This is a genomic window from Pseudomonas sp. 22526, from assembly GCF_052044735.1.
GTDB lineage: Bacteria > Pseudomonadota > Gammaproteobacteria > Pseudomonadales > Pseudomonadaceae > Aquipseudomonas > Aquipseudomonas piscium.
Genome location: NZ_JBQENK010000004.1, coordinates 160574 through 217388, shown reverse-complemented (window position 1 = coordinate 217388; position 56815 = coordinate 160574). Strand labels below are relative to the sequence as shown.

Sequence of the window (56815 nt, the reverse complement as noted above, 5' to 3'; positions counted from 1 at the left end):
TGGTGAAGTCCCTGGTCAGCCTGTTCGCCACCAAGGAAGAGCCTGCCGCTCCGGTCGTGGTTGAAAAACCGGCCACCGAGCGTCCTGCGCGCAACGAAGAACGCCGCAACGGTCGTCAGCAGAGCCGCAACCGCAACGGTCGCCGCGACGAAGAACGCAAGCCACGCGAAGAACGCGCCCCTCGTGAAGAGCGCGCACCGCGCGAAGCCCGCGAAGAGCGCCAGCCACGTGAAGTCCGCGAGGCTCGCGAGGAAGTCCAGGCCACCGCTCGCGAAGAGCGCGCGCCACGTCCGCCACGGGAAGAGCGTCAACCACGCCCACCACGCGAAGACCGCAAGCCACGTGGCGAGCGTGAAGAGCGTGTGCGTGAACTGCGCGAACCGCTGGACGCCGCTCCTGCCGCTACCGCTGAAGAGCGCCCGGCTCGCCAGCCACGCGAAGAGCGTCAACCTCGCCCACCGCGTGAAGAGCGTCAACCTCGTGCCGAACAGGCCGCTGCCGTAGCTGAAGAAGAGCTGCTGCCGAACGAAGAGCAACTGCAGGAAGACGGCCAGGAGAACGCCGAGGGCGATCGTCCACGCCGCCGCTCCCGTGGCCAGCGTCGTCGCAGCAACCGTCGTGAGCGCCAGCGTGACGCCAACGGCAATGTGATCGAAGGTTCGGAAGAAAACGCCGAAGAGCCAAGCAGCGCCGATCTGGCCGCGGGCCTGGCGGTAACTGCAGCTGTTGCCAGCACTGTGATCAGCGCCCCGGCCGAAGCCCAGGCTCACGAGCAAGCCGAACATGCGACCGCTGCTGTTCAGGAAGCTGCTCCGACCGTCGAAGCACCGGTAGTCGAGGCCACCACTGCGGTAGAGATTCCAGCAGCACCTGCTGTTGAAGTCGCCCAGGCCAGTGAGGAACAGCGTGAAGAACAGCACGAAGAACAGGCCGCTAAACCTGCCGTTGTTGCAGAACAACCTGCAGTAGTTACCGAGCCTGTGGTCGAAGCGCCAGTCACTGAAGCACCAGCGGCAGAGCCAGTTCAGGAAGCACCTCGCGCCTTCGAGCGCGCCGCCGAGGCGATCGTTGCCGAAGCGCCTGCGCCAGTCGCTGAAGTTGTGGTTGAAGCAGTCGTGGCTGCTGAACCTGTAGCTGTTGAACCCATAGCTGCTGAAACTGTAGCCGCCGAGCCTGTGGTTGCCGCACCGGCAGCACCGGTTGAAGCCCCTGCCGCCGAAGTGGCTGCGCCAGTTGCCGAGGCCGCACCGGTCAGCGCCCTGACCAGCACCGGTCGCGCGCCAAACGACCCACGTGAAGTGCGTCGTCGCAAGCGCGAAGCCGAGCGTCTGCAGAAGGAAGCCGAACTGGCTGCCGCTGCCGCCGCTGAAGCTCCGGTAGAAGCCGTAGTGGCTGCCGAGCCTGCGCCGGTGGTTGCCGAAGTGGTCGAGGCAGCTCCTGCTGTCGAACCAGCCATCGAGCAACCTGCCCCTGCTGCCGACGAAGCCCCGCGCTCCGTCGAAGAAGTGGCAGAGCACAAGCCCAAGGCCCTGGAAGAAGAGCACGAGCCTAAACCTCTCGTCTGATTCCTGAGCCGATAAAAAGCCCCGCCCGGTCACCCAGGCGGGGCTTTTTTATGCCTGAAATTCTTTGATCGTCACGCCCGCTGCAAGAGCGAGCACAGCGATCTCAACCGGTAAAAACCAATGCCTGCGGCACATCCACATCCCACAACACGCCCGTATCCGCCAGCTCTACCTCGACGACCTGCCCCGCGGCAAACAGTGGCCTGGCTCCTCGATCCCCCGACAGGCCCTGCAACGCCTGCCCAAAGGCCGCGCCAAAAGCCACCGGGTGACCATAGGCACCGTCATGCACAGGTACCCGGATCATCTGCTCGCCCAGCCCCTGCGCCACACTTTCGATACTCGACGGCAGAATAAAGGGCATATCCCCCAGCACCACCAGCCAGCCGCTGGCATCGGCGCAGGCCCCGACGGCGGCCGCGAGGCTGTCGCCCATGCCCGGCGAATCCAGCAGCACCACCTGGCAGCCATAGGCTTCAGCCAGGGCAATCACTTCGGGGCGATCCGGCGTTGTTACCAGCACCCTACAAGCCAACAGCGCGGGCAAGTTCTTCAAGACCTGTTCGATTACCGGCCTGATTACCGAGTCCCGCCCCCGGCATGGGGCCAGCAACTTGTCCTGCTCGGCCCCTGCCACCTGCCGATAACGACTGCCCTGCCCCGCGGCCAGGACCACCGCGCACAACGACTGACTCAAGCGCTCACCTGCACAGTGACTTGCGACGGCTTTTTCTGCAGCAGGTCGATACCGTTCTTGATGGCGACGATCTCCGACATCACCGACAGGGCAATCTCCGCCGGTGTATGGCTGCCGATATGCAGGCCGATGGGCCCGTGCAAGCGTTCGATGGCCTGCGGCTCCAGCCCCAGCTGCGCCAGATTCTCCCGACGCTTCTGACTGTTGACCCGAGAGCCCAGCGCCCCGACGTAAAACGCCCGGGAATTGAGCGCGGTCAACAGCGCCATGTCATCCAGCCTGGGGTCATGGGTCAGCGCGACAATGGCGGTACGCTCGTCGGTCTCGATGCTCAGCACCGCATCGTCCGGCATCCCCGGCACAAAACGCCCGTGCTGCTCTTCCCAGCCGTAAACGAACTCCTTGCGCGGATCGCAGATCAGCACTTCGAAGTCCAGCAACCGCGCCATTTCCGCCACATACCGCGACAACTGCCCGGCGCCGATCAGCAACAGCCGCCAGCGCGGGCCATAGATCGCCCGCAGGGTCGTGTCATCGAAGCTCAGCACATCGGTCTTGCTGGCCGACTTCAACAGCACTTCGCCGCTGCTCAGGTTCAATTCCCGGGCGACGATCTCATGGGCCTCGCAACGGGCCAGCAGTTCGGCGACCCAGGCCGGATCGCCAACCCTCTCCTCGGTCAGGCGCAGGGTGCCGCCGCAAGGCAAGCCAAAACGCGCGGCCTCCTCGCGGGTCACGCCATAGGTCACCAACTGTACCGACGGCCCGTCCTGAGGCAGGCGGCCATCGTGCAGACGGGCGATCAGGTCGTCCTCGATACAACCGCCCGAGACCGAGCCGATCACCATGCCGTCTTCGCGCAAAGCCAGCATGGCCCCCGGTGGCCGTGGCGCACTGCCCCAGGTCTGGACCACGCTGTACAAGGTCACGCCCTGCCCCGCGCGGCGCCATTCGAGCACGCTGCGCAGGACATTCAGGTCGACGCTGTCCATCAGGCCTTGCTCGCTTGTTGCCAGCCTTGCAGCTGATAACGCACTGGCAGGTTGCGGATGCGCTTGCCGGTGGCGGCAAAGATCGCATTGCACAGGGCCGGCGCGATCGGCGGCACGCCTGGCTCGCCGACACCGCCCAACGGCACATCGCCCGGCGGCGTCACCAGGTGCACAGCGACTTCCTTCGGCGCCAGGGACATGCGCGCCACTTCATACATATGGAAGTTGTCCTGCTGGACCTTGCCGTCCTTGAAGCTGATCTCGCCCACCACCGCATTGCCCAGGCCCATCACACAGGCGCCCTCGAACTGCGAACGGATACGCTCGGGATTGATCTGCGGACCGCAGTCCACGGCGATATCGGCCTTGTGCACGATCAAGGTGCCATCGCCCTTGACCTCGACCTCGATCACCGCCGCCACGTAGGTGACGAAGCTGTAATGCACCGCCAGCCCCAGACCGCGGCCCTTGGGCAGGCTGCGTCCCCAGCCCGCCGCCTTGGCCGCCGTCTCCAGCACGCCGCGCATACGGGCGGTGTCGATCGGGTAACGCTCCGGCGACTCGCCGTAGTTCCATTCTTCGCTCAGGGTCCGGGGATCGATCCGGCGATCCGGCCCCAGCAGTTTGAGCTGGTACTTCAACGGGTCCTGCCCGGCCTTGTGGGCCAGCTCGTCGACAAAGCTCTGGATGGCGAAGCCGTGGGGGATGTTCGACACCGAGCGATACCAGCCAACCCGGGTATGCGCGACGGCCTCGGGGTTTTCCAGGCGCACGTTGGGAATCGCATAGGCCAGGTTGGTAAAGCCCATGCCCAGCTCGAAGGCGGCCTCATGGTTCATGCCCGGGGCGAACAGCGCGGTGATGCTCGGCGCCACGGTGCGGTGCAGCCAGCCGGACGGCATGCCGTCCTTGTTCAGGCTGGCCTTGAGGTATTCCGCCGACACGGTGTGGAAGTAGGAGTTGTGAATGTCGTCTTCGCGGGTCCATTGCACCCGTACCGCCTTGCCCGGCACTTCCTTGGCGAGGATCGCCGCCTCGAGGACGAAGTCGGGCTTGGATTTACGGCCGAAACCACCGCCGAGCAGGGTGATGTTGACCGTCACCTTGTCGAAGGGAATGCCCAGGCGCTCGGCGATACGTTCGCGGGTCACCTGTGGCGCCTGGCTCGGCGCCCAGGCTTCGCACTGGCCGTCCTTGAAGCGCGCCACGGCGACCATTGGCTCCATCGGCGCCTGCGCCAGGTGCGGCAGGTAGTAGGAGGCCTCCAGGCTGCTGTCGGCGCCGTTCATGGCTTCATCGATATTGCCGGTGCTGCGCACCACTTTGCCCGGCTTGAGCGCCGCGGCTTCCAGCTCCTTGCGGTAGGCAATCGAGTCGTAGCCGGCATTGGCGCCATCCTCCCATTCGATCTTCAGCGCCTCTCGGCCCTTGATCGCCGCCCAGGTATTGCTGGCGATCACCGCCACGCCACCCAGCGGCTGGAACTCGGAAGGCAGCGGACGGCTGTCGATCTGCACCACCTTGATCACGCCCGGGACCTTCAGCGCCGCACTGCCATCGAAGGATTTGACCTTGCCGCCATAAACCCGTGGGCGCGCGACAGTGGCGAAGAGCATGCCGTCGAAATGCACATCGGCGCCGTAGACCGCCTGGCCGTTGACGATATCCGCACCGTCGATGGCGCGGGTGCCCTCCTTGCCGATGTAACGGAATTCGCTTGGTTGCTTCAGGCGCAGACTGTCGCGGGCCGGCACCGCCAGGGCGCTCGCCGCGGCGGCCAGGGCGCCGTAGCCCAGTTCGCGGCCACTCGGCTGGTGGATCACTTTATGCAGTTGGGCCCGGCACTCGGCCAGCGGGACTTTCCACTGCTCGGCCGCTGCCTGCTCGAGCATGGTCCGGGCCGCCGCGCCGCAGCGCCGCATCGGTTCGTACCAATGGCGCATGCTGCGCGAGCCGTCGGTGTCCTGGTTACCGAAAAGCGCCTCGTCGCCCGACGCCTGCTTGACCTTCACCAGCGCCCAGTCGGCCTCCAGTTCGTCAGCGACCACCATGCTCAGGCTGGTACGCACGCCCTGGCCCATTTCCGAACGGTTGCAGAGCACGGTCACACTGCCATCGGCGGCGATGCTCACATACACCTTGGGATCGTCGACCCAACCGTTGGGCATGCCGTCGGCACCGAACTTCTTCTCTTCGGCAAAGGCATCCTGCCAGCCCCAACTGGCCGCCAGCACCAGTGCACCGGTGGCGCCCACGCCCTTGAGAAAACCGCGGCGGCTGAGGTTGCTCAAGGCAAAATCGTTCGGCAGCTGGCTCATGCCTTGGCCTCCTTCAGGTGGGTGGACGCCTGGCGGATGGCGGTCTTGATCCGGTTGTAGGTGCCGCAGCGGCAGATGTTGCCGAGCATGGCGGCTTCGATCTGTTCGTCGCTGGGGTTGGGGTTGACCTTGAGCAAGGCGGTGGCCGACATGATCTGCCCGCCCTGGCAGTAGCCGCACTGGGCCACTGCACTGTCCAGCCAGGCCTGCTGCACGACTTTGCCGACCGGGTCGCTGTGCAGGTTGTCGATGGTGCTGACGTTCTGCCCGACCACCGAGCCGATCGGCGTGATGCAACTGCGCGCCGGGGAGCCGTCGATATGGATGGTGCATGCGCCGCACAGGCCCATGCCGCACCCGAACTTGGTGCCGTTATAGCCCGCCACGTCGCGGATAGCCCAGAGCAGCGGCATGTCCTCGGTGACATCCAGTTGGTGATCTTGACCGTTGAGTTTCAGGGTAATCATGGGCACGCCCGCATATTTTCCGTTTATGGGGTCGAGCAATCTGCCGTTGAGTACAACGACTTGCGGGAGCAGATCGACTCAGGCTAATGGGCTCTCTTATGAAGACGGGGCGTCTTCACCGGGCCTTTGGAGGTACAAATACTTGCATTGTTAGCAGGCTAAGTTAAGCCGCAATTAACAAAAAAGCCTTGCAGGGAGTGAACCCATGCAAGGCTTTGGTGGTGCGTTCTGAGCTTAGTTCAACTGAACGGACTCAATAGAGATTGGGCTCCATCTCCAGATGAACCTGGAAGCGCTCGACAATATCCTGCTGGATCCTTCGCGCCAGGTTTAACAGCTGCAAGCCCGTGGCCTGGCCATGGTTGACCAGCACCAGCGACTGCAAGCGATGGACGCCGGCATCGCCGTCGCGAAAACCTTTCCAGCCCGCCTGTTCGATCAACCAGCCGGCCGCCAGTTTCACCTGCCCGTCCGGCTGTGGATAACCCACCAGCCCCGCATGCCGCTGCCTGATCTCGGCTGCCAGCGCAGCGGATACCACCGGATTCTTGAAGAAGCTGCCGGCATTGCCCAGCACGGCCGGGTCCGGAAGCTTTTCGCTGCGGATGCTGCAAATGGCGCGACTGACATCGCTGGCCGTCGGATGCTCAATGCCCTGCTCGCTCAAACGCTGGCGCACCGGGCCGTATTCCAGATGCAGATGCTCGCTGCGGGCCAGGGCAAAACGCACCCGCAGAATCAGCCAGCGGCCAGCCTCTTGCTTGAACAGGCTGTCGCGGTAGGCGAACTGGCATTGTTCCAGACTGAAATCGCGCAGCTCGCCGCTCTGCCGATCCAGCGCAGTCAGGCCGGCGAACACATCCTTGATCTCGACCCCATAGGCGCCGATGTTCTGCATCGGTGCGGCGCCCACGGTCCCCGGAATCAGGCTGAGGTTTTCCAGGCCGGACAAGCCCTGCTCAAGGGTCCATTGCACGAACGGATGCCAGGTTTCACCAGCTTCGGCTTCGACTATTACCTGCTGGCCATCGTCGCTCAGCAGGCGAATGCCCCGGGTACTCATGCGCAAGACCAGCGCCGGAATATCAGCGGTCAGCAGCAGATTGCTGCCGCCGCCAATCACCAGCAGCGGCAGTCGGTGCTGCGCCGAATAGGCCAGCGCCTCACGCACGTCGGCGTCACTGTGGGCCTCGGCGAACAGCTGAGCCCGTACATCGACGCCGAAAGTGTTGAAGGGTTTGAGGGAAACCTGGGACTGCAAATGCAAGCTCATAGGCGCCCCTTCAGCTCGATCACCAGCCGGTCGCTGGCGAACTCGATCAGGTCCAGCACCTGCTCGAAACCTTGCTCACCGTCGTAGTAAGGATCCGGCACCTCGTCCACCGCCGCCTCGTAGCGACGCAGGAACAGGTCCAGCTCGGCCTTGCCCTGGGCCGGCTGCAGCGCCTTGAGGTTGCGCAGGTTGCTCTCGTCCATGGCCAGGATCAGGTCGTAGCGGGCAAAGTCCGCGCTGCTGACCTGCTGCGCGCGCTGGGCCGACAGGTCGTAGCCGCGCAACAGCGCCGCGCGCTGGCTGCGCTTGTCCGGCGCCTTGCCGATGTGCCATTCGCCGGTCCCCGCGGACGCGACTTCGACCCGGTCGGCCAGCCCCGCTTCGCGCAACTTGTGGCGCAATACGCCCTCCGCCGTCGGCGAACGGCAGATATTGCCCAGGCAGACAAACAGAACCCGCATCAGGCCTCCAGCAGGCGACGAACGCGCTCAAGGTCTTCGGCGGTATCGACACCGCCGGGCGGCGCTTCCAGGGCATCGGCGACATGGATACGCACGCCGTGCCACAGGGCCCGCAACTGCTCCAGCGACTCGGTGTTTTCCAGCCAGCACGGGCCCCAGCTGACGAAGTCATGCAGGAAGCCGGCGCGGTAGGCATAGATGCCGATATGGCGGCGGTAAGGCACGCCCTCTGGCAGCAGGTCGCGGTTCTTCGCAAAGGCGTCGCGCGCCCAGGGCAAGGTGGCGCGGCTGAAGGTCAGGGCCAGGCCATTGATATCACTGACCACCTTGACCACGTTCGGGTTGAACAGGGTCTCGACGTCTTCGATCGGCTCGGCCAGGGTGGCCATGCTCGCTTCGGTATGGGCGGCCAGGTTGGCGGCCACCTGGTCGATCACCGCTGGCGGGATCAACGGCTCGTCGCCCTGGACGTTGACCACGATGGCGTCCGCAGCCAGCCCCAATTGGCTGGCGACTTCCGCCAGGCGATCGGTCCCGGAGTTGTGGTCCTCGCGGGTCAGCAGCGCTTCGGCGCCAAAACCCTGGCAGGCCTCAACGATACGCGCATCGTCGGTCGCCACTACCACGCGCTGGGCGGCGCTCTTGCAGGCCTGTTCCCAGACGTGCTGGATCATCGGCTTGCCGGCGATCAACTGCAGCGGTTTACCCGGCAGGCGGGTGGAGGCGAATCGGGCTGGAATGACAACGGTAAAGGCTGTGGTCATTTATCCAGGCGCTCGTCGGTGCTGAGGGTGCGGGCTTCGCTTTCCAGCATGACCGGGATGCCATCGCGAATCGGATAGGCCAGGCCGGCGCCCTTGCTGATCAGCTCGGTCTTGTCGGCGCTGAGCTTCAGCGGTCCCTTGCAGATCGGGCAAGCGAGGATATCGAGCAATTTGGTGTCCATGAGAATTCCCTGGATAGAAGCGTTTAAGGCAAAAGACGAGCGGGCAACAGACGCATCAGCTGGGTATCGAACCAGGCCACGAAGGCCGGGGATGGCACAGCATCCACCGCCAGGTACCACCAGTCGGAAGCCGCGAAGGCACGGCACTTCACCGCATCCTTTTCGGTCATGACCAGCGGCAGCGACGGGGTGAAACTCAGCGCCTGCGCGCTGTATTCGGCGTGGTCGGCGAAAGCATGCGGGACAGGCTGCCAGTGTAGCGTTTCAAGGGTAGTGAAGAAACGTTGCGGATTGCCGATGCCGGCCACCGCGTGCAGTGCCTGCCCCGGCGCGAAGTGCTCAAGCCCGCGGCGCTCGCCGCTTTGCAGATTGACCAGGGCGGTGGGCGCCAGGCGAAAGGCGAACCCATCCTCGCGATCGTCGCTGGCGCCGTTGTAGAGCACCGCGTCGACGCTTTGCAGGCGCTCGACCGGCTCGCGCAGCGGCCCGGCCGGCAAGCAGCGTCGGTTGCCCAGCCCACGCGCGGCGTCGATCAGCACCAGTTCGAGGTCGCGAGCCATGCGGTAATGCTGCATGCCGTCGTCGGAGAGAATCAGGTCCAGCGGCTCGGCGGCCAGCAAGGCCCGCACGGCGCGGCTGCGGTCGGGGTCGATCATCAGCGGCACGCCGGTGCGCTGGACGATCAGCAAGGGTTCGTCGCCAGCGACATCGGCGCTCTGCTCAGCGGCGACCCGCCATGGTAACTGCGGTGGCTTGGCGCCATAACCGCGGCTGACCACGCCGACCCGCAGCCCGCTGCGCTGGCAATGCTCGATCATCCACAGGATCAACGGCGTCTTGCCGGTACCACCCACGGTGATATTGCCCACCACCACCAGCGGCACCGGCGGCTGGTAAACATTGCCCTCACCGGCCAGGAAGCGTTCGCGCTTGCGCACCACCACCCGTCGGTAGAGCCATTCCAGGGGCTGCAGCAGTTTCAGCGCGGGGTGGCCGTTGTACCAGGCAGCGAGCAAACGATCGGACATGGCCATCAGGGTGCTGGCGCCGCCTCGACGGTGGTCATGCGCAGATGGCTGAAACCGAGCTTGCCGGCGGCGTCCATCGCGGTAATGACGGCCTGGTGCTGGGTCTTGCCGTCGGCGCTGATGGACAGCGGCAGGTTAGTGTCACCCGCCGACTCCTTCTGCAAGGCTTCGATCAGGCTGGCCAGGTCACTCTTGGGTAGCACCTGGTTGTTCACCGAAAACACCCCGTCGGCGCTGATGGCGATATCCAGCTGTTTGGTCTGCTGGTCTTCGGCCGGCGAACCGCTGACGGCCTCCGGCAACTCGACGCGCAACTGGGTTTCCCGGGTGAAGGTGGTGGTCACGACGAAAAACAGCAGCAGGATAAACACCACGTCGATCAGCGACGCGAGGTTGATATCGATGGTTTCCCGTGGCTTGCGGCGGAATTTCACGCTTTGCCCTCGGCCAGATCGACGTCGCGGTCGCCCTGCACCACTTCGACCAGCTTGATGGCTTCCTGCTCCATGCCCACCACCAGTTCATCGACCCGGCGTTGCAGGAAACGGTGGAAGAACACCGCCGGGATACCGACCATCAGGCCGGACGCGGTGGTAATCAGCGCCTTGGAGATACCACCGGCCAGCACCGCGGCGTTGGTGGTCATGCCCGAGCCCATGAACGAGCTGAAGATATCGATCATGCCCAGCACCGTACCCAGCAAGCCCAGCAACGGCGCCATGGCGGCGATGGTGCCGAGGGCATTGAGGTAGCGCTCCAGTTCATGGATGACCCGGGCGGCGGCTTCCTCGATGCACTCCTTCATGACCTCACGGCCATGCTTGGAGTTGGCCAGGCCGGCCGCGAGGATTTCCCCCAGGGGAGAATGGGCGCGCAGTTCCTTGAGTTTGTCCTTATTGAGTTGCTTGTCCTTGATCCAGCGCCAGACCTGCCCCAGCAGATGCGGCGGAGTGACACGGCTGGCCCGCAGGGTCCACAGGCGCTCGGCAATGATGCCGACCGCGGCAATGGAGCTCAGAATGATCGGCAACATCATCCAGCCGCCGGATATGACCAATTCCCACACAGTGACAGTCCCCTCGAAAAAGTGCGCCACTCTAACATAGGGGCCGAATGCACCGAAGAACCTGATGTCGCATGCCTCCTGGCTTTAATAACTCCCGGTTATTTAAGGAGATAGTGGCCATTTGCGCCAAAAGCGTCGCTGCGCCCGCAGGCTCGTCGGTTCGGCGTATGTGCCCAGCATCAACCGCAGCGCTCCTTGCTCCGCACTGTCGTAAATGACGGTCCCCTGCTGGCGATAACGTTCGACGACCTGCGGGTGCGGATGCCCGAAGCCATTGCCGTGCCCCCGGGAGATCAGCACCGCCGAAGGCGCAAGGGCCTTGAGCAAGGCCGAGGACGATGAGCTGCGGCTGCCGTGGTGCGGCGCCTGCAACCAATGGGTCTCGACGGCCAGCGGGGTATTCAACAGCGCGCGTTCCGCCTGGGCATCGATATCCCCCGTCAGCAGCAAACGCTCGCCCTTGGCCTCGACCTGCATCACGCAGGACTTCTGGTTGCCGTTCTGCGCATCCGCCCACTGCCACAGGGAAAACCGCACCCCGTCCCATTGCCACTGCTCGCCGCTGGCGCAAGGCTCTGCCGACACATAGGCCGGCAACCCCTCGGGATCGCCGCTGACCAGCCTGGCCACCGGCAAGCCGCGCTGGATGGCGTCGGCGCCACCGGCATGATCGGCATCGGCGTGGCTGAGCAGCATCAGATCGAGGCGCGTAATGCCCAGCTTGCGCAAGGATGGCAGCACCACCCGGGCGCCCAGGTCGGAGTCGCCAAAACGCGGACCGGCGTCATACAGCATCGCGTGCTCGCGAGTCCGCACCAGCACCGCCAGGCCCTGCCCGACATCCAGCTGCCAGACTTCCGCCTCGCCGTACGGCAACGTGTTTTTCGGCGGGAACACCATCAACAACAGCATCGGCCATCCCAAGGGACGCAGCGGCACGCCCGCGGGCAGCAACAACAGAAAGGCCCCCAGCGCACTGATGCACCAGGCCCAGAGCGGTATGGCCGGCGCTATCCAGGCCGGCCATTGGGCAGCCAGCAGCGCCAGACCGCGGAACAGTACGTCCAGCAAACCACCGGCCAGCCAGAGCAAGCCTTCGCCCAGGTAAGGCACCGCCAGGAACAAGGTCCCGAGCAACGCCGGCGGCAGCACCAGCAGGCTGATCCAGGGTTCCGCCAGCAGATTGGCCAGCGGCCCGCTGAGGCTGATGGGCAAACCCAGCGCCAACAGCACCGGGCACAGGCCGATGGCGATCAACCATTGGATACGGGTCCAGGACTGCCACCAGCGCCAGCCCCCCAGGCGCCCGCCGAAGATCAGGATCAGCACCGCCACCGCGGTAAAGGACAGCCAGAATCCTGGCTGCAGACTGGCCAGCGGCTCGAACAACAGCACCGCATTCAACGCCAACAGGAACGGCCACCAGGCCCCCAGGTGACGAAAGCGCAGACGCCAGATCAGCACCAGGGCAACCATCACGCAGGCACGACGCACCGGCACATCGAAGCCCGCGAGCAATCCGTACCCCAGGGCCGAAGCAAACGCCAACCCACAGGCCCAGGGTAGCCAGGACCAACGTCCGGGCCACAGGCCGTAACGGGCCAGCCCCGCCACCAGGGCGTACATCACGGCGGCCAGCAAGCTGATGTGCTGCCCGGAAATCACCATCAGATGCACGGTCCCGGTATCCTGCAGGACACGCCAGTCTTCCCGGCTCAGCCCCGAGCCGTCACCCAGTACCAGGGCCGCCAGGCCACCGGCGCGCCCCTGGGCATCGACTTGCAGCAAGCGCTGGCGAATGCGAGCACGCCAGCCGCCCTCAGCGGCGACCAGCAGTTGCCCATCCTTGACCGTGCCCGTGGCGCCGATGCGCTGGGCCAGCAGCCAGGCCTCGTGATCGAAGGCCTGCAGATTGACCAGGTCGACGGGCCGCTTGAGCTTCACCGCCAGGCGCCAGCGTTCGCCGCTGTGCACCGGCGGCCCGCCATACCAGGCCAGGCGCAGGCGTTGGGGGATCCGCCCGCGCCGCGCCTGCCCTCCTTCCAGCTCGAAACGCACCAGGCCCTCAGCCTGCTGCGGCAGCCCCACCACCCGACCTTCAAGCCAGCGGGTCTGTCCGTCGAGCGGTTCCGCCAAACGATCGTCCAGCGCCCATTGCGCGCTGACGCAGGCCCACGCCAGGCCCAGCAGAAAAAAGGCCAATGGATAGGTGCGAAACGGCAGCAGCATCAAGGCCACCACCGGCAGCACGGCCAGCCATCCGATCGCTGGCAGCGCCGGCAAAAAGCGCAGGCTCAGCAGCCCCGCCGCCAACGCCAGCATCCCTGTGCGCATAAGCCCGTCCTTGAGCAGTTTTGAGTGTTCCCACTCTCTGGCTTAGCTCAGCGGACCGGGCGCCAGCTTTATCATTTGTCACAAAGTCTGAATGGGCGCCTTTTAGAATCCGGGCATACTTGCCGCCTGAACTGACCGAGAAGCCTTATGCCCCGGCGCCTATTCAAACGTTACATGCCAGATCCGACCAGCATCAGGGAACACAAGTCCTTACGCTTTCTTGGCACGTTGCTGCATGACCCCAACCTCTGGCACCTCAACCGGCACTCCGTGGCGCGCGCCATGGCGGTCGGCTTGTTCGCGGCCTTTATGCCGATCCCGGCGCAAATGCTGCTGGCCGCCGTGCTGGCCATCTCCGTGCGCGGCAACATGCCGATTGCCGTGAGCCTGGTCTGGCTGACCAATCCGATCACCATGCCGCCGGTGTTCTTCTGCACCTATCAGGTCGGTGCCTGGTTGATGAACGTGCCCGCCAGGACCCTGCCCGACGAGCTGACCTGGGAGTGGATCAGCGGCGAACTCTCGACCCTCTGGCAACCCTTCCTGCTGGGCTCGGTGGTGGCCGGCCTGGTGCTGGGCGCCCTCGCCTATTGCCTGACCATGCTGTACTGGCGCTGGTGGGTCAGCCGGCAATGGCGCCGCCGCAAGCAGAGCCGGCTGTAGAAACGCAAACGGCCTCCCGAGGGAGGCCGTTGTCATTTCTGCGCGGGCTTACTGACGCATGCCACGACCGCTGACCAGCAGGCGGGTACAACCGAAGTACAGGACCACGGTGGCTACCAGCATGAAGCTAATGGCCACGCTGATCTGGATGTCGGAAACCCCCAGGATGCCGAAACGGAAAGCGTTGACCATGTGCAGCACCGGGTTGGCCAGCGACACCGTCTGCCAGAACGGCGGCAGCAGGGTAATGGAGTAGAACACCCCGCCCAGGTAGGTCAGCGGAGTCAGCACGAAGGTCGGAATGATCGAGATATCGTCGAAGTTGCGTGCAAATACCGCGTTGATAAAGCCCAACAGCGAAAAGATGGTCGCGGTCAGGAGCACCACCAGCAAGGTGATGCCCAAGTGGTGCACTTGCAGATGGGTGAAGAACAGCGACAGCAGCGTCACGATCACGCCCACCGCCAGCCCCCGCAGCACGCCGCCCAGGGTGTAGCCGATGAGGATGGTGTGCGGCGACACCGGCGACACCATCAGCTCCTCGATGGAGCGCTGGAACTTGCTGCCGAAAAAACTCGAGACCACGTTGCCGTAGGAGTTGGTGATCACCGACATCATGATCAGGCCCGGCACTATGTACTCCATGTAGGTGAAACCACCCATGTCGCCGATCTGCCGGCCGATCAGGTTGCCGAAGATCACGAAGTACAGAACCATGGTGATCGCCGGCGGCAGCAGGGTTTGCGGCCAGATCCGGGTAAAACGCCGGACTTCGCGATAGACGATGGTGTTCAGCGCGACAAGGTTGGGCCGTAGCTCTGAACTCATACCGCCACCTTCGACAGGTTTTTCTCCACCAGGGACACGAACAGCTCCTCAAGGCGATTGGTTTTGTTACGCAGGCTCAGCACTTCGATGTTCTGCTGGGCCAACTGGCTGAACAGCGCGGTGATGCCCACGGCCTTGTCGACCTGGACTTCCAGGGTGTGGCTGTCCACCAGTCTGCTCGGATAGCCGATCAGTTGCGGCGCCACCTTCATGTCGGTCTTCAGGTCGAGCAGGAAGGTTTCCACATGCAGTTGGCTGAGCAGCTGACGCATGCTGGTGTTCTCGACGATGGTGCCGTGGTCGATGATGCCGATGTTGCGGCACAGCTGCTCAGCCTCCTCCAGGTAATGGGTGGTGAGGATGATGGTGATGCCTTTCTGGTTCAGTTCGGTGAGGAAGGTCCACATCGAACGACGCAGCTCGATGTCCACGCCAGCGGTTGGTTCGTCGAGGATCAACAGGCGCGGTTCGTGCACCAGGGCGCGGGCGATCATCAACCGGCGCTTCATGCCGCCGGACAGCGAACGCGACGGTACATCGCGCTTGTCCCACAGCCCGAGCTGGGTCAGGTACTGCTCGGCCCGCTCCTTGGCGACCTTGGTCGGGATGCCGTAGTAACCGGCCTGGGTCACGACGATGTCGAAGGTCTTCTCGAACTGGTTGAAGTTGAATTCCTGCGGCACCACGCCGATGCAACGCTTGAGCGCGGCGGGCTCGCGGTCCAGGTCATGGCCGAAGACATTCACCGTGCCGCTGGTCTTGTTGACCAGGGTCGAGAGGATGCCGATGGTGGTGGATTTGCCGGCGCCGTTGGGGCCGAGCAAGGCGAAGAAGTCACCTTCGGCGACATCCAGATCGATACCACTCAGGGCCTGGAAACCGTTGCCGTAGGTTTTGGTTAGCTGCCGGATGGACAGAGCGGAACTCATATCGGATTTACGCACCAAGAAGGGAGAACATTATAGGTAAGGGCGGATCGTCTGCATTGCAACGGCGCCGGATACACCCAATGGTGCTTGCCGACGCCACACAAGTACAGTCACCTGTATTGATAGTCAGTATTAAGTCAACGCGGTCATCACCGCCTTGCGATAGGCCGGACGCTGCTGCAGACGTGTGTACCAGGCTTGCAGATTAGACAACTTCGGGCGCTCGATGGGCATTTCGAACCAGGCATAAATAAAGCTGCCCAGGGGGATATCGCCCATGCCGATTTCGTCGCCGGACAGGTAGGGATGTTCGGCCAGGGCCTGGTCGACCACCGCCAGCAGTTCGCCGCAGCTGTTCAGCGCGGCATTGATCTTGTCCCAGTCCTGCTGTTCCGCCGGCGTGCGCAGCACACCCCAGAACAGGTGGCGGAAGGGTTCGGCAAAGGTCGAGGTGGTCCAGTCCATCCACTTCTCGGCCGAGGCCCGCGCCCGCACATCGTCCGGGTACCAGGCCGTGCCGGCGGCATGGCGCGCGGCGAGATAACGCACGATGGTGTTGGATTCCCACAGCACAAAGCCGTCGTCCTCGATCAGCGGAATCCGCCCATTGGGATTCAGCGCCCGATACGCCGGGGTGTCCACCACGCCGAAGGCACCACCGGCATCCACCGCCTCGTAGGTCAGGCCGAGCTCTTCGGCGCACCACAATGCTTTCCTGACATTCGACGAGTTTTTCCGACCCCAGATCTTCAGCATGACCGCTCCTCAGTGATGAATGCCGAGGCAGTCTACGCCGGATCAGACCTGACTCAAATCACCCTGCATGTCGCCCAGCAGCATCGGCATCTGCTCGGCGAACAGATGCGGATAGCAGGTTTCCAGGTGTTTGAAGAAGAAGGTCTCGGGGACGTCGGCGAATTGTCCGTGGTCCAGCACGTACTCCATCATCTGCTCGCCCTGGCGATTGAAAGGGTGGAATACGCTGTCGTGGCGGCCATCGAACTCCAGTGGCGCCACATCGTACATCTCACAGAGTTTCCGGTTGAACGCCGGCGTGGCCTTGACCCAGCGCCCGTGCAGGTACAGCTCGGTATAACCGTGCATGGCAAAAACGTCACTGCGCAGCAATTCCAGCAAACGCGGGGTCGACAGGTGATTGCGCACGTCCGCCAGGCCGATCCGCGCGGCGATCCCGCAATGCCGCGCACAGCCGGCAAGCAGGGTGGCCTTGGGTACGCAGTAACTTTCGCCCGAGGCCAGGGCATGGCTGCCACGCAGGGTCTCGGGATCGCGACTGAAGGTGTAGGGGTTGTAGCGCACGGCCTCGCGCACCGCGTAATAGAGGCTCACCGCCTGCTCCAGCGGATCGCTGCTGGGGCCACGATGAGTTTCCGCGAACTCCACCACCGCGGGGTGGTCACTATCGATGAAGCGGCTGGGACTCAAGTACTCGTGCATGGGGATGATCTCCGAGTGAAGTCCCGAGTCTAACGACGGCCTCATCCCAGCGATAACGACGTTTCGGCCAAACATCAGAGGCTGCCGCTTCGAGCCTGACAAGATCGACAAGCTGCTGACCCGATGCCTGACGTGCTGCGTCCGCTTCTTCTTACCGCTTCAAGCGCACTGCCCTGTCACCCCTTTTGTCGGATGCCGACTAAGCTCTGTGGGTGATTTTGCCCCTGGCTTCACGGAGGATTAAATATGCTGTTGTTGTGGATACTGGTTCTGCTGGTCGGTATTGCCTACCTGGCCCACCGCCGCATCGCGCCCCTGCCCGCCCTGGGCCTGGTGGCTGTCTACCTGCTGGCCATGGGCGCCTTCAGCCGTACACCGGGCTGGTTGCTGCTGATCTTCTGGGTACTGCTGGCGGCGGTGGCAGCGCCCTTGCTACTGCCCGACCTGCGCCGCAAGTACTTCAGCGCCCCGCTGTTCAGTTGGTTCCAGAAGGTCCTGCCGCCGATGTCGCAAACCGAGCGCGATGCCATCGATGCCGGCACGGTCTGGTGGGACGGTGAACTGTTCAGCGGCCGTCCGGACTGGGACAAGCTGTTGGCCTACCCGAAAGCGCAACTGAGCGAAGAGGAACAGGCCTTCATCGACGGCCCCACCGAAGAGCTGTGCGCCATGGTCAGCGACTGGCAGATCGGCCAGTCCATGGACCTGCCGCCCGCCGCCTGGGAGCACATCAAGCAACACGGCTTCTTTGCCCTGATCATCCCCAAGGAGTTCGGCGGCAAGGGCTTCTCCGCCTATGCCCACTCGCAAGTGGCGATGAAACTGGCGACCCGCAGCGGCGACCTGGCGTCCACCGTGATGGTCCCCAACTCCCTCGGCCCGGCCGAGTTGCTGCTGCATTACGGCACCGACGAACAGCGCAACCACTACCTGCCGCGGCTGGCCCGTGGCGACGATATCCCCTGCTTCGCCCTCACCGGCCCGCTGGCCGGTTCCGACGCCGGCGCCATGCCCGATACCGGGGTGATCTGCAAAGGCCAGTGGCAGGGCGAGGAAACCATCGGCCTGCGCCTGAACTGGGAAAAGCGCTACATCACCCTGGGCCCGGTCGCCACCCTCCTCGGCCTGGCCTTCAAGGCCTACGACCCGGACCACCTGCTGGGCGAGGATGAAGACCTGGGGATCAGCCTGGCGCTGGTTCCGACCGACACCCCCGGCGTGGAAATCGGCCGCCGCCACCTGCCGCTCGGCGCCGCCTTCATGAACGGCCCGAACTCCGGCAAGGACGTGTTCATCCCCCTGGACTTCCTTATCGGCGGCCAGGAAATGCTCGGCAAGGGCTGGATGATGCTGATGAACTGCCTGTCGGTCGGCCGCTCCATTTCCCTACCGGCCGTCGGCACCGGCGCGGCCAAGTTCACCAGCCTGGTGACCGGCCAATATGCCCAGGTGCGTGAGCAGTTCAACGTCCCGCTCAACGCCTTCGAAGGCATCCAGGAAGCCCTGGCCCGCATCGGCGGCAATGCCTGGCTGATGGACAGCGCGCGCATGCTCACGGCCAACGCCGTCGACCTGGGGGAAAAACCCTCGGTGCTGTCGGCGATTCTCAAGTACCACCTGACCGAACGCGGCCGCGAGTGCATCAGCCACGCCATGGACGTGCACGGCGGCAAGGCCATCATCATGGGGCCGAACAACTACCTGGGCCGCAGCTGGCAAGGCGCGCCGATCTTCATCACCGTGGAAGGCGCGAACATCCTCTCGCGCAACCTGATGATCTTCGGCCAGGGCGCCATTCGCTGCCATCCGTTCGTGCTCAAGGAAATGGCCCTGGCCGATCGCGAAGACCACGAGCAGGCACTGGTCGAATTCGACGGCCTGCTGCTCAAGCACATCGGCTTTGCCGTGAGCAATGCAGCCAGCACCCTGGTGCTGAACCTGGGCCTGGGGCACTTGGAACAGGCGCCGGGGGACAAGCTCAGCCAGGGTTATTTCCGCGCCCTTAACCGTCAGGCCGCAGCCTTCGCCATGCTGGCCGACCTGAGCATGATGCTGCTGGGCGGCGAACTGAAGCGCCGCGAACGCCTGTCGGCACGCCTCGGCGATGTGCTCAGCCACCTGTACCTCGCCTCCGCCGCCCTCAAGCGCTACCACGACCTGGATTCGCCGGAGCATCTGCAGCCGTTGTTCACCTGGGCCATGGAAGAAAGCCTCGGCCAGTCGGAACGGGCACTGGACGAATTGCTCGACAACTTCCCCAACCGGGTGCTGGGTTGCCTGCTGCGGGTGGTGGTATTCCCATTCGGCCGCCGTCACAAAGGCCCGTCCGACCAACTGGACGCCGAGGTCGCCGCGGTCATCGGTCGAGCCAAGGGCGACCCGACCCTGGAAGAGTTGCTGGCTGGCTGCTACCGCCCACAATCGGCAGAGGACCCGGTCGGCGCCCTGCAACAGGCCTGCGACTTGTTGAGCGCCAGCCATCCTCTGCAGAAAAAACTGCACGAGGCGCTGAAAAGCGGCCAGGTCAAGCCGGTCGCCGGCGAACATGCCATCGACGCCGCGCTGGAAGCCGGCGTGCTGCAACCGGTGGAAGCCCAGACCCTACGCGAGGCTGAAGCCGCCCGCCGCAAAGTCATCGATGTCGATGACTTCGCCAAGGAAGAGCTGAGCCTGAGCGAAGGGAAAACCCGCTAAGGCGCAAGACCGTCAGGCGGATTATGAAACCGGGCGCGGGGGCTATATACTCCCGCGCCCGTTTTGCTGTTGAGGACTCATGTCATGTCCAACGTCGTCGCCGATCATCTCGTCCTGCTCGACCATTTGCGCAGTATCCTGGTCGCCGTGGGTGAAGCCGAGCAGGTTCCCGAAGAAAGCCATGCCTTGTTCCTGGAACGCTTCGACGAACTGCGCGCCTCGCTGCCGATCGATCCGATCGAAAGCCAGTACCTGGGCCAGGATCTGCTGTGCCAGGTGATGCAGCGTTATCCACAGGTCGCCCATCTGGTGCCGCGCGACCTGCTGTGGTTCTTCGCCGGGGATTGCCTGCACTACATGCCCGACGAAGAAATCGACCTGTACCAGGCGCTCGAAGAGCGCCGCTACGAGGCCGAGCAGAACGATGAGCCGTTCGACTGGAACCAGGAAAAGCAGCTGCTGGCGCTCTCCGCCCAGGACAGCAAGCACTGAGTCCGGCCCGGACACTACAAAGGCCCGCACGGTTGAACCGGCGGGCCTTTGGTTTTCCTGCCCATGAGCGGCTGGCTCAGCTTGCGCCATCGCCCTCGGGCTGTTCGTAGCCTTTGGCCTCCTGCTTGCCCTGCCGGCTCAAGGTCGGCTCCTTGGCCAGGCACTCCACCAGGTAATCAATGAATACCCGCAGCTTCGGCGGCAGGTAACGGGTCGGCGAATGCAGCAGCCAGGCACCGCCATGGTAGGAGGCGAGAAACGTCCAGTCCGGCAGTACCTGCACCAGCAAGCCCTGCTCCAGGGCATGCCGCGCGGTGAAGTACGGCAGGCTGCCAATGCCGATATGCTCCAGCACCGCCCCCAGCCTTACCCCGGTGTGATTGGCCGCATAACGCCCACGCACGCCGACAGTCACCGACTTGCTGCCCTTCTTGAACTTCCAGCGCGCGTCGCTGGGGGTTTCGCCCAGGTAAATGCAACTGTGGTTGAGCAGATCATGGGGATGGCTCGGCGTCCCGTGCTCGGCCAGGTACTGCGGCGTGGCGCACAGCATATGGTCGATGGTCAGCAACTGGCGCCCTACCAACCCCGCCGGCGGTTGATCGGTGATGCGAATGGCCAGGTCGACGTTGTCGTCGATCAGGTCGATATTGCGATCTTCCAGCAACAGCTCGACGTCGACCTTCGGGTAACGCCGCAGAAACTCGGGCATATAGGGATGCACGACAAAACGCCCGACCGCCTTGGGCACGCTGACCCGCACCAGGCCTTCGGCCTCGTGGGTGAACTGACCGCTGATCTCCATCACCGACTTGGCGGCGCTGACCATCTCGCTGCAACGCTTGAACACCTCCTCGCCCCCTTCGCTCAAGCGCAACTTGCGCGTGGTGCGTTGCAGCAGGCGGGTCGCCAGCGCCTTCTCCAGACGGGAAATGCTGCGACTCACCGCTGACGGTGAAGAGCCCAGCTGGCGGGCGGCTTCGGAGAAGCTGCCGACCTCGACGACCTTGACGAAAATCGCCATTTCACCCAGCAGCGGAAGAGGAAGATTTATGCTCACGGCGCAACAGTCCTTTGAGGTTTGAACGGATTATCACGCAATTCCGCCGCGCCATATAATTAAAAAAGACATTTTAATAAGGGCACGGAATATGACGCTTCGCCTCTTTTTTCATAATGATGAACTCAAGGCCAACGTTGAAGTGCTCGAATGCACCCCGCAGGACAACGAGTTCGCGGTGGTCCTGCGTGCCACGATTTTTCATCCCCAGGGCGGCGGCCAACCCTGCGACACCGGCTGGATCGGCGACAGCCAGGTATTGCGCGTGGTCCAGGAACCCGAGCGGATCGTTCATTACGTCAGCCAGCCGGTGCAACCGGGCATGGTCCAGGTCCAGGTCGATGAACAGCGCCGCCAGTTCAATACCCGCATGCACTCGGCCGGGCACCTGATTGGCCATTTCGGCGAAACCCGCGGCTGGGTCCCGGTCAAGGCCCATCACTGGCCTGGCGAGGGCCGTGTGTCCTTCAAACCCGGCGACAGCCCGCAGGAGCTCGACGTCGACAGCCTGCAGAGTGGCATCGATCACTGGATTGCCGCCGACCTGCCGCGCCTGGTCTCGCTGCGCGAAGGTTCGCGGGAAATCGGTTTCGGCGAGCTTCCCGCCTATGGCTGCGGGGGTACCCACGTGAAGCGCCTGAAGGAACTGGGCAACGTCACTATCGCCTCCCTCTCGCAAAAGAAAGGAATGCTTTCGGTTCACTACGACGTGGACTGATTTCATCGGCGATGTCGCCTTGCACATCACGCGACGCATCGCCTGACACAGGGGAAACCCGCGTGCGCGGGTTCGACGATTATCGGATAGAGGGATCTGCAGATGATGCTTGACGTCGAGCGTCTCGATGAGACGTGCATACAGAAACTGGCCCGGGAACAAGTGCTCGCCCTGCGCATCAAGAACTTCCTGCCACACGCCCAGGCGATCCAGCTGGGCGACAAGATTCTCGCCCCCGGTTTCGAGGGCTATATCAATGCCCCCAGCATCGGGCGTATCGGCATGGCGTTTTATGAAGCGGAAAACCAGCCGCTGCTGATCGAGGATTACTTCGAGCGCGCCACCGCCAATATCGACGAACTGCGTTCGCGCTGCGCGCCCTATGCCTCTCCCGTCGACACCCTGCGCTGCATGCTCGACGAGTCCTGGCCGGCCGGCGCCCACCTGGAAAACCTGTACGGGCGCAAGATGTACGTCGGCCTGTCCCGGGTGGTGAAGCCCGGTGTGTGCTTCCTCGCCCATCACGACATTTTCGCCAAGGACGCCCCCGACAGCTTCCAGGCCCACAGCCTGGAAGCGCAATTCGCCTGCAACCTCTACCTGAACATGCCCGACACGGGCGGCGCCCTGCAGATGTGGGATCACGATATTTCACCGGACCAGTTCGACGAGATGCGCGGCGACAGCTACGGCATCGATCCCGCCCTGCTCGGCACCCCCTCCCTGGAAGTCCGCCCGGAGCCCGGGGATTTCATCATGTTCAATTCAAGGCGCATGCACGCCGTCACCCCGGGGGTGGCCAACCCGCGCCTGAGCCTTTCCTTTTTTGTCGGCTATCGCGGCAGCTCGTCCCCCCTGACCTTCTGGAGTTGAAATGCTTTCCAACTATCTAGGCGAATTCCTGGCCCTGGCCACCATCCACTTTCTCGCCGTGGTGGCTCCCGGGCCTGACTTTGCCGTGACCATCCGCCAGAGCGTGCGCTTTGGCCGGGTGGTCGGGCTGTGCACGGCCATCGGCATCGGCGCGGGGATTTCCGTGCATGTGCTGTACACCCTGCTGGGGGTCGGTGCGCTGATGCACACCACGCCATGGCTGCTGAGCGTGGCCAAGGTGGTGGGTGGGGCCTACATTCTTTATCTCGGGGTCAGCCTGCTGCGCAGCAAACCCAAGACATCGATCGAAGGCAGCGATGCGGGCAACGATCTGGCGCAACAGCAGACCTTGCCCAAGGCCTTCATGACCGGCTTTCTGACCAACGCCACCAACCCCAAGGCCACGCTGTTCTTCCTGGCGATCTTCACCACGGTGATCAGTGCCACCACGCCCCTCAAGGTGCAAGCACTCTACGGTGTGTGGATGTGTTGCGTGAACGCGCTGTGGTTCGTGATCGTCGCACTGTTCTTTTCCAGCCCGCGGGTGCGCTTGCTGTTCATGCGCATGGGCCACTGGTTCGAGCGGACCATGGGGGTGATCCTGATTCTGTTCGCCGGGCGCCTGATCCTGTCGATGTAAGCCACATCCCGACGCCCTGCCCGATCGAGCCGCCAGCCACTGGCGACTCGATCCAGACTTGCTCAGTGCAACTCCACGATCAACGGGTGGATGACAGGACCTGAAGCAAGGCTCCCTGCGGCTTTGCCATTTCATCCAGTACTGAAAAGTGCGTGCAGCCCGGGACGTGAATCAGTTGCACAGACTCTCCTCGGGCCAAGGCTTGCCTGGCGTATTCATCGGACTGGCGGACCAGTTCCGAGAGTTCGTCGGCGCCTACCGCCACCCAGGTATGGGCGCCCTTGCCGATATGGTGCAGCGGACTGTAAGCGTCGATTTCCGCATCCGAGAGACTCAGCTTCTGGTTCAGCCAGCTCAGGCTGATGGGTTTCAGGTCAACCAGTGCGCTGATGGCCAGGACATCCGTTACCCATGGATGCGAGCGGAATTGCAGCGCAAGGTGTCCGCCTGCCGAGTGCCCGCTCAACACCACCTTGTGCCCTGCGATACCCAGCTGATCGGCGTCGGCCTGCAGATGCTCGAGCAGGCTGCCGATCTCGCTGACGATCTGGGTCATCGAGGCTTGCGGCGCAAGCGTGTACTCGGCCAGGACAACGTTGAACCCCGCCGCCAGGGGCCCCTCGGCGACGAAGGCGAAATCTTCCTTGGTGCAATTCTGCCAATAGCCGCCATGGATGAAGATGAAGGTCGGGGCGTCGGCTTTTCCACAGGGCAGCCAGTCATAACGCTGTCGAGGTCCCGTGCCATAAGGCAGATTGAGCCGGCCTGCCACAGAGCCGTAGAAACCTGCACTGCGGGCCTGCATGGCGGCATAGATACCCGGGAAATCCGCCACGGCCGCGGTGTTGTCATAGGCCGCGTCGAGTTGAGCCTGGTTCATGTCGCGATAGGGAACAATCATTGTCATCTCCGATAGGGCAAATATTTAAGAACCTTGTGGTTCAGACATATCCGTCAATCAACAGGATGGGTTTGAGGGTTTTACCGGCTTCGCTGTCTGCTGCCGCCTGATTGATTTCATTGAAGGGGTAGAACTTTACCAATCGATCAAAGGCGAAACGGCCTTGCATATGCAATGTCACCAGATCCGGAATGAGCTTCCATGGTTGACTGTCCCCTTCACAGATCCCACGAATGCTTTTGCCCTTTATCATCAGGTCGTTGGGGTCAAGCATCGCCATCGTCCCCTGCGGGGAGGCGCCTACCACCCCCAATACGCCCATGGCGGCAAGAGCGGAAACCCCCTGGGTCAGAATCGCTGGCTGGCCAGTCGACTCCAGGGCAAAGTCCGCCCCACCCTGGGTGATCGCCTTGATCTGATCAACCCACCCCGGCTCTTGGCTGTTGACTGCATGTGTCGCGCCGATTTCGCGGGCCAGCTCCAAGCGCTCAGGCATTCTGTCTACGGCGATGATGCAAGTCGCCCCGGCCAATCTGGCAGCGAGTATCGCCGACATACCGACCGCTCCGGCACCCAACGAAAGAAAAGCACTGCCAGGCGTTACTTTTAAGGAATTGATCACCGCTCCGGCACCAGTCTGTATCCCACAGCCAAGTGGTCCCAGTAATTCCAGAGGCGCGTCCCTTGGCACCTTGATGGTGTTGTTTTCCCGGCTCAGGGCGTGTGTGGCGAAGGAGGACTGATGGAAGAAGCGGTCATGCAGCGGTAGCCCATTCCGGTCTGTGATAGCACTGCCCCCGTCCCCGGGGCTGCCCCCGAAGTTCAGGTCATAGAAGTCTACGCAATACGACGTCAACCCTTGGTTGCAGGGAGAGCAATGTCCACAACTCCCGTACGTCAGCACCACGTGATCACCGACACTGAGCGATCCGATCTGTGGCCCGATGGCTTCGACGATACCTGCCCCCTCATGCCCCAGCACCGCTGGCAGTGGCACCGGATAATACTGGTCGCGAATAATCAGGTCGGTATGGCACATGCCGGTGGCGATCATTCGCACCAACACTTCGTCATTCCGTGGAGCACGCAATCGGGCCGGTTCAAGGGTGAACACTGCACCTTTGCTGCGGGTGACGGCAACCACGATATCGCGGAACTCGTACAGGCTCATGGTGAACGCTCACAAAGGAAAGAGGCCGCCATCAACGACGGCCCCGAGAAGGATCTGCTGAGCCTCATGCAATGTAGAAAGGCTCTACAACGCGGTTGCGAACAGTGATCGCCTTGATCTGCGAATAGATATTGAGCGTTTCATGGGCATGCTCCACTCCTATCCCGCTCTCCTTGACTCCGCCGAAAGGCACCCCGCTGGCGAGGTTGAAGTACTGGTTGATCCAGACCGAACCAGCCTCCAGCGCATCGGCCGTGCGCATCGCGTTTTCAAGGTCCGAGGTATAAATACCAGCCGCCAGTCCGTAAGGAACGTCGTTCGCTTCCTTCAGCATCTGCTGGTAATCATTCCAGCGGATGACGCTGAGTACGGGGCCGAAAATCTCTTCCTGAGCGACCCGCATGGTATTGCGAACTTCCAGCAAGGTCGGCTGGATGAAGTAGCCTGCCTCGCAGCCCGCTACAGCTACACGCTCCCCACCGAACAGCACCTTGGCACCTTCGCGCTTGCCAATCTCGATATATTCCAGGACCCGATCCCCTTGCTTGGCAGACACCAGGCAACTCAAGTGCGTCCTCTCGTCTAGTGGATCGCCGACCTTCAAGCGGGCGGCCGCCTTTTTCAGCTTGTCCACGAAAGGAGCATAAATGTCGTCGTGAACGAAGAGACGGGTTCCCGCCAGGCAGGACTGTCCATTGCAGTACATGGCCGCTAACAGCGCGTTGTCCACTACCGCATCGAGGCTCTCGATGTCCGGAAACACAATGTTAGGACTCTTGCCGCCCAGCTCCAGGGATACCGGTACCAGGCGTTCGGCGGCGGCCCTGCCGATGATGCGGCCGACTTCGGGGCTGCCGGTGAACGCCAGCTTGGCGACCAGGGGATGGGAGGTCAGCGCGCTACCCACTTCTTCGCCGAAGCCCGGTACGACGTTGATGACTCCTGCCGGAAAGATGCTCCCCGCGATTTCGGCGAACTCCAGGGTCGACAGCGATGCGTTCTCGTCCGGCTTGAGGACAACGGTGTTGCCGGCCGCGATGGCCGGAGCCACCTTCAGGGCGACCATCAAGGCGGGAACGTTCCAGGGAATGATCTGACCGACCACACCAATGGGTTCGCGTTTGGCCAGCATGTAGCCGTCGGGGATCGGTCTGCCATAACCCTCGTGGACCATGATCGCTGACGCGAAGTAGCGATACTGGGCAATGGCCTTTTCATAGTCGAGACGTATCTCGGCGAGACGTCGCCCTACGTCCATCGCGTCGATCATAGCCAAGCGTGGCAGCTTGCTTTCCAGCGCATCGGCGAGATGGTTGAGCATGCTCGCCCGCTCTTCGTAGGTCGTACTCTTCCAGGTTGAAAAAGCCTGTCGTGCCGCCTGAACCGCAGCTGTGACTTCCTGTGCGCCACACCGTGCAATATCCGCCAGATGCTCTCCCGTGGCGGGATTGACGGCAGGGAAAGTCTTGCCGGAAACAGGGACGAATCCGCCATTGATATAAGGGCCGTATTCTTTTCTGAGTGAGATCTTCATGGCTGCTAACAAAGGCTCCGTTGCTAACTGACAAGCCCTATGGTCGACTGAACGCCCTGGCAGCGACTATCGATAGAGCGCCATGGGTATCGGAAAAGCGCCTTTTTTCGACCGGCGTGCAGCCTTGCTGCAATATGGAGAACGCTACTTGAACAGTTCATCTTGCTTGTCACAGACAGCGCCTCATGCGCTCGGCTCACTGCTAGGGAGCGCCGGCCTGCCTCCCGATGCATTGCTGTTCGAATCCTCCGATCTGGAGTACGCACAGGAAGCGATCGGCAAGGTGTATTGCCCCTATCGTTTCACCGCCGGATGCCAGCCGAAAAGTCCAGCCAGCATGTTCAGGCTGCCGGGAGAAAGTGTCGTGCTCTCCTGGTTCGCCTACGGTGCGGATATTTCGATCGAGCCGGAGCTGTTCCAGGACTTCGTTCTGGTGCTGACCACCCTGGCCGGCCATGCACAGATCCACAGTGGGGATATCCGGCACAGTGGCGGCCCTGGCTCCACGGTGGTCGTTGCCGCGGATGTTCCATCGCACTATTGCTATAGCGCGGACAATGTACAAATGGGCGTACGCCTCGATGCCCGGCACGTCGAGGCGTTCTGGAATCGCTTCTCGGACCGGCACGCAGACCGACAGATGTCCTGCGTATCGGTGGACCCGAGGCAGCACCAGCGCTGGCTCGCATCAGTAGAGATGCTTCGACAATTGCTGCACCCGAACACCGCCACCGAACTGAAGCAAATGCTGCTGCCACGAGCGGAAGAATTGCTGATCATGCAGTTGGTTACCGAGCAACTGGTTGACCCGAATGGCGACACGAACCCTTTGCAGACAGGGCGTCATCGCCCTGCTCCAGCCTATCTGCAGCGGGCCATCGACTTCATCGACGGGCATGCCGAACGCCCCCTGACGTTGCTCGACATTGCCACGGCAGCGTGCTGCAGCGTTCGGACCCTGCATCGAGTCTTTCGAGAATGGCGTAACACGGGCGTGATGCAGTACGTGAGGGACGTACGTCTGCAACGCGTGAGAACCGCTTTATCGAGCTCCCAGGAGAGCGGATCGGTTACCGAGATCGCCACACGCTGGGGGTTCTTCCATCTGGGGCAATTTGCGGCAGATTATCGAAAGAAGTATGGGGAACTGCCTTCGGAAACGAGAAGGCCCTACCATGGCCACACGAAGGCACATTACAAGCAGCAATGACTATTGGGCTGGCAAGGCAGCGCGCAAACCGCAAGGTGCGCGACGCCACCCCATCGCTCAAGCAGCCCCCCTGAATGCTGGCGGGCTGGAACGACATGCCATCCCGGCCGACTATCTCCGGACATTCTCCAGCGCCTGTCGCAACACCTGCTGCGTCAGGGGTTTGAACACCACCTCGTCCATGCCTGCGGCCAGGCAGCGCTGGATTTCCGCGTCCTCGGCACTGGCGGTCGCACCGAGGATCCAGCAGCGCCGACGACCGTCCTCGCGCTCCTTCTGGCGGATGCGCAGGGTCAAGTCATAGCCGCCCAGGCGCGGCATCTGGCTGTCGGTGATCAACACATCGAACTCGCTAGCCAGCCAGGTTTCCCAAGCCTGCTGCCCATCCTCGACCAGCGTCACGCGATGCCCCAGGACCAGCAATTGCTCTTCCAGCGTCAGCCGGCTGAACGCATTGTCTTCGGCGACAAGGATGTTCAGCGCAGGCTGCTCCGTGCTCGCCTGCGGCACTTCTACCGCGGCTTCGGCAGGCGCCTCGGCCAAGGGCAGTTGCAGGGTCACGCTGAAGCAGGAGCCTATATCCGGCTCGCTGCTCAGGACGATGCTGCCGCCCATGAGCTCGACCAGCCGCCGAGTGATATTCAGCCCCAGCCCACTGCCAAAGGTTTGCCCGGCCTGGGCCGAACTGACCTGGGAAAATGGCTGGAACAACCTGGCCTGATCCTGCTCCGAAATACCGATGCCGCTGTCGATGACCTCCAGCAACAGCTGCAGATGCTCCCCCTCCCGGCTCCCCGAGGCACGCAGCGTCACCCTGCCTTTTTCGGTGAACTTGATGGCATTGCTCAGCAGGTTGAACAGCACCTGTTTCAAATGCAGCGGGTCGATCAGCACCCATTGCTCCATGTCGCCGCTGAACTGCATCTCGAACGCCAACTGCTTCTGCCGCGCCATGCCGACCACCAGGGGTGCGATAGCTTCGATCAGGGCCTTGAGCTGCACCGCCTCCGGCGCGGAATCGATCATGCCGGACTCGATCCGGTTCAGGTCGAGCACATTGCCGAGCAACAGCAGCAACCCCTGTGCAGCCTCCTGCGCGACCACCAGCGACGCCAGGTCCAACTCGCCCCGTTCGGCCTTCTGCTGCACCACTTCCTGCAAGCCGATGATGGCGTTCAGCGGGGTACGGATCTCATGGCTCATGGTGGACAAAAAGATGCTCTTGGCCTCGTTGGCCGCTTCGGCTTTTTCCCGCGCCAGCGCCAGCTCGCCTTCGGCCTGGCGGGTCTTGCGCACCTGCCGGGTCAGGTAGAACCCCCAGACCAGCGAAAGCAGGACCAGCAAGCCGAATACGCCGCCGAGCCGGAGGATATTGCTGCGATGGTCACGCCAGAAGTGGCTGCCGGAGGCAGAGAAGCGTGGTTCCCACTGCTCCACGATATCCGCCACCTCCTCCGGGGTGATGGCGACCTGCGCCTTCTCCAGAATACTGCGCAATTCTTCCTGGCCTTTGAGCACCCCGAGACTGACCGGCCGGGAGTACTCGTCGAGAATGTCACGCACCCGCAAGCGACCGTTGAAACGCTGGGCGGACAGGAAGCGGCCGGTGTAGTCGCTGCCAATGAAAGCGTCGCTACGCCCGTCATCGACACTGCGCATCGCCTCCAGGAAGTTGGGATAGATCTGTAGCCGGATATCCGGGTAGGCCTGCTGGATGATCGGATTGATGAAGTAGCCCGGTACGCTGGCCAGACGCTTGCCCAGCAGGTCCTGCAGGCCATGGATAGCCTCACCCCGGGAGCCTCGGGCGGTCATCAGCACGACCGAGCTCCTCAGGTAAGGCAGGAGGATCTCCATATCCGCTTCGGTGTCAGGATCGGGCGAAACGATGGCAGTCATGATTGCCTTGCCATCGCTCATCCGCGCTTTCATCTCGGTGTAGTTCTGCACATGGATAAGGCGGAACTTCAGGCCGCTGCGCTGGCTGATCAACTCGAGATAGTCAGGGCCGATACCCCGCACCCGCCCATTGCGGTCCAGTTGCCCCAAGGCACCGAGCGAGTCATTGACGGTCACCGAGATCTCAGGATGCTTGGCCAGCCAGCGGTTCTCGGCGGGCGTCAGCGTCACCCGCTGCTGAGTCAGACGCAGGCTGCGCCCACCACTCCAGCCGCGCAGAATGTTTTCGCTGTAACGTGCGCGAATGGGCGGCAAGGCACGCTCGATCAACGCATGTAGCCGCGCATCGGAAGCCCGCAGCAGGAAGCCGAACCCATGGCTTTCCACTGGAGCGAAGTTTTGAATGCGCAGGTTCAACAGGTAGTTGATATTGATCAGGTAATGGGCCGATATCGCATCATCGATCACCCCATCGACCTCTCCGAGGCTCAAGGCCTCGAGCGCACGCTGCGGTGAAACGAAGATCAGCAGCCGACTGTTCGGATAGGCGCTGGCGATCTGCGCCTGGGAAAGGTAACCGGCAGCCACGGCCAGCGTTGTACCGGGGGTCTGTGGATCGAAAGGGCGACCTTCGGTCGTGACCAGCACCGACTGGTCGGGTTCATAGACATGGGTCAACCGTAGATCGTTCTCGCTGGCCTCCACCTCGGTGCCACCGCCGAGCAGGTCGATATCGCCGTTGCGCAGGGCAGTCAACGCCGCCTGCCGGGAAGGGAACTGACGCACCATGGGGGGCGTCTCGAACAGCAAGGACAGATAGTCCGCGGTAATGCCCTGGAACCGATTGACGTCAAGCATGCCCAGCGGTGGGTAGTCGGGCAATGCCACGCCCACTGTGAGCGGGCCCCTGCTTGCCAGCCACTGCCGGTCCTCTTCGTTCAGCCAGGGTCGACTGGCTACCGCCACCCGCCCGACCAGGGAAATGGCTTGTTCCTGTGCGAACAACACCGGCGATGGAGCCAACAACAGACAGAGAACGACAGCCCGGCAACACGCTGGAATCATGGAATACCTTCCTGAGGGTCGACCCCGGCAACCTGCGCAAGCGGGCCGTTGCCCCACGAGCAACAGCGTCACCCTCTTATGGAGAGTGCCGCTTTGATCTGTGGCAATGGGGGATGGATCAAGAGTGATCCGTCGGTATTCTAGCCGGGCGCCGGCTGTTGTGAAATCGAGCAGCGGCAGCCTCTCTCGACCGCCCTCTCAGTTGATCTCCGATGTGCTCAGCAAGGCTGGATGGCAACGGGCTGGCGGCAGCGATCCGATCGATGCAGGGAACAGGTCGGCGAGCAAAAGAAGTCAACAACATGACCAGCCACTTTGTGCCCCCATCAACCTGATTAACGATAAAAAACCCAGCACAAGAAGTTTCCAAGCTTGGAAACCAAACACCCCCCCCCTAAAAAATATCGCCCCACCATTTATATCCAAACTTCAACTTCGACACTCTTCCCACAGAACATACAGCGCCGCTGAAATCCTCCAACAGCGCCAAAGCAAGAGCAGCGCTGGTTATGCCCGCCCCCCGTCAACTCCACCTCCTTACAGGCGTGAATCAGGACAGGTCTCACAGCAACGAGCAACACCCTCCCGCCTCACTTTTCAAACAGGAAAGGGCTAACCACCAGTTAAGAAAGTTCTGGTTTTTTTGCCCCCCTGCCTTTTGCTTAATTAATTACCCCAGCCCAGCCAGCAAATACATGCAAGCCCCAGAAGGCTCCACAGCCGCTCCAGCTAATGCTTGAAGTAATCAAATCAATCGAACATCGAAAGTACAGAACGCCCTTTAAAAACCATGACTGGATAAAGGTCTTCATGCCCCCTCCGGATAGCCGCTACCAAGTACACGAAATCAAAGTTGATTGAGAGAAATGACCCGCGATCGCGTATTGGCTCAGCATCCGGCGGACCAGGTGCTCTCCCCTCCTTCCAGCCTCCCCTCCCATGGCCTGGGAGGGCTGACCCACCGCCTCTCACGATCGCTTCGGAGCAGGCCGTCATTCCTGCTCCGCACCCGTAGTACCCGTTCTGCTGGGGGGATCAGCAGAGTATTCACATAGAGGACGCACCATGAACAAAAGCTATGCATTGATCTGGAACCAGGCCATTGGTTGCTGGAATGTCGCCAGCGAAGGCACCCGGCGCCGGGGTAAATCAAGCCGACTCAAGGTCGTGATCGCCGCCGGCTTCTCGCTGCTGGGCCTGCTGGCCCAGGCCCCGGCCTTTGCCCTACCGGGAGGAGCGGCGATCGTCGCGGGCGAGGCCGGCATGCACACCAGCAACGACGGCAAGCACATGATCGTCGAGCAGCAGAGCAACAAAGTGATCGCCAACTGGAACGACTTCAGCGTCGCCGGCGACGAAAGCGTCAGCTTCCACCAGCCCGGCAGCCAGTCGGTCGCCCTCAACCGAGTGGTCGGCACCCAGGGCAGTGATATCCAGGGCCGCATCAACGCCAACGGCCAGGTGTTCCTGATCAACCCCAATGGCGTGGTCTTCGGCAAGTCCGCGCAGGTCAACGTCGGTGGCCTGGTGGCCTCCACCCAGAACCTCAGCGACAAGGATTTCCTCGACGGCAGCTACCGCTTCGCCGGCAACTCCAGCGCTGCAGTGAGCAACGCCGGCCAGATCACCGCCAGCGAAGGCGGCAGCGTCGCCCTGCTCGGCGCACAGGTCAGCAACAGCGGGGTGATCCAGGCGCAGATGGGGAGCGTCGCACTGGGCGCGGGCAAGGACTTCAGCCTCAACTTCGACGGCAACGGCCTGCTCAACCTGCAGGTGAAGGGTGCCGCGGTGGATGCCCTGGTGCAGAACGGTGGCCTGCTCAAGGCCGACGGCGGCCAGGTGTTGATGACCGCCAGCAGCGCCAGCAGCCTGCTGAAAAACGTGGTAAGCAACCAGGGCGTGATCGAGGCCAAGACCTTGCAGAGCAAGGCCGGCAAGATTGTCCTCGACGGTGGCGACAACGGCATCGTCCAGGTGGCCGGACGCCAGGACGCCAGCGCCCTGGGCGGCCAGGGCAACGGTGGCGTGGTGGAAAACCGCGGCGCCCGGGTCGAAGTGCAACTGGCCTCGCAAGTGGATACCCGCGCCGACAAGGGCACGACCGGTACCTGGAAGATCCGCTCGGACGAGGTGAGCGTTTCCAAGGCAGACAACAGCACCCGCGGCCTGGTCATCGGTGGCGGCCTCAATGGCAACAGTGGAACAGGTGGCACCACCGGCACTGCCCCGACACTGCATGCCGATACCCTGGCCCAGAACCTGGCCCGGACCAATGTCGACCTGAGCAGCAAGGGCAACCTGTCGGTCAACAAGGCGGTTTCCTGGAACAGCGGCAACAAGCTCGGCCTGAGCGCCGAACGCGGCGACGTCCAGGTGAATGCGGCCTTGAGCGCCACCGGCGCCGGCGCAGCCCTGGCCCTGAATGCCGCGCAGGGCGGCATCCGCCTGAACGACAATGTCGCACTGAGCGGAACGGGAGCCCGCCTGGTGCTGAACTCCAGCAACGGCCACAGCCTCAAGGATGACAAGAGCGTCACCCTCTCCGCTGCGGATGCCGGCTTCAGTGCCAACGGCGAGGCCTACCAGGTGGTGCAGAACCTGAAGCAGCTGCGCGATATCGAAACCAACATGAATGGCCGCTATGTGCTGGGTAACCAGATCACCGGCCAAGGCCGCTTCAAGGCGCTTGGCGAATACAACTCCTTCACCGGCAAGCTCGATGGCCTGGGCAATACCATCAGCGATCTGTCGATCTATGGCACCACCGCCTTTGTCGGGCTGTTCAGCACGAACCTGGGGCAGATCAGCAACCTGAACCTCGAACGCATTTCAACCAATGGCTCCCCCTCCAGCCAAAGCATCGGCACCCTTGCCGGGTTGAATATGGGCAGCATCCGCAATGTCAAAGCCAAGGATATACGGGTGACCGCGGGGGCTTATTTCAACTCCCTGGGCGGCCTGGTCGGTCTCAACCTGAACGGCGACATCGCCAACGCCTTGGTCAGCGGCCAAGTGATCGGCAACAGGTACACCATGGCAATGGGTGGCCTGGTAGGCGAAAGCGTCTCCAACCCCGATGGCATGGCGAGAATCACCGATAGCCATGCCGATATCAGCCTCAGGGGGCAAATGAAGGATGATTTCGGAAACGCGGGTGGGTTGGTGGGCTCGAACCGCGACAGCGTCATTGCCAACTCCTCCAGCACTGGCACCATCAACCTCGCCGGTGCCAAGCTGAATATCGGCGGCCTGGTCGGGGATAACACCGGCAATGGCAGCATCGGCAACTCCAGCTCCAGCGCTAATGTCTCGGGTAGCCAGGCTCGTCGGATCGGTGGTCTGGTCGGGTTCAACCAGGGTTCGCTGGTCAACTCTCACGCCAGCGGCGAGGTAACCGGCAATGGCACGGAAGCGATCGGCGGCCTGGTGGGCAAGAATCAGGGTGGCCGGATCGCCAACAGTTCTGCCAGCGGCAATGTGTCCGACCTCTACGGTAAAAATGTGGGCGGCCTGATTGGCCACAACCAGGGCGGCCGCATCGATAACGCTTCGGTCTCCGGCACGGTGAAAGGCGGCAGGAATGCCAATATCGGCGGGCTGATCGGCACGAACCAGGACAGCTCGGTCAGCAACAGCTCGGCCAAAGGCAATGTGTCCGGTCTGTACGGTAGCAATGTGGGTGGGCTGATTGGCTACAACCAGAACAGCCGTATCAATAATGTGACCGTCGCTGGCCAGGTGAAAGGCGACCACAAGGCAAACATCGGCGGCCTGATCGGCTATAGCGAAAAGTCCTCCATCGCCAATGCCTCTTCCACCTCCCAGTCTGTTACAGGCGGCGATGATGCCCGTATCGGTGGTCTCGTCGGCCATAGCCAGAATGACAATATCGCCAACTCATCGGTATCCACCACCCTGACCGGCTACCACCGCAGCCGGATCGGTGGCCTGGTCGGTTACAGCAAGAACACCGATATCACCAACACCTCGGCATCCGCCATGGTGGAGGGCCGCGACGACAGTCTGGTCGGCGGTCTGGTCGGTCACAGCCAGGATAGCCGGATCAACAATTCCTCGGCATCGGTCACGGTGAACGGCGGTGCCAATAGCCAGGTCGGCGGCCTGGTCGGCTATAGCCAAGGTAGCGATATCAACAATGCCACGGCATCCGCCGCGGTGAACGGTGGCGACAATAGTCAGGTCGGCGGCCTGGTCGGCCGGCAACAGGGCAAGGTCAGCAACTCCTTCGCCAAAGGCTCGGCCAAAGGCGGTCGCTATAGCAGCGTGGGAGGTCTGGCCGGGCAGAATGAAGGAGAGATCAGCAACTCCAGAACCACCAGCAACCTCATCGGCGGTTATGGCGCGCGCCTGGGTGGGCTGGCGGGAATGAACTTCGCCAAGATGTACCAGTCGTCAGCAGGCGGCAAAGTCGATGGCTCTGCCGCCGCCGGACAATTCTACGGAGGCCTGGTCGGCATCGACTTCTGGTCGCAGACGCAATCCTTCAACAGCGTTTTTGGTGAAGCGACCAAGGTGCCGCCGGTTGGCCTGCAGTTCTGAGGGCAGAAACCCCGGTCCCGTTTGTAGGGGGCCAGGGCTTGTTGTCTGAGTGAAAAAAAGGGGGCAAGGATTCAGCCGAATCATTGCCCCCTTTTTTATCTGGCGCCTCTCGGCGCCCTCCTTCCGGGCTCTACTTCTCGACCGCGACCTCAGCAGGGTCGGCACTCGAAACGCTGGACCGAGTGAGGCGGTAGATGGATGCGCAGTAGAACAGCAGCGCCAAGGTCGCCAGCAAGCCGCCGGCCAAGCCGATATAGGCGAACCCGAGCTGAGCCCCCACCCAGCTGCCAAGCAGCGCACCGCCACCGATGCCGATATTGTAGATCCCCGAAAACAGCGCCATTGCCACATCGGTAGCATCCGGAGCGAGCACCAGGACCCTGGACTGCAGCGCCAGCCCGAAGCCCATGATCGCCATCCCCCAGATCAGGCTGAGTCCGCCCAGGTAAGAGACCTCACCGCTCAATGGCAACAGCAAAGCCAGGCACAGAATAAGCAAGGCCACCGTCACCAGCAGAAAGCGCTGCGGGCTGTAGCGGTGAAACCTGCTGAACAGCAGCGAGCCGAAGATACCGGCCCCGCCGAACAGCAGCAGGATGAGGGTCACCACATCGCCACTCAAGCCAGCGACCACCTTGATGAAAGGCTCGATATAGCTGTAGGCAGTGAACTGCGCGGTGACCACCAGGGCCGTCAACACATAGAGCGCCACCAGCGCAGGCCGCTTGAACAGCACCGGCAGGCTTCTGAGAGAACCCGAGTTCTGGCTGGGCAACAACGGCAGGCTCCTGGCCAGCCAGAACACCAGCGCAGTGGCCAGGCCGGCAATCACGATAAAGGTGGTCCGCCAGCCCATGGCCTCGCCCAGCAACCTACCGAGGGGAATACCCAGCACCATCGCCAAGGAAGTACCGGTGGCCAGCAGGCCCAGGGCCTGGACCTGTTTTCCCGGTGGCGCCAGACGCACCGCCAGGGATGCGGTGATGGACCAGAACAGGGCATGGGACAAGGCCACACCGATCCGGCTCAGCAACAGCATGCCGAAACTCGTGGCCAGCCCCGACAGGATGTGGCTGGCGATAAACATCCCGAACAGCACGAGCAACAGCTTGCGCCGCTCGACGTTGCGCGTCAGCAGCATGACCGGCAGCGAAGTCAGGGACACTATCCAGGCATAAAGAGTGAGCATCAGGCCGACCCGGGCCGTCGACAGATCGAAGCTGCTGCCGATCGAGCTCAACAGCCCGACGGGAACGAACTCCGTGGTGTTGAACACAAAGGCCGCCAAGGCCAGTGCGATGACCGCCCGCCAATTACCCTTAGTTGTCGCCACGGAGATACTCATTTAAAGGTCGCACCACTCTATCGATGGTCAATCAGGTCCATGCCGTCGCAAACCCTGTGCCAAACACGCACTCGCAAAGGCTGGGCGCAGGGTCAGGAGCATGCAGGCGCCGAGCAGCATCTGCGCAGCGTACAGGACAAGGGGAAAAGCAGCGTCATCCCAAGCTACAGGGGAACAATGGACCGAAGCTCGGCCACTGCCGACAGAAACGAAAAAAGGGTCCCGAATGGGACCCTTTTTCGATGAGCTACAGATCCTTGAAAATCTGTAGCTCTATGTTTGGAGCGGGAAACGAGACTCGAACTCGCGACCCCGACCTTGGCAAGGTCGTGCTCTACCAACTGAGCTATTCCCGCAAATGGCGTCCCCTAGGGGACTCGAACCCCTGTTACCGCCGTGAAAGGGCGGTGTCCTAGGCCACTAGACGAAGGGGACACGCTACCCGGAACACATGGTGTGTGTTTCGGTGTCCAGATCCGCATCCGAAGACTTGGTTCTGGTTTCACTCAGCCCCGCCCGAAAGCAGTGCCGTTTAAAATTGGAGCGGGAAACGAGACTCGAACTCGCGACCCCGACCTTGGCAAGGTCGTGCTCTACCAACTGAGCTATTCCCGCATTGGCGTCCCCTAGGGGACTCGAACCCCTGTTACCGCCGTGAAAGGGCGGTGTCCTAGGCCACTAGACGAAGGGGACACACTACAACATTCACTCCCTGCCGCGTTTCGCTGTGTGCTTTACGCTGCAAGTGGCGCGCATTCTATGGATGGATTGGAGGGTCGTCAACCCCCTGATATAAATTTATTTAAATCAATGACTTCGGGGTGGTTTGCGAGCCCTTTCGGGCATTTGTGCAGCCTGTGCCTTGACGCCTATATTCTGACACTCGACAAGGCGCTATAGTCCACATCCTTAGGTGATGGCAATATGAAACCAGCCAGACATTTCCTATATAAGCAGAGAATCGGCCTGTTTCTGCTCGTCGACCTGCGCTAGGCGCCCCAAGGCTAAGTCACTACACTCGCCACTCGTACGCGAACCCCAGAAAGAGGTCTTACACGGTGACACCACTCATGATCACCCTGCTAGTAGTAGCCGGGATCGTAATATTGATCGCCATTGGCTACATGAACCATGTGGTGGAAAACAACAAACTGGAAAAGGCCCGGACCAAGGTCGAACTCAATGACCGCCTGCGCCGCTGCGGCGAAATCACCGAGACCTTCCCCGGCCAGTTCATGTCGCCGGGGCTCAAGCTGCTGATAACCCGACTGGAGCTCAACGTCGTTCAGCGTCTGTTGAACCTGAACAAGTCCGATGCCGCGCTCAAGGCGCGTATCGCCGAGTTGAACGCGCTGGTCGGCCAGGGCGAATCGATTCCGGTCAACAACCCGCCCTGCCCGATCCAGACCGAAGCCAAGGCCAAGGACGTGCGCTTTCTCCTGGAAGCCCTGCATGGCCAGGTGACGCGCGCCGCCCAGGATGGTTTCCTGCCGGCCAACGAAGCCAAGCACTGGATCCGGGAAATCCGCCACATTCTGGTGCTGCTGCACATCGAGTTCTTCAACAACCTCGGCCAGTACGCCTTGCAGCAGGAACAACCCGGCCAGGCGCGCCTGGCGTTCGAGCGCGGCGTGCAGTACCTGCGCAAGCAGCCGGACCCGGCGGTCTATCGGGAACAGCTGGAGTACCTGGAAAAACTCCTGGCCCGCTCCAACGCGATGGTGTTGACCAACACCCAGCCGGTCGAAGGCGAGGTCAACCAATTGACCGAAGGCCTGAAGGTCGTCGAAGCCGACGCCGACTGGAAGAAGAAAGCCATTTACGACTGACCGCCAACGGCCGCGCGAGCCACTCGCGCGGCACGGTCGATAAGGCCGCGCCCCTGGCGGCGCAGCCTGTAGCAAGCACCCGCGGCATTACAACCGGAAATGCCCGACCATCCCCCTCAACTCCGCCCCCAACTGCGCCAGCTCGATGCTCGACGCCGCATTGCCCTGCATGGCCAGCGACGACTGATCGGCGCTGGCGCGAATGCTGGTGACGCTGCGATTGATCTCTTCGGCGACCGAACTCTGTTGCTCCGCGGCCGCGGCGATCTGCTGGTTCATCTGCTGAATCAGCGACACCGCCGTGGCGATGCTGCCCAGCGCGCTTTCGGTCTGCAACGCATCGCTGACCGCCAGCTTGACCAGTTCGCCGCTGCTCTGGATCTGCTGCACCGAGGACTGCGCCGCCGAACGCAGGGCACTGACCAGGCGCTCGATCTCTTCGGTGGATTGCTGGGTGCGCTTGGCCAGGGCCCGCACTTCGTCGGCAACCACCGCGAAGCCCCTGCCCTGCTCGCCGGCGCGCGCCGCTTCGATGGCCGCGTTCAGCGCCAGCAGGTTGGTCTGCTCGGCGACACTCTTGATCACGCTGAGCACGGTACCGATGTTCTGGATCTCGGCGCTGAGGCTTTCGATGCTGGAGCTGGCACTGGTGGCCGAGTCCGCCAACTGCTCGATGCGCTGCATGCTCTGGCGCACCACCTGCTGGCCGCTTTCGACCTTGTCGTCAGCGGTCTGCGCCGCCTGCGCGGCTTCTTCGGCGTTGCGCGCGACATCGTGCACGGTGGCGGTCATCTGGTTCATCGCCGTCGCCACCTGCTCGGTTTCTTCCTTCTGGCTGCTGACTTCCAGATTGGTCTGCTCGGTCACCGCCGACAGCGACTGGGCGGAGCTGGCCAACTGCTCGATGCCCGCCTGCAGGCCGCTGACAATACCGCTCAGGCCGCTACCCATCTGCTGCATCGCCAGCATCAGCTGGCCGATTTCATCCCGGCGCGTCACCTCCACAGTCGCGCTCAGGTCGCCGGCGGCGATCTGCTGCGCCACGCGCATCACGCTGCGCAGCGGAGTGACGATCAAGCGGGTAATGATCCAGGCCGCCAGCACGCCCACCAGCAACGCCAGGGCCGAGGAAGCGACGATCAGCAGCGAGTTCTTTTTCAGCTCTGCCTGCATCGACTGGTCCTGCACGCCGTACGCCTGGTCGACCCGCTCCATCACTTGCGCGGCGCGCTCGTGCAGCTGCTGATAGACCTTTTTCTCCTGCGCCAGCAAGCCGGTGTATTCGGCGAGCTTTTCGCTGAAGCCACCTATATGCCCGACCACTTCGTTGAGCACCGTCTGATAGCCGGCGTCCTTGACCACAGTCTTGAGCTGCTCGGCCTGGGCCAGGGCCTGGTCGGCCTGCTCGATCTTGCCCTGTTCGACCTCCTCCTCACCCTTGCGGCTCTGGTCCAGGCGCACCCGGGCTTCGTTCATGGCTTGCAGCATCAGGCGCGAGACCTGGCTGACCTGATTGGCCTGCTCGACGAACTCGCTGCCCTCCTTGCCGGCGGATTCCTTGAGCGTATAGGTGCCGTCATCGGCCAGACCGGCCTGCAGCACGTCGAGATTGTTGGCGACGCTGGACACCGACCAGCTGGCCATTTCCAGCGCCAGGTCCTTGGCCTGGGTCAGCTCGACGAACTCGTCGAAGGCCTTGCGGTAAGCCCCCAGCGCCTGCTCGACGTCGGTCATCACCGGCACGTTCGCCGCCGAGCGCTCCTTGAGCTGCGCCGCCAGGCCCAGCAGGCCATCGACGCCCTCGTGCAAGGCGTCCGCGGTTTTTGCGTCGCCGTGCAAGGCATAGTTCTGTTCGAGCAGGCGGACCTTGAGCAGGCCGCTGTTGAGCGACGACATCTGCTTGAGGCCATCGAAACGCTGGCTGATGGTCTGCAGGGACCAGACGCCTATGGCGGCCACCAGCGCCGTCAGAAGCAGCACCAGGGTAAAACCGACACCCAGTTTTTTCGCCATGCCGAGGTTGGCAAAACGTCCGTTCGTGGCCGAATTCATTGCGCTCAGTCCCCTTCCAGTCCCCAATGGCGACAGGGCCATTGTCCAGTTTTGCAGGTTCGCAACGGGCTGTACTGGAGCACAAGTCTCTGGCGTCGGAATAATGGCAAAAAGCTACGTTCAGGTCGTTTTCAGAATGGTCGAGGTCGATCCGGTACAGCCCTGGCAACGCTCGCTCACCAGGGCCGTCCATAAGGCAGGCCAGCGTCAGATGGCAGTGGCGCCACCGTCGACCGCCAGTGCATGGCCGGTGGTGAAGGCCGCGCCGTCGCTGCACAGATACAGCACCGCGCTGGCGATTTCCTCGACCTTGCCGATCCGCCCGACCGGGTGCATGGCCGCGGCGAATTCGGCTTTCTTCGGATCGGCCTCGTAGGCGCGACGGAACATATCGGTATCGATCACCGCCGGGCATACCGCGTTGACGCGGATTTTCTTCTTCGCGTACTCGATGGCCGCCGACTTGGTCAGGCCGATCACCGCATGCTTGGAGGCGGCATAGATGCTCATCTTCGGCGCCGCGCCGAGACCCGCCACCGACGCTGTGTTGACGATGGCCCCGCCACCCTGGGCGAGCATCAGCGGCAACTGGTGCTTCATGCACAGCCAGACGCCCTTGACGTTGACCGCCATGATCGCGTCGAACTCATCCAGGGTGCCGTCCGCCAGCTTGCCCTTCTCGATCTCGATCCCGGCATTGTTGAAGGCATAGTCGAGGCGGCCGTAGCGGCTTACCACCTGGGCCATCAGGTTCTGCACATCCGCCTCGTCGGTGACGTTGCAACGCACGAACGACGCCTCGCCACCGGCGGCGCGAATCAATTGCACCGTGCCTTCGCCACCGGCGACGTCCAGGTCGGCCGCCACCACTTTCAGCCCCTCCGCGGCGAATGCCAGGGCCGTGGCCCGGCCAATACCCGCCGCTGCGCCGGTGACCAAAACGACCTGGCCGGAAAACGTCATGCTCATGGTGATGCCCTCGATGGAATGCATGGATCGGATTGGCCCAGTCTAGGCACAGGCCTTGGCAGCGCGGCAGCACTATCAGAGGGCTGGTTGCCCACTTATCCGCCATGGTGATGAAGGCCCCCACAGGACCATCACGCCTCTGGATCGACAGCTATTCGCTACAGCGGCAAACCTTGCGGCATCAGGGCTGAAGGTCTATCAACTAGGGTTCCATTGATCCTCGAGTGCCTGCCATGACCACCCAGACCAATCGCCAGTTCCTGCTCGCCAAACGCCCGGTGGGCCCGGCCACCCGCGAAACCTTCACCTACCAGCAGGTTCCCGTCGGCGAACCGGCGGCCGGGCAGATCCTGGTGAAGAACCAATACCTGTCCCTCGACCCGGCCATGCGCGGCTGGATGAACGAAGGCAAGTCCTATATCCCGCCGGTGGCCATCGGGGAAGTGATGCGCGCGCTGGGCGTGGGCCAGGTGATCGCCTCGAACAACCCCGGCTTCGCCGTCGGCGACTACGTCAATGGCGCGCTGGGGGTGCAGGACTACTTCCTCGGCGAGCCCCGCGGCTTCTATAAGGTCGATCCGAAACTGGCGCCACTGCCGCGCTACCTGTCGGCCCTGGGCATGACCGGCATGACTGCCTATTTCGCCCTGCTGGACGTCGGCGCGCCAAAGGCCGGCGACACCGTGGTGCTGTCGGGCGCGGCCGGCGCAGTGGGCAGCATCGCCGGGCAGATCGCCAAGATCAAAGGCTGCCGGGTGATCGGCATCGCCGGCGGCCAGGACAAGTGCAAGTTCCTGATCGACGAATTGGGCTTCGACGGAGCCATCGACTACAAGAGCGAAGACGTCCACGCCGGCCTCAAGCGCGAATGCCCGAAAGGCGTCGATGTGTATTTCGATAACGTCGGCGGCGACATTCTCGATGCCGTGCTCAGTCGCCTGAACTTCAAGGCCCGGGTGGTGATCTGCGGCGCCATCAGCCAGTACAACAATAAAGAAGCGGTCAAAGGCCCGGCCAACTACCTGTCGTTGCTGGTCAATCGCGCGCGCATGGAAGGTTTTGTGGTGATGGACTATGCGGCCCAGTTCGCCGCCGCCGGGCAGGAAATGGCCGGCTGGATGGCCAAGGGGCAGCTCAAGAGCAAGGAGGATATAGTCGAGGGGCTGGAGACTTTCCCGGAAACCCTGGCCAAGCTGTTCAGCGGCGAGAACTTCGGCAAGCTGGTGTTGAAGGTCGATTGATCGACTCAAAAGCATCGCGGGCAAGCCTCGCTCCTACAGAAGCACGCAATCTTCTTCTGTAGGAGCGAGCGGGCGGCGATCCGACTTGCCCGCGATTGTCTTTGCGGCTTACGCCAGCTCGGCCACCACGGCCGCCAGGGCCTTGGCCGGATCCGCCGCCTGGCTGATCGGACGGCCGATCACCAGGTAATCGGAACCGGCATCCAGCGCCTGGCGCGGGGTGAGGATGCGTCGCTGGTCGTCCTGGGCGCTGCCCGCCGGACGAATCCCCGGGGTCACCAGTTGCAGCGACGGGTGTGCGGCCTTCAGCGCCTGGGCTTCCAGGGCCGAACAGACCAGGCCGTCCATGCCGGCCTTTTCCGCCAGGGCAGCCAGGCGCAGCACCTGCTCCTGCGGCTCGATATCCAGGCCGATACCGGCCAGGTCTTCACGCTCCATGCTGGTCAGCACGGTCACGCCGATCAGCAGCGGTTTCGGGCCGCTGCGCTGGTCGAGCACTTCGCGGCAGGCCGCCATCATGCGCAAGCCACCGGAGCAGTGCACATTGACCATCCACACACCCATCTCCGCGGCGGCCTTGACGGCCATCGCGGTGGTGTTGGGGATGTCATGGAATTTCAGGTCGAGGAAGACTTCAAAACCCTTGTCGCGCAGGGTGCCGACGATTTCCGAAGCGCAACTGGTGAACAGTTCCTTGCCGACTTTGACCCGGCACAGCTTGGGGTCCAGCTGATCAGCCAGTTTCAGTGCGGCGTCACGGGTGGGAAAGTCCAGGGCGACGATGATAGGAGTCTGGCAAGCGGACATGAAGGGGCTCTCAGGCAAGTCGAAATCGGCGCGGATTGTAGCGCAAGCGACGCCGCTCCGGGACCCGATGATCGGTAATTCATCGCCAACGGCAGCTCCCGCATCGATAAAACCGCGCAAATGCCCGACCCTGGCGGCAATTGTGTCGAGCCCGATACACTCCCGACACGCCGACAACAACCAGCCCGGCTACCCTCGCCAGCCGCAACACTCCCGAACAGCACTTCCAGCCCCAGGGCCGGACGCCTATGCTGAAGCCACCACCTCGCCGCCCATCTTTGTGGTTGGCAGCCTACCTGGCAGACGATCGCACGCATGCAGACTATTCCAGCTCCCCTCAATGACGATCAGAAAGCACCTGGCACGGGTGACGACAAACGCTGGAACACCCGGGCGCTGATCGTCGACGACGACGTACCGATCCGCGAACTGCTGATCGACTACCTGGCCCGCTTCAACATCCACGCCACCGGCGTGACCGACGGAGCGGCGATGCGCCAGGCCTTGCAGGCGGAACACTTCGACGTGGTGGTGCTCGACCTGATGCTGCCCGGCGAAGACGGCCTGTCCCTGTGCCGCTGGCTGCGCACCGAGTCGGACATCCCGATCCTGATGCTCACCGCCCGCTGCGAGCCCACCGACCGGATCATCGGCCTGGAGCTGGGGGCCGACGACTACATGGCCAAGCCCTTCGAGCCCCGGGAACTGGTGGCGCGGATCCAGACCATCCTGCGCCGGGTCCGCGACGACCGCACCGAACAGCGGGCCAATATCCGCTTCGACAACTGGCGCCTGAACAGCGTGCTGCGCCAGTTGATCTCCGCCGACGGTCTTGTCGTACCGCTGTCCAACGCCGAGTTCCGCCTGCTCTGGGTGTTCATCGAACGCCCGCGCCGGGTACTGAGCCGCGAACAGTTGCTGGACGCCGCCCGCGGCCGCTCCATCGAAGCCTTCGATCGCAGCATCGACCTGCTGGTCTCGCGCCTGCGGCAGAAGCTCGGCGACGACCCGAAATCGCCGCAGCTGATCAAGACCGTGCGCGGTGAAGGCTACCTGTTCGATGCCCGAGACATCGGCTGATGCGTGGGCGCTTCGATACGCTGTTCGGCCGCCTGTTCGGGGTGTTGCTGATCGCGATCGTGCTCGCCCACCTGCTCGCCTTCTTCTGGTTCCGCCTCTACGGCCCGCCTCCTCCGCCGCCGCGCCCGCCGGCCAGCGAATTCAGCGGCCAGCCACCACCCCCCAATAACGGGCGTTTCGAGCGCCGCCCGCCGCGCCACTGGTTCGGCGGGCCGATCGTGCCGCTGACCTTCCAGTTCATCTCGCTGATCATCGCCGCCTGGTACGGCGCCAAGCTGCTGACCCGGCCGATCCAGCGCCTGAGCGACGCCGCCGAGCGCCTCAGCGAAGACCTCGACAGCCCGCCGCTGGACGAGTCCGGCCCGCGGGAAGCACGGCAGGCGGCCCACACCTTCAACCTGATGCAGCAGCGCATCCGCGAGCAGGTCAAGCAGCGCGGGCGCATGCTCGGCGCGGTTTCCCATGACCTGCGCACGCCCTTGTCGCGCCTCAAGCTGCGGCTGGAGCAGATCGAAGACAACAAGCTGCAGGGCCAGATGCGCCAGGACCTCGACGACATGATCAGCATGCTCGACGCGACCCTGAGCTACCTGCATGAACAGCGCACCAGCGAGGCCCTGCAGTGGATGGACGTGCAGGCGCTGGTGGAATCGCTCTGTGAAAACGCCCAGGACCAGGGCGCCGACGTGCAGACCAGTGGCCATTGCGCGCCCCTGCAGGTGCAACCTATGGCCCTGCGCTCCTGCCTGAACAACCTGCTGGACAACGCCCTGCGTTATGCCGGGCATGCCCGCATCAGCCTGCAGGACAGTCGCGAGCAGGTGCTGATCCGGGTCATCGACCACGGCCCGGGCATCGCCGAAGACCAGCGCGAAGCAGTGTTCGAACCCTTCTATCGGCTGGAAGGCTCGCGCAACCGCAACTCCGGCGGCGTCGGCCTGGGCATGACCATCGCCCGCGAGGCCGCCGAACGCCTGGGCGGGCAACTGCACCTGGAAGAAACCCCCGGCGGCGGCCTGACCACCGTGGTGCGTCTGCCCCGCGCCTGAACCGGCCGTGTGTACCGACCGGTACAAAGCTCACATACCCACGACACCTCGCCGCCCGAGGCTGCATAAGCCGGTACACCCACCGGCCTTATCTATCCGCAGGGAGTGAGCCCCATGATCGGTAGCGTCAGTAACTACTCCAGTTACATCAGCTCCAGCAGCACTACCACCCAAAACGCCCGCAGCCAGCAATTCCAGAAGGAACTGCTGGCCAAGCTCGACAGCAACAGCGACGGTTCGGTCGATCAGGATGAGCTGAGCAGCGCCCTCTCGCAGAAAAGCGACGACGGCATCCTGGTCAGCCTGAGCAAGAACTTCAGTGATCTGGACAGTGACGACAGCGGCAGCCTGAGCAGCGAAGAAATGGCCGCCATGGCACCGCCTCCGCCACCACCACGGGACCAGCCGCCAAGCACCGAACTGGCCGACGCGCTGCTCAGTGCGCTGGACAGCGATGGCGACGGCGCGATCAGCGGCGATGAGCTGAGCAGCGGCCTGACCAGTGCCGGCAGCAACGCCGACAGCAACAAGATTTTCTCAGCCCTGGACAAGAACCAGGACGGCAGCGTCAGCCAGGATGAGCTGGTCGCCAGCCTCACCCCGCCACCACCGCCACCGCAGCAGGCCTCCAGTGATGAACTGTTCAGCCAGCTCGACGCCGATGGCGACGGCAGCATCAGCTCCGACGAGCTGACCAGCGCCCTGCAGGCCAGTACCGACAGCACCAGCACCGACACCAGCGCGGCCTTGCTCAAGGTGCTCGACAGTGACAGCAGTGGCGGCGTCAGCAGCGACGAACTCAAGGCCGCCCTGCAGGCCGGCCGCGGCCAGGACCACGGCCCCCGCAACAGCGGCACCCAGAACGATCAGGCCCGGGTGACCGAAGCCCTGAGCAAGATGATCGCCAACCTGAGCCGGCAGTATCAGCTGGATAACGTGGCGAGCAGCGTCGGCAGCAGCGTCAACGTCGCCGCCTGATCCACCATCGTAGCCGCCGTAGCCGCTGCTGAGCAACGCGAGGCTGCGATCGGCCGCAAAGCGGTCGTAAATCAGGCAACGCCTTCGCTCCGGCAGACCACCCATGCTGCGTTTGCGAGCATCAGGTTTCTGCCTGGAAGAATGCACCGCCTGGTTTTGCGACCGCTGCGCGGTCGTTCGCAGCCTCGCAGGCTCGGCAGCAGCTACAGAGGGGGATAGCGGGCACGGATGCCCGCGTTCTGCATGAATCAGCGCTTGTCTTCGACCCGCGCCTGGCTGGCGCTCCAGTCGGTCAACAGGCTGTAGGCCACGGCCAGCAGGGTCGGGCCGATGAACAGGCCGATGAAGCCGAACGCGATCAGCCCGCCGAAGACCCCGAGCAGCACGATCACCAGCGGCAGGTTGCCGCCCCGGCTGATCAGGTAGGGTTTGAGCACGTTGTCGACGCCACTGATGATGAAAGTGCCCCAGATACCGAGGAACACCGCCATCCCGTATTCGCCCTTCCAGGCCAGCCAGGCGGTGGCTGGAATCCATACCAGCGGCGGGCCCATGGGAATCAGGCTGAGCAGGAAGGTGACGATCCCCAGCACCAGCGCGCCCGGCACGCCGGCGATCAGGAACCCGATCAGGGCCAGGATCGCCTGGGCCGCCGCGGTGCCGATCACACCGTTGACCACCCGCTGCACCGTACCGGCCACCAGTTCGATGTAGTAGCCGGCGCGGTCGCCGATCAGGCGCTCCAACAGCCTATGGACGAAGGCCGCCAGGCGCGGCCCGTCGCGATAGAAGAAAAACACGAAGACGATGCTCAGGGTCAGTTCGAGAATCCCGCCACCGATCTGCGCGCTGCGGGCCAGCAACCAGTTGCCGACCTGCCCCAGGTAAGGCTTGACCGCCATCATCATCGCCGCGCCCTGCTGGTCGATGCTGTTCCACAGCCTCACCAGCCGTTCACCGACGAAGGGCACGCCAGCCAGCCAACTCGGCGCTTCGGGCAGGCCATCGACCTGCACATCCTTGATAAAGGCGGTGGCGTCACGAACATGGTCGGCCAGGTTGAAACCGAGCCAGACCAGCGGCGCCGCCACCAGCAGCATCCAGCCCAGGGTCAGCAAGGCCGCGGCCAGGGACTCGCGACCATTGAGCCAGCGGGTCAGCAGGCGCATCAGCGGCCAGCTGGCAAACGCCAGGACCGCCCCCCAGAACAACGCGGACCAGAACGGCGCCATGACCCAGAAGCTGGCGCCGAACAGCACCAGCAGCAGGATCTGCACCAACAGGCGATCATTATTGAGCATGTAGGATCTCGAAAAAGGTCAACTCACCAAGCGTAGGCGAAAGGCGCGTCGCCCGTTCGCCTGCGCTCGTTCAATTCAGCAGTTCAGCGCAGCAGCTCAAGGCGCAGGCCAGGAGCCTCGCTGCCGCCGGTCTCCATGCGTGCCGCGCGCACACCCTGGCCGATCAGGGCCTGGCGCCAGGCTTCGGCATTCGGCCCGGAAACACTGACCCGCAAGGTGGTGTCGAGGTTCAACCCGCGCGACAGCAAGGTCAGCCAGGTGGGCTGGGGTTCGCCGCCAAGCTTGGGCAGGTCCAGCTCGCCGGTATCCTTGAGCTGGCGCAACAGGGTGGCCGAGGTCGGCAATAACTCGCCCAGGGGAGTACTGGCGTCGAATTGCTCGACATGCAGGTACGCCCGGCGATTGCCCCGGGTAATGCTGTACAGGGCCACCAGCGAATTGTCGTTGGGCGCTGCCAGGCGCAGCAGCAGGTAGGCCTGCTGGGCATCGGCGCCATACAGCTTGGCGTTGCCGAACACCTCGTTGGCCCACAGGCTGCTTTCCCCGCAATCCCGGGCCTGGCACCAGAACAACAGTTCGGCGCCCTGCCCCTGCAAGGCTTCGCGGGCGGCGGTAAAGGCCGCGGTCGAGGAATGCTCCGGCGGCAGCTCGTAGGTCACCGACGTCGCGGTACCGCGAGCGCCGACCTGTCCATCGAAACGCAGCTGGCCGCTGATCTTGCGGATCGACCCCATGGGATAGATCCGCTCCATCTCGGCCGCCGGACGGTAGTCGACGATCTGCGCGTCAGGCATGCGCGGCACGATCGGCAAGTCCTGGCTGCCGGGCAAATCGGCGGCGAACAGCAAGGGGCTGGCACAGGACAACAGCAGGACACTGAATAAACGCATGGGTGCTCTCATCGGATCAGCATGGCCTGGGCGCCCTTGATGACACTGGCGTCATCCGTGCGCTGCGGAACCAGCAGCCCGCGCTGCACCGCCGGACGTGCCTCGAGGGTCGCCATCCAGCGTTGCAGGGCCGTCAGCCCTTCCACCGGAACCCCGGACCATTCATGGCCGCGCACCCAGGGAAAGGTGGCAATATCGGCAATGCTGTAGTCGCCGGCGAGGAATTCGACCTCCTGCAGACGGGTGTCGAGCACCTCGTACAGGCGCCGGGTTTCATGCTGGTAACGATCGATGGCGCCCTGGAGCTTTTCCGGGAAATAACGGAAGAACACATTGGCCTGGCCCTGCATCGGGCCGATGCCGCCCATCTGGAACATCAGCCACTGGATCGCCCGGGAACGGCCCTTGGGATCCTTGGGCAGCAGTTGCCCGCTGAGTTCAGCCAGATAGATGAGAATCGCGCCGGACTCGAACACGGCGAAATCGCCGTTGGCGCGGTCGACAATCGCCGGAATCCGGCCATTGGGATTGATCTTGAGAAAGCCTGGAGCCTTTTGTTCCTTCTTGTCGAAACTCAGGGCATGCACCGTATGAGGCAGGCCGAGTTCCTCGAGCACGATAGAGACCTTGTGGCCATTCGGGGTCGCAGCGGTGTAGAGATCTATCATGGTTGTCTCCCATTTCAACCCGCCCAGCCTCGACAGTTGCCCGCTGCAAGTCAAGAAACGGCGAAAAACCTATTGAAACAGTCTGCAACAAGGGTGGCACCGGCTTCGTCGTTCAGGTGCAGGTGATGGCCGCCGGGCAGCTGTTCCCGGCTAAAGGGTAGCCGCTCCAGCAACTCCGGGTGCTTGGCCAGCATGCCATCGGCCGCCACCACCAGATGGGCCGGACAGGCCAGGCGCTGGACGAAGGTCATGGCCTGTTCCTGGGTCAGGCGCAATGGCGAAGCCAGGGTCAGGCGGCTGTCGCTGCGCCAGGTGTAGCCGCCCGGAACCGGCATCAGACCGCGTTGCGCGAGCAGTTCGGCGGCTTCGCGGCTGACCGCGACCAAGCCCTTCATCCGCGCCTCGATGGCGCGGTCCAGGGTGGCGTAGACCGGCTTGCGCTTTTCCCGCAGGTCCAGTTGGGCCTGCAGGGCCATGCCCATGCGCTCGGCGGCATTCTCACCGGCGGCGGTCGGCGGAATCACCCCGTCGATCAGCGCCAGGTGGCTCACCCGCTCGGGCAACGAGCCGGCCAGCACCAGCGAGACGATCGCGCCCAGGGAATGCCCGAGCAGGCCAAAGCGTTTCCAGCCCAGCTGCTCGGCGACCTGCAACACGTCGTACACGTAATCCCAGAGCGCATAGCTGGCACCCAGGGGGCGGTGTCCGGAATGGCCATGCCCGGCCATGTCCAGGGCGACGATGCGCAAGCCACGCAACCTGGGTGCCAGCCGCGCGAAGCTGTTGGCGTTGTCCAGCCAGCCGTGCAGGGCAATGACCGGCAGGCCGTCCTCGGGGCCGAACAGGTGCGCTGCCAGCTCGATATGCGGCAGGCTCAGGCGGACCTCTTCGACCGCGGCGCTCATGCGCAGCTCCGTTCGGCGCGGGCTTCCCAGCGGTTGAAGAGTTTTTTCAGCAGGGCCGCTGTGTCCTGCGGGCGCTCCAGCGGGAACATGTGCCCGCCCGGCATGCTCAGGGACTCGCCATGGGGCATGCGCCCGACACTGCTGGCGTGGTGCTTCATCACCACCCGGCTCTGCCGCCCACGCACCACCGCCAGCGGCACCTTCAACTGCCGGGGGCGACCCGGGCTGGTGTGCGGCACGCCGCGATAGATGCTGATCTCGGTGGCCGGATCGAAGCGCAGCCGCAAACGGCCGTCGACCTGATGCAGGCCGTGTTGCAGGTAGGCGTCGAAACACTCGGGGTCGAAGCCGCGAAACAGGGTCTTGCCGGCAAAGTAGTTGCGCGCCGATTCCAGGTCGCTGAACTCCTCGCGCCGGCCCAGGGTCCGGCCGGCGGGGGTCAGGCGGTCGATAAAACCGAAACGCTTGGCGGCGCGAATCACCCATTGATCGGCGCGGGTCAGCACCGGCGAGTCGAGCATCACCACCCCGCGATACAGCTCCGGGCAGCGCAGCGCCGCGTGCAGATGCAGGACGCCGCCGAAGGAATGGCCGACGCCCCACACTGGCTCGGCCTGTTGTTGCAGATGGTGGATCAGCTCGTCCACCAGGTTCAGCCAGTTGTCGTCCGCCGGAAAGCGCGGATCGTGGGCGTGCTGCTGCAAATGCGCCACCTGATACTCGGGCGCCAGGGCGGCGAACAACTTGCCGTAGGTCCCCGAGGGAAACCCGTTGGCGTGAGCGAAAAACACCTGTTGCGACATACCGGCTAACTCATGAACAAAAAACGATGGCTGATTGTCCGCACGCCATTACCCGGCGGCAATGACACTAACGGTCAAGAATGATGACACTGCGCTTCAGCCCATGGATATCACTCAGCGTGTCGGCGGCGTCTGCCCCAGCGGCACCACCGCCATGGTCAGGCGCGATACGCAGCTGGCCTTGCCTTCGTCGCTGCTCAGGCGGATGTCCCAGACATGGGTGGTACGCCCGAGATGAATCGCCCTGGCCACCGCCGTCACCCGCCCGGAACGCAGGCCGCGCAGGTGGTTGGCGTTGATCTCCAGGCCCACGCAGTAGAACTTGCTGGCATCGATGCACAGGTAGCTGGCCATGGAGCCGACCGTTTCCGCCAGCACCACCGAGGCGCCGCCATGCAGCAGGCCATAGGGCTGGTGGGTGCGATGGTCGATCACCATGCTCGCGGTCAGGGATTCGTCGTCAAAGGACTCGAAGCGGATATCCAGCACCTCACCGATGGTGTTTTTCTGGATCGCGTTCAGTTGCTCGATGTTCGGGGTGGTACGCCATAGGCTCATCACTGCATCCTTTAGGGTGGTTATCCGCGCTCAATCCTGCCACAGCACCGCTTCGGAGTGCTCGCTCCACTCTTTGAAGCGCTCGCCGTAGGTGGTTTCGATGACATTGCGCTTGATCTTCAGGGTCGGGGTCAGAAAGCCGTTTTCCACCGCCCAACTGTCCTTCACCACCACCAGGCGGTGCAAGCGTTCATGTTTGTCGAGCACGCCGTTGACCTCATCGAGCAGGCTTTCCAGGCTCGCATGCAAGCCACCACGGGCACCGCCGGCGGCGTCCTGCAAACCGGCCGCGGACAACACGCACAAGCCCAGCGGCGCACTCAGGCCATCGCCGACCACGCACACCTGTTCGATCCGCGAATGCACCGCCAGGCGGTTCTCGATCGGCGCCGGGGCCACGTACTTGCCCTTGCTGGTCTTGAAGATCTCCTTGAGCCGCCCGGTCAGGCGCAGATTGCCGTCGGCGTCCTGCTCGCCCTTGTCGCCGGTGCGCAGGAAACCGTCCGCGGTGACGGTTTCCGCGGTCTTCTGCGGGTCCTTGAAGTAGCCGAGCATGGTCGCCCCACTGCGCACCTGGACCTCTCCAGACTCATCAATCCGCACCTCGACGTCCGGGCAGGGCCGGCCGATCCAGCCGGGTACATTCTGGCCGCTGCGACCGATGTGGGAATAACCGCAGCTTTCGGTCATGCCGTACACCTCCAGCACGTCGAGGCCCAGGCGCTGGTACCAGTTCAACAGGGTCTGCGGCACTGGCGCGGCACCGGACAAAGCGACCCGCAAGGCATCCAGCCCCAGCCCGGCCAGCACCTTGTGCCCGACCCGCTTGCCGATGAAGGGCAGGCCCAGCAGGAAGTCCAGGCGCTTGGCCGGGACCTTGCTGTACACGCCCATCTGGAACTTGGTCCAGATCCGCGGTACACCGAACAGCGCCGTGGGCCGCGCCCGTTGCAAGTCGGAAAGAAAGGTCTCCAGGCTCTCGGCGAAAAACACCGTCTGCCCGGTGTAGATCGCCGCCAGCTCGACGAACATGCGCTCGGCCACATGGCACAGCGGCAGGTAGGACAGCAGCCGGTCCGTCGGCCCGAGGCCGAACAGCTGGGTGCCGCGCGTCGCCGCAAAGCCCAGGGTGCCGAAGCTGTGCATCACGCCCTTGGGCAGACCGGTGGTGCCCGAGGTGTAAATAATGGTCGCCAGTTGCTCGGCGGCGGGGTTGGGGTCGTCCTGGATCGGCGAGCACTGCTGCAGCTCGTCCCAGCTGAAGTCGAAGCGGCCTTCGGGGCAGATCGGCAGGCTGATGGTGGGCAGCCCCGGTTTCACCCCCGGGGCCATCGCCGGCCAGTCATCGAGCTTGCCGATGAACACCAGGGCCGACTCGGAATGCTCCAGCACCTGGGCCACCGAATCGGCGGTCAGGTTGGGATACAGGGGCACGGAAACGTGACCGGCCATCCAGATCGCCAGGTCGGCGATGATCCAGTGGGCACAGTTCTTGGAAATGATCGCGACATGACTGCCCGGCGGCAGCTCGCGGGCGCGCAGCCAGTGGGCGGCACAGCGGGCCTGATGGCCGACGTCGACCCAGGTCAGCTCTTCGACCCGGCCACCGCCCTGGGGCTGGACCAGGAAACGTTGGCGGGGATGACGAGCTTCGCGCTCGTAGAACACTTCCAGCGGCAAACGAAAAGCAGCAGACATGCGACTCGCTCCTTTGTTTTTGTTCTGATCGTGAGGCTAGCCAACCAAGCACTTGCTCGGGCGACTATTCCACGCACAAAGAAACGCTGCAAGTTAAGAAATGTAGCGAAAAGAACTGATCGTCGTAGGAGCGAGCGGGCGGCGGTCCGACTTGCCCGCGATGGCCTCGACACGAAACGCCCGGCACACCGCGTTATCGTTCATCGCGAGCAAGCTTCGCTCCTACAGGGCTCAGGGATTCTTGATGCTGTTGAGGGTCATCAGGCCGGCCAGCGGCCAGTCGCCTTCGAGTTCCGCCAGGCCTGCGGTGTGCATCGGCTGGGGATTGCGCAGATGGCCGTGCTGCAACAGGCCGATCAGGTTGCCCACCAGCGGCTGGTGGCTGACCAGCAGCACGTTGTCCGCCGAGTCGAGCTGGGCGACCACCGACAGCGGGTTGTTGTCCGGCGTCAACCAGGACACGGTGCGGATTTCCGCTTCGAAACCCAGGGCTTCGCGCACCAGCTTCGCCGTCTGCTGCGCCCGCGCATAAGGGCTGGCGATGATCGCACTGAGCGGCTGGCCGATCAGGTGCGCGGCGCTGCGCAGCGCTTCCTGGCGACCATGCTCGGTCAGGTTGCGCTCGGCATCGCTGCGCGCATGCGGCTCGGCTTCACCGTGCCGCAACACCCAGAGCTTCACAGCTTGGGCTCCTCGTCACGGACCGGATGGGGCGCCGGTGGCACCACATGTGGCGCTTCGCCTTCAGGCGCGCGCGGGGCCGGCCAGTCTGCGAACGGCCAAGGCTTCTGGTCGGTGTGAAAACTGCCGAAACGACCGATCTGCGCCAGGAACTGGCTCAGGCTGTCGCCGAAGTTCATCAGGCTGGCACTTGGCGAACCATAGATCAGCCGGTAGATCAGTTGCACCAGCACCAGCGCGCCGAGGATGAATTGCGCCACTTGCCAGACCAGCACGAACACCAGCATCCACAGCACACGCAGGAGGATGGATTCGTACTTGGCTTCGGAATTCGTATCGTTCATGTCTCGCTCCTGTCCTGCTCAGTTGAAACCACTGGTGGAAATAAAGTCGACATCGGTTTTCGGCTCGCCACGCATCAGCAGCTCGATGACCTGATTCAGCGTGCGCCCCTCAAACAGGATGGCATGTAATCCGGCCACCAGCGGCATATATACGCCTACTTCCTGCGCCTTGACCTTGAGCACCTTGAGGGTGTTCACGCCTTCGGCCACCTCGCCGAGCCGGTCCACCGCCTCCTCCAGGCTCAAGCCCTCGCCCAGGGCGAAACCGACCTGATAGTTGCGGCTCTTGGGCGACGAGCAGGTGACGATCAGATCGCCGACCCCCGCCAGGCCGAGGAAGGTCATAGGGTTGGCGCCCTGGCTGACGGCGAAACGGGTCATTTCCGCCAGCGCCCGGGTAATCAGCATGCTCTTGGTGTTTTCCCCCATGCCCAGCGCCACCGCCATGCCGGCGATGATCGCGTAGACGTTCTTCAAGGCCCCGCCCAACTCGACGCCGAAGCGGTCGGCGCTGGCATAGACGCGGAAGGTACGGCCATGCAGGGCCGCCTGCACGCGCTGGCAGAGTTCTTCGTCTTCGCTGGCGACCACGGTGGCGGTCAAGGCGTGCTCGGCCACTTCACGGGCCAGGTTCGGCCCGGACAGCACGCCGATCCGCGCTTGCGGGGCGATATCCTCGAGGATTTCGCTCATCAGCTTGAAGGTCTGCGCCTCGATGCCCTTGGTCAGGCTGACCAGCAGCTTGCCGGCGAGCAGCTGCGCATGGGGCGCCAGCACCGAGCGCAAGGCGCTGGAAGGCAAGGCGACAAAACACAGGTCACTGTCGTTCAGGGTGGCCAGAAGATCAGTCACCGGCTCCACCGCCGGATGAATCTTGATGCCTTTGAGGTAACGCGGATTCTCGCGATGAATGCGAATGGCCTCCGCCTGCTCCGGGTCACGCATCCACTGCCGCACCCGATGACCGTTCTCGGCCAGCAGATTGGCCACGGCGGTACCAAAGCTTCCGCCTCCCAGGACCGCGATAGGGCGCTGTTCAGTCATATGCAATCCGTCAATCCATACAGTGGCGATGGCGGCATTATACGGGGCGGCCCTGCGGCAGCCAGCCCCGTGAACAATTAGGTGCAAATGCCGGGAAAACACCGATTTGAACCTGGAATGTCGGGGTTATCGACTGGAAAAGCCGGTCATCTCGGTTAACATGCGCGGCAATTATCCGTTATCAAGGCTGTGCCGTGTATCCTGGCCCTCCCCTCTCCCGCCCATCCCTGTTGCTGGCGCTGCTTTGCAGCACCCCGGCGCTGGCCGACGATCTGTTCCTGGACAGCCAGCCGCTGCCGGAAATCCTCACCGCCACCCGTCTGAAACAGTCCCCCGCGGCCGTTCCCGGCAGCATGACCGTGCTCGACAGCGAACTGATCAACGCCAGCGGCGCCCGCGACATCAGCGAACTGCTGCGCCTGGTGCCGGGGATGATGGTCGGCAATATCAATGGCAACCAGGCCGCGGTGAACTATCACGGCACCAATGCCAGCGAAGCGCGGCGCATGCAGGTGCTGATCGACGGGCGCTCGGTGTACCGGGCGGGCCTGGCCACCGTGGACTGGAGCGACATCCCGGTGGCCATGGAGGACATCGAGCGCATCGAGGTGTTCCGCGGCCCCAATACCGTCAGTTACGGCGCCAACGCGCTGATGGCGGTGATCAACATCATCACCCGCTCGCCCGCCAACAGCCACGGCACGCGGGTCAAAGTCACCCGCGGCCAGCGC

Annotated in this window: 50 protein-coding genes, 4 tRNA genes and 1 pseudogene (2 of these 55 cut by a window edge); 15 read left to right on the top strand and 40 right to left on the bottom strand. The window is 63.2% G+C overall.

The window, feature by feature from the left end; genetic code table 11:
- Positions 1–1565, top strand: partial view of a ribonuclease E gene (rne, locus tag ACTJKT_RS07900; protein WP_440786706.1) — the 3' portion only. The gene continues 1684 nt to the left of window position 1, outside the view; 1565 of the gene's 3249 nt are visible here — the last part of the coding sequence; its start codon lies beyond the left edge, outside the window; its stop codon occupies positions 1563–1565.
- 103 nt (positions 1566–1668) lie between these two features.
- Here the strand turns inward: rne and ACTJKT_RS07895 are convergent, their stop codons facing one another.
- The 12 genes from ACTJKT_RS07895 to ACTJKT_RS07840 form a co-directional block, all read right to left on the bottom strand.
- Entirely contained in the window at positions 1669–2262 is a 594-nt protein-coding gene (locus tag ACTJKT_RS07895; RefSeq protein ID WP_440786705.1) for a nucleotidyltransferase family protein, read from the bottom strand.
- A complete protein-coding gene (locus ACTJKT_RS07890) occupies positions 2259–3254 on the bottom strand; it encodes an XdhC family protein (RefSeq protein ID WP_440786704.1) in 996 nt (331 codons plus the stop codon). The genes ACTJKT_RS07895 and ACTJKT_RS07890 overlap by 4 nt, the downstream gene beginning before the upstream one ends.
- Complete coding sequence (locus ACTJKT_RS07885; RefSeq protein WP_440786703.1) at positions 3254–5572, bottom strand: molybdopterin cofactor-binding domain-containing protein; 2319 nt, start codon at positions 5570–5572, stop codon at positions 3254–3256. Before ACTJKT_RS07885 ends, ACTJKT_RS07890 begins: the two co-directional genes overlap by 1 nt.
- Complete coding sequence (locus tag ACTJKT_RS07880; RefSeq protein ID WP_440786702.1) at positions 5569–6039, bottom strand: (2Fe-2S)-binding protein; 471 nt, start codon at positions 6037–6039, stop codon at positions 5569–5571. The genes ACTJKT_RS07885 and ACTJKT_RS07880 overlap by 4 nt, the downstream gene beginning before the upstream one ends.
- Before the next feature lie 253 nt (positions 6040–6292).
- Complete coding sequence (murB, locus tag ACTJKT_RS07875) at positions 6293–7312, bottom strand: UDP-N-acetylmuramate dehydrogenase (RefSeq protein WP_440786701.1); 1020 nt, start codon at positions 7310–7312, stop codon at positions 6293–6295.
- Positions 7309–7773 carry a low molecular weight protein-tyrosine-phosphatase gene (locus tag ACTJKT_RS07870; RefSeq protein WP_440786700.1) on the bottom strand — a complete coding sequence of 155 codons (465 nt, stop codon included), beginning with the start codon at positions 7771–7773 and terminating at the stop codon, positions 7309–7311. Before ACTJKT_RS07870 ends, murB begins: the two co-directional genes overlap by 4 nt.
- A complete protein-coding gene (gene kdsB / locus ACTJKT_RS07865; protein WP_440786699.1) occupies positions 7773–8537 on the bottom strand; it encodes a 3-deoxy-manno-octulosonate cytidylyltransferase in 765 nt (254 codons plus the stop codon). The genes ACTJKT_RS07870 and kdsB overlap by 1 nt, the downstream gene beginning before the upstream one ends.
- Positions 8534–8719 (bottom strand): Trm112 family protein, encoded by a 186-nt coding sequence (locus ACTJKT_RS07860; protein WP_007931663.1) that lies wholly within the window; start codon positions 8717–8719, stop codon positions 8534–8536. The genes kdsB and ACTJKT_RS07860 overlap by 4 nt, the downstream gene beginning before the upstream one ends.
- A 23-nt stretch (positions 8720–8742) precedes the next feature.
- Positions 8743–9753 carry a tetraacyldisaccharide 4'-kinase gene (gene lpxK / locus ACTJKT_RS07855; protein WP_440786698.1) on the bottom strand — a complete coding sequence of 337 codons (1011 nt, stop codon included), beginning with the start codon at positions 9751–9753 and terminating at the stop codon, positions 8743–8745.
- The gene (locus ACTJKT_RS07850; RefSeq protein WP_009047818.1) at positions 9753–10181 is read right to left on the bottom strand and encodes an ExbD/TolR family protein; all 429 of its coding nucleotides are present in this window, start codon (positions 10179–10181) and stop codon (positions 9753–9755) included. Before ACTJKT_RS07850 ends, lpxK begins: the two co-directional genes overlap by 1 nt.
- A complete protein-coding gene (locus tag ACTJKT_RS07845) occupies positions 10178–10813 on the bottom strand; it encodes a MotA/TolQ/ExbB proton channel family protein (RefSeq protein WP_025804353.1) in 636 nt (211 codons plus the stop codon). The genes ACTJKT_RS07850 and ACTJKT_RS07845 overlap by 4 nt, the downstream gene beginning before the upstream one ends.
- A 102-nt stretch (positions 10814–10915) precedes the next feature.
- Complete coding sequence (locus ACTJKT_RS07840) at positions 10916–13147, bottom strand: DNA internalization-related competence protein ComEC/Rec2 (protein WP_440786697.1); 2232 nt, start codon at positions 13145–13147, stop codon at positions 10916–10918.
- Between the two features lie 147 nt (positions 13148–13294).
- On the opposite strand from ACTJKT_RS07840, the gene ACTJKT_RS07835 reads away from it, so the two are divergent.
- Positions 13295–13810 (top strand): DUF2062 domain-containing protein, encoded by a 516-nt coding sequence (locus ACTJKT_RS07835; protein ID WP_025804355.1) that lies wholly within the window; start codon positions 13295–13297, stop codon positions 13808–13810.
- 48 nt (positions 13811–13858) lie between these two features.
- Here ACTJKT_RS07835 and ACTJKT_RS07830 read toward each other — a convergent pair whose 3' ends face one another.
- The 4 genes from ACTJKT_RS07830 to ACTJKT_RS07815 form a co-directional block, all read right to left on the bottom strand.
- Positions 13859–14638, bottom strand: a complete 780-nt coding sequence (locus ACTJKT_RS07830) for an ABC transporter permease (protein ID WP_440786696.1) — start codon at positions 14636–14638, stop codon at positions 13859–13861.
- Positions 14635–15567 (bottom strand): ABC transporter ATP-binding protein, encoded by a 933-nt coding sequence (locus ACTJKT_RS07825; protein WP_025804356.1) that lies wholly within the window; start codon positions 15565–15567, stop codon positions 14635–14637. The genes ACTJKT_RS07830 and ACTJKT_RS07825 overlap by 4 nt, the downstream gene beginning before the upstream one ends.
- Positions 15568–15699: 132 nt before the next feature.
- Positions 15700–16323, bottom strand: a complete 624-nt coding sequence (locus ACTJKT_RS07820; RefSeq protein WP_440786695.1) for a glutathione S-transferase family protein — start codon at positions 16321–16323, stop codon at positions 15700–15702.
- Between the two features lie 42 nt (positions 16324–16365).
- On the bottom strand, positions 16366–17025 hold the full coding sequence (locus tag ACTJKT_RS07815) for a transglutaminase-like domain-containing protein (RefSeq protein ID WP_440786694.1): 660 nt from the start codon (positions 17023–17025) through the stop codon (positions 16366–16368).
- A gap of 246 nt (positions 17026–17271) precedes the next feature.
- Here ACTJKT_RS07815 and ACTJKT_RS07810 point away from each other — a divergent pair, with 246 nt between their 5' ends.
- Together ACTJKT_RS07810 and ACTJKT_RS07805 are read left to right on the top strand one after the other, a co-directional pair.
- Positions 17272–19719: an acyl-CoA dehydrogenase gene (locus ACTJKT_RS07810; protein WP_440786693.1), complete on the top strand. Its 2448-nt coding sequence runs from the start codon at positions 17272–17274 to the stop codon at positions 19717–19719.
- Positions 19720–19803: 84 nt separating this feature from the next.
- A complete protein-coding gene (locus tag ACTJKT_RS07805; protein ID WP_007931642.1) occupies positions 19804–20211 on the top strand; it encodes a PA2817 family protein in 408 nt (135 codons plus the stop codon).
- A gap of 76 nt (positions 20212–20287) precedes the next feature.
- Here the strand turns inward: ACTJKT_RS07805 and ACTJKT_RS07800 are convergent, their stop codons facing one another.
- Positions 20288–21271, bottom strand: coding sequence for a LysR family transcriptional regulator (locus ACTJKT_RS07800; RefSeq protein WP_440786692.1), 984 nt, complete (start codon positions 21269–21271; stop codon positions 20288–20290).
- A 91-nt stretch (positions 21272–21362) separates the two neighbouring features.
- Between ACTJKT_RS07800 and ACTJKT_RS07795 the strand changes: the two genes are divergently transcribed.
- The 3 genes from ACTJKT_RS07795 to ACTJKT_RS07785 all read left to right on the top strand — a co-directional run bounded on the left by ACTJKT_RS07795 (position 21363) and on the right by ACTJKT_RS07785 (position 23502).
- Positions 21363–21989, top strand: a complete 627-nt coding sequence (locus ACTJKT_RS07795) for an alanyl-tRNA editing protein (RefSeq protein WP_440786691.1) — start codon at positions 21363–21365, stop codon at positions 21987–21989.
- Between the two features lie 102 nt (positions 21990–22091).
- Positions 22092–22862, top strand: coding sequence for a 2OG-Fe(II) oxygenase (locus tag ACTJKT_RS07790; RefSeq protein ID WP_440786690.1), 771 nt, complete (start codon positions 22092–22094; stop codon positions 22860–22862).
- Between the two features lies 1 nt (position 22863).
- On the top strand, positions 22864–23502 hold the full coding sequence (locus ACTJKT_RS07785; RefSeq protein WP_440786689.1) for a LysE family translocator: 639 nt from the start codon (positions 22864–22866) through the stop codon (positions 23500–23502).
- A 79-nt stretch (positions 23503–23581) separates the two neighbouring features.
- Here the strand turns inward: ACTJKT_RS07785 and ACTJKT_RS07780 are convergent, their stop codons facing one another.
- From ACTJKT_RS07780 to ACTJKT_RS07770, 3 genes are all read right to left on the bottom strand, one after another.
- Positions 23582–24403 (bottom strand): alpha/beta hydrolase, encoded by an 822-nt coding sequence (locus ACTJKT_RS07780; RefSeq protein ID WP_440786688.1) that lies wholly within the window; start codon positions 24401–24403, stop codon positions 23582–23584.
- Positions 24404–24443: 40 nt separating this feature from the next.
- Positions 24444–25574, bottom strand: a complete 1131-nt coding sequence (locus ACTJKT_RS07775; RefSeq protein ID WP_440786687.1) for an NAD(P)-dependent alcohol dehydrogenase — start codon at positions 25572–25574, stop codon at positions 24444–24446.
- 64 nt (positions 25575–25638) lie between these two features.
- Entirely contained in the window at positions 25639–27108 is a 1470-nt protein-coding gene (locus ACTJKT_RS07770) for an aldehyde dehydrogenase family protein (RefSeq protein WP_440786686.1), read from the bottom strand.
- Between the two features lie 82 nt (positions 27109–27190).
- Here ACTJKT_RS07770 and ACTJKT_RS07765 point away from each other — a divergent pair, with 82 nt between their 5' ends.
- Entirely contained in the window at positions 27191–28318 is a 1128-nt protein-coding gene (locus ACTJKT_RS07765; RefSeq protein ID WP_440786685.1) for an AraC family transcriptional regulator, read from the top strand.
- Between the two features lie 111 nt (positions 28319–28429).
- Here the strand turns inward: ACTJKT_RS07765 and ACTJKT_RS07760 are convergent, their stop codons facing one another.
- Entirely contained in the window at positions 28430–31282 is a 2853-nt protein-coding gene (locus ACTJKT_RS07760) for an ATP-binding protein (RefSeq protein WP_440786684.1), read from the bottom strand.
- Between the two features lie 1065 nt (positions 31283–32347).
- Between ACTJKT_RS07760 and ACTJKT_RS07755 the strand changes: the two genes are divergently transcribed.
- Entirely contained in the window at positions 32348–35842 is a 3495-nt protein-coding gene (locus ACTJKT_RS07755) for a GLUG motif-containing protein (protein ID WP_440786683.1), read from the top strand.
- A 130-nt stretch (positions 35843–35972) separates the two neighbouring features.
- Here the strand turns inward: ACTJKT_RS07755 and ACTJKT_RS07750 are convergent, their stop codons facing one another.
- The 5 genes from ACTJKT_RS07750 to ACTJKT_RS07730 all read right to left on the bottom strand — a co-directional run bounded on the left by ACTJKT_RS07750 (position 35973) and on the right by ACTJKT_RS07730 (position 37880).
- On the bottom strand, positions 35973–37187 hold the full coding sequence (locus ACTJKT_RS07750) for a sugar transporter (RefSeq protein ID WP_440786682.1): 1215 nt from the start codon (positions 37185–37187) through the stop codon (positions 35973–35975).
- Positions 37188–37467: 280 nt separating this feature from the next.
- Positions 37468–37543 (bottom strand) — tRNA-Gly (locus tag ACTJKT_RS07745).
- A 3-nt stretch (positions 37544–37546) separates the two neighbouring features.
- Positions 37547–37622, bottom strand: a tRNA-Glu gene (locus ACTJKT_RS07740).
- A 104-nt stretch (positions 37623–37726) separates the two neighbouring features.
- Positions 37727–37802: transfer RNA gene (locus ACTJKT_RS07735), tRNA-Gly, on the bottom strand.
- A gap of 2 nt (positions 37803–37804) precedes the next feature.
- Positions 37805–37880: transfer RNA gene (locus ACTJKT_RS07730), tRNA-Glu, on the bottom strand.
- A gap of 365 nt (positions 37881–38245) precedes the next feature.
- On the opposite strand from ACTJKT_RS07730, the gene ACTJKT_RS07725 reads away from it, so the two are divergent.
- Positions 38246–39016: a hypothetical protein gene (locus ACTJKT_RS07725; RefSeq protein ID WP_025805302.1), complete on the top strand. Its 771-nt coding sequence runs from the start codon at positions 38246–38248 to the stop codon at positions 39014–39016.
- Positions 39017–39103: 87 nt separating this feature from the next.
- Here the strand turns inward: ACTJKT_RS07725 and ACTJKT_RS07720 are convergent, their stop codons facing one another.
- The 3 genes and pseudogenes from ACTJKT_RS07720 to ACTJKT_RS07710 form a co-directional block, all read right to left on the bottom strand.
- Complete coding sequence (locus ACTJKT_RS07720; RefSeq protein WP_371877871.1) at positions 39104–39808, bottom strand: methyl-accepting chemotaxis protein; 705 nt, start codon at positions 39806–39808, stop codon at positions 39104–39106.
- A gap of 207 nt (positions 39809–40015) precedes the next feature.
- Positions 40016–40912, bottom strand: a pseudogene (locus ACTJKT_RS07715) (methyl-accepting chemotaxis protein); the annotation flags it as partial.
- Positions 40913–41275: 363 nt separating this feature from the next.
- Complete coding sequence (locus tag ACTJKT_RS07710; RefSeq protein ID WP_053278339.1) at positions 41276–42037, bottom strand: SDR family oxidoreductase; 762 nt, start codon at positions 42035–42037, stop codon at positions 41276–41278.
- A 233-nt stretch (positions 42038–42270) separates the two neighbouring features.
- Between ACTJKT_RS07710 and ACTJKT_RS07705 the strand changes: the two genes are divergently transcribed.
- Positions 42271–43278: an NADP-dependent oxidoreductase gene (locus tag ACTJKT_RS07705; RefSeq protein WP_440786681.1), complete on the top strand. Its 1008-nt coding sequence runs from the start codon at positions 42271–42273 to the stop codon at positions 43276–43278.
- A 108-nt stretch (positions 43279–43386) separates the two neighbouring features.
- Here the strand turns inward: ACTJKT_RS07705 and pyrF are convergent, their stop codons facing one another.
- Positions 43387–44085 (bottom strand): orotidine-5'-phosphate decarboxylase, encoded by a 699-nt coding sequence (gene pyrF, locus ACTJKT_RS07700; protein WP_007931610.1) that lies wholly within the window; start codon positions 44083–44085, stop codon positions 43387–43389.
- Positions 44086–44400: 315 nt separating this feature from the next.
- On the opposite strand from pyrF, the gene ACTJKT_RS07695 reads away from it, so the two are divergent.
- The 3 genes from ACTJKT_RS07695 to xopAW all read left to right on the top strand — a co-directional run bounded on the left by ACTJKT_RS07695 (position 44401) and on the right by xopAW (position 47192).
- Positions 44401–45165, top strand: a complete 765-nt coding sequence (locus tag ACTJKT_RS07695; protein WP_097302570.1) for a response regulator — start codon at positions 44401–44403, stop codon at positions 45163–45165.
- Positions 45165–46214, top strand: coding sequence for a sensor histidine kinase (locus tag ACTJKT_RS07690; RefSeq protein WP_440786680.1), 1050 nt, complete (start codon positions 45165–45167; stop codon positions 46212–46214). Before ACTJKT_RS07695 ends, ACTJKT_RS07690 begins: the two co-directional genes overlap by 1 nt.
- Positions 46215–46328: 114 nt before the next feature.
- Entirely contained in the window at positions 46329–47192 is an 864-nt protein-coding gene (gene xopAW, locus ACTJKT_RS07685) for a XopAW family type III secretion system calcium-binding effector (RefSeq protein ID WP_440786679.1), read from the top strand.
- Positions 47193–47440: 248 nt separating this feature from the next.
- Here the strand turns inward: xopAW and ACTJKT_RS07680 are convergent, their stop codons facing one another.
- From ACTJKT_RS07680 to ACTJKT_RS07635, 10 genes are all read right to left on the bottom strand, one after another.
- Positions 47441–48493: an AI-2E family transporter gene (locus tag ACTJKT_RS07680; RefSeq protein WP_440786678.1), complete on the bottom strand. Its 1053-nt coding sequence runs from the start codon at positions 48491–48493 to the stop codon at positions 47441–47443.
- An 83-nt stretch (positions 48494–48576) separates the two neighbouring features.
- The gene (locus tag ACTJKT_RS07675) at positions 48577–49383 is read right to left on the bottom strand and encodes a DUF4892 domain-containing protein (protein WP_440786677.1); all 807 of its coding nucleotides are present in this window, start codon (positions 49381–49383) and stop codon (positions 48577–48579) included.
- Between the two features lie 8 nt (positions 49384–49391).
- Entirely contained in the window at positions 49392–50051 is a 660-nt protein-coding gene (locus tag ACTJKT_RS07670) for a glutathione S-transferase family protein (protein ID WP_440786676.1), read from the bottom strand.
- A 50-nt stretch (positions 50052–50101) separates the two neighbouring features.
- Positions 50102–50956, bottom strand: a complete 855-nt coding sequence (locus ACTJKT_RS07665) for an alpha/beta fold hydrolase (RefSeq protein ID WP_440786675.1) — start codon at positions 50954–50956, stop codon at positions 50102–50104.
- Complete coding sequence (locus tag ACTJKT_RS07660) at positions 50953–51759, bottom strand: alpha/beta fold hydrolase (protein WP_440786674.1); 807 nt, start codon at positions 51757–51759, stop codon at positions 50953–50955. Before ACTJKT_RS07660 ends, ACTJKT_RS07665 begins: the two co-directional genes overlap by 4 nt.
- A gap of 114 nt (positions 51760–51873) precedes the next feature.
- The gene (locus tag ACTJKT_RS07655; protein WP_440786673.1) at positions 51874–52317 is read right to left on the bottom strand and encodes a hotdog fold thioesterase; all 444 of its coding nucleotides are present in this window, start codon (positions 52315–52317) and stop codon (positions 51874–51876) included.
- A gap of 30 nt (positions 52318–52347) precedes the next feature.
- Entirely contained in the window at positions 52348–54015 is a 1668-nt protein-coding gene (locus ACTJKT_RS07650) for an AMP-binding protein (RefSeq protein WP_440786672.1), read from the bottom strand.
- Between the two features lie 231 nt (positions 54016–54246).
- Positions 54247–54696, bottom strand: coding sequence for a phosphohistidine phosphatase SixA (sixA, locus tag ACTJKT_RS07645; protein WP_038580975.1), 450 nt, complete (start codon positions 54694–54696; stop codon positions 54247–54249).
- Entirely contained in the window at positions 54693–55040 is a 348-nt protein-coding gene (locus tag ACTJKT_RS07640; protein ID WP_007931570.1) for a DUF4389 domain-containing protein, read from the bottom strand. The genes sixA and ACTJKT_RS07640 overlap by 4 nt, the downstream gene beginning before the upstream one ends.
- Before the next feature lie 18 nt (positions 55041–55058).
- Positions 55059–56084, bottom strand: a complete 1026-nt coding sequence (locus tag ACTJKT_RS07635; RefSeq protein WP_007931569.1) for an NAD(P)H-dependent glycerol-3-phosphate dehydrogenase — start codon at positions 56082–56084, stop codon at positions 55059–55061.
- A gap of 194 nt (positions 56085–56278) precedes the next feature.
- On the opposite strand from ACTJKT_RS07635, the gene ACTJKT_RS07630 reads away from it, so the two are divergent.
- On the top strand, positions 56279–56815 hold the 5' portion of the coding sequence (locus tag ACTJKT_RS07630) for a TonB-dependent receptor plug domain-containing protein (protein ID WP_440786671.1). 1587 nt of this gene lie beyond the right edge of the window; 537 of the gene's 2124 nt are visible here — the first part of the coding sequence; it begins with the start codon at positions 56279–56281; the stop codon falls past the right edge of the window.

Excerpts from the sequence above, each read along its gene's own strand:
- ACTJKT_RS07655 (WP_440786673.1), bottom strand. The coding sequence starts at position 52,317 with ATGAGCCTATGGCGTACCACCCCGAACATCGAGCAACTGAACGCGATC.
- ACTJKT_RS07810 (WP_440786693.1), top strand. The coding sequence starts at position 17,272 with ATGCTGTTGTTGTGGATACTGGTTCTGCTGGTCGGTATTGCCTACCTG.
- ACTJKT_RS07830 (WP_440786696.1), bottom strand. The coding sequence starts at position 14,638 with ATGAGTTCAGAGCTACGGCCCAACCTTGTCGCGCTGAACACCATCGTC.
- ACTJKT_RS07695 (WP_097302570.1), top strand. The coding sequence starts at position 44,401 with ATGCAGACTATTCCAGCTCCCCTCAATGACGATCAGAAAGCACCTGGC.
- ACTJKT_RS07635 (WP_007931569.1), bottom strand. The coding sequence starts at position 56,084 with ATGACTGAACAGCGCCCTATCGCGGTCCTGGGAGGCGGAAGCTTTGGT.
- ACTJKT_RS07675 (WP_440786677.1), bottom strand. The coding sequence starts at position 49,383 with ATGCGTTTATTCAGTGTCCTGCTGTTGTCCTGTGCCAGCCCCTTGCTG.
- ACTJKT_RS07770 (WP_440786686.1), bottom strand. The coding sequence starts at position 27,108 with ATGAAGATCTCACTCAGAAAAGAATACGGCCCTTATATCAATGGCGGA.
- ACTJKT_RS07765 (WP_440786685.1), top strand. The coding sequence starts at position 27,191 with ATGGGTATCGGAAAAGCGCCTTTTTTCGACCGGCGTGCAGCCTTGCTG.
- ACTJKT_RS07860 (WP_007931663.1), bottom strand. The coding sequence starts at position 8,719 with ATGGACACCAAATTGCTCGATATCCTCGCTTGCCCGATCTGCAAGGGA.
- ACTJKT_RS07755 (WP_440786683.1), top strand. The coding sequence starts at position 32,348 with ATGAACAAAAGCTATGCATTGATCTGGAACCAGGCCATTGGTTGCTGG.
- ACTJKT_RS07710 (WP_053278339.1), bottom strand. The coding sequence starts at position 42,037 with ATGAGCATGACGTTTTCCGGCCAGGTCGTTTTGGTCACCGGCGCAGCG.
- ACTJKT_RS07750 (WP_440786682.1), bottom strand. The coding sequence starts at position 37,187 with ATGAGTATCTCCGTGGCGACAACTAAGGGTAATTGGCGGGCGGTCATC.
- ACTJKT_RS07665 (WP_440786675.1), bottom strand. The coding sequence starts at position 50,956 with ATGAGCGCCGCGGTCGAAGAGGTCCGCCTGAGCCTGCCGCATATCGAG.
- ACTJKT_RS07880 (WP_440786702.1), bottom strand. The coding sequence starts at position 6,039 with ATGATTACCCTGAAACTCAACGGTCAAGATCACCAACTGGATGTCACC.
- kdsB (WP_440786699.1), bottom strand. The coding sequence starts at position 8,537 with ATGACCACAGCCTTTACCGTTGTCATTCCAGCCCGATTCGCCTCCACC.
- lpxK (WP_440786698.1), bottom strand. The coding sequence starts at position 9,753 with ATGGCCATGTCCGATCGTTTGCTCGCTGCCTGGTACAACGGCCACCCC.
- ACTJKT_RS07790 (WP_440786690.1), top strand. The coding sequence starts at position 22,092 with ATGATGCTTGACGTCGAGCGTCTCGATGAGACGTGCATACAGAAACTG.
- ACTJKT_RS07870 (WP_440786700.1), bottom strand. The coding sequence starts at position 7,773 with ATGCGGGTTCTGTTTGTCTGCCTGGGCAATATCTGCCGTTCGCCGACG.
- ACTJKT_RS07760 (WP_440786684.1), bottom strand. The coding sequence starts at position 31,282 with ATGATTCCAGCGTGTTGCCGGGCTGTCGTTCTCTGTCTGTTGTTGGCT.
- ACTJKT_RS07775 (WP_440786687.1), bottom strand. The coding sequence starts at position 25,574 with ATGAGCCTGTACGAGTTCCGCGATATCGTGGTTGCCGTCACCCGCAGC.
- ACTJKT_RS07890 (WP_440786704.1), bottom strand. The coding sequence starts at position 3,254 with ATGGACAGCGTCGACCTGAATGTCCTGCGCAGCGTGCTCGAATGGCGC.
- ACTJKT_RS07885 (WP_440786703.1), bottom strand. The coding sequence starts at position 5,572 with ATGAGCCAGCTGCCGAACGATTTTGCCTTGAGCAACCTCAGCCGCCGC.
- ACTJKT_RS07680 (WP_440786678.1), bottom strand. The coding sequence starts at position 48,493 with ATGCTCAATAATGATCGCCTGTTGGTGCAGATCCTGCTGCTGGTGCTG.
- ACTJKT_RS07650 (WP_440786672.1), bottom strand. The coding sequence starts at position 54,015 with ATGTCTGCTGCTTTTCGTTTGCCGCTGGAAGTGTTCTACGAGCGCGAA.
- ACTJKT_RS07705 (WP_440786681.1), top strand. The coding sequence starts at position 42,271 with ATGACCACCCAGACCAATCGCCAGTTCCTGCTCGCCAAACGCCCGGTG.
- ACTJKT_RS07840 (WP_440786697.1), bottom strand. The coding sequence starts at position 13,147 with ATGCGCACAGGGATGCTGGCGTTGGCGGCGGGGCTGCTGAGCCTGCGC.
- ACTJKT_RS07660 (WP_440786674.1), bottom strand. The coding sequence starts at position 51,759 with ATGTCGCAACAGGTGTTTTTCGCTCACGCCAACGGGTTTCCCTCGGGG.
- ACTJKT_RS07835 (WP_025804355.1), top strand. The coding sequence starts at position 13,295 with ATGCCCCGGCGCCTATTCAAACGTTACATGCCAGATCCGACCAGCATC.
- ACTJKT_RS07690 (WP_440786680.1), top strand. The coding sequence starts at position 45,165 with ATGCGTGGGCGCTTCGATACGCTGTTCGGCCGCCTGTTCGGGGTGTTG.
- ACTJKT_RS07825 (WP_025804356.1), bottom strand. The coding sequence starts at position 15,567 with ATGAGTTCCGCTCTGTCCATCCGGCAGCTAACCAAAACCTACGGCAAC.
- ACTJKT_RS07785 (WP_440786689.1), top strand. The coding sequence starts at position 22,864 with ATGCTTTCCAACTATCTAGGCGAATTCCTGGCCCTGGCCACCATCCAC.
- pyrF (WP_007931610.1), bottom strand. The coding sequence starts at position 44,085 with ATGTCCGCTTGCCAGACTCCTATCATCGTCGCCCTGGACTTTCCCACC.
- murB (WP_440786701.1), bottom strand. The coding sequence starts at position 7,312 with ATGAGCTTGCATTTGCAGTCCCAGGTTTCCCTCAAACCCTTCAACACT.
- ACTJKT_RS07670 (WP_440786676.1), bottom strand. The coding sequence starts at position 50,051 with ATGATAGATCTCTACACCGCTGCGACCCCGAATGGCCACAAGGTCTCT.
- ACTJKT_RS07815 (WP_440786694.1), bottom strand. The coding sequence starts at position 17,025 with ATGCACGAGTACTTGAGTCCCAGCCGCTTCATCGATAGTGACCACCCC.
- xopAW (WP_440786679.1), top strand. The coding sequence starts at position 46,329 with ATGATCGGTAGCGTCAGTAACTACTCCAGTTACATCAGCTCCAGCAGC.
- ACTJKT_RS07805 (WP_007931642.1), top strand. The coding sequence starts at position 19,804 with ATGTCCAACGTCGTCGCCGATCATCTCGTCCTGCTCGACCATTTGCGC.
- ACTJKT_RS07780 (WP_440786688.1), bottom strand. The coding sequence starts at position 24,403 with ATGATTGTTCCCTATCGCGACATGAACCAGGCTCAACTCGACGCGGCC.
- ACTJKT_RS07720 (WP_371877871.1), bottom strand. The coding sequence starts at position 39,808 with ATGACCGCCACCGTGCACGATGTCGCGCGCAACGCCGAAGAAGCCGCG.
- ACTJKT_RS07795 (WP_440786691.1), top strand. The coding sequence starts at position 21,363 with ATGACGCTTCGCCTCTTTTTTCATAATGATGAACTCAAGGCCAACGTT.
- ACTJKT_RS07640 (WP_007931570.1), bottom strand. The coding sequence starts at position 55,040 with ATGAACGATACGAATTCCGAAGCCAAGTACGAATCCATCCTCCTGCGT.
- ACTJKT_RS07820 (WP_440786695.1), bottom strand. The coding sequence starts at position 16,323 with ATGCTGAAGATCTGGGGTCGGAAAAACTCGTCGAATGTCAGGAAAGCA.